The sequence below is a fragment of the Microbacterium sp. PRF11 genome (genome assembly GCF_031844085.1).
In the GTDB taxonomy this organism is placed as follows: Bacteria; Actinomycetota; Actinomycetes; order Actinomycetales; family Microbacteriaceae; genus Microbacterium.
Genome location: NZ_JAUZUP010000005.1, coordinates 226,656 through 282,319 on the forward strand (window position 1 = coordinate 226,656; position 55,664 = coordinate 282,319).

General features: G+C 70.3%; 48 protein-coding genes (1 of these 48 only partly in view). 20 read left to right on the forward strand and 28 right to left on the reverse strand.

What is annotated here, in order from left to right:
• The 3 genes in view from Q9R20_RS14730 to Q9R20_RS14740 are tightly spaced (each overlapping or abutting the next) and all read left to right on the forward strand, a layout consistent with a single transcriptional unit that may run on beyond the window.
• Positions 1–759, forward strand: the 3' portion of a protein-coding gene (locus Q9R20_RS14730; protein WP_311250032.1) for an iron ABC transporter permease. Its footprint begins 288 nt before the window's first position; only the last 759 of its 1,047 coding nucleotides appear in the window; the start codon falls outside the window, past its left edge; its stop codon occupies positions 757–759.
• On the forward strand, positions 756–1,814 hold the full coding sequence (locus Q9R20_RS14735; protein WP_311250033.1) for an iron chelate uptake ABC transporter family permease subunit: 1,059 nt from the start codon (positions 756–758) through the stop codon (positions 1,812–1,814). The genes Q9R20_RS14730 and Q9R20_RS14735 overlap by 4 nt, the downstream gene beginning before the upstream one ends.
• Entirely contained in the window at positions 1,811–2,638 is an 828-nt protein-coding gene (locus Q9R20_RS14740) for an ABC transporter ATP-binding protein (protein WP_311250034.1), read from the forward strand. Before Q9R20_RS14735 ends, Q9R20_RS14740 begins: the two co-directional genes overlap by 4 nt.
• A 63-nt stretch (positions 2,639–2,701) precedes the next feature.
• Here Q9R20_RS14740 and Q9R20_RS14745 read toward each other — a convergent pair whose 3' ends face one another.
• From Q9R20_RS14745 to sufB, 7 genes are all read right to left on the reverse strand, one after another.
• Positions 2,702–3,631, reverse strand: a complete 930-nt coding sequence (locus Q9R20_RS14745) for a siderophore-interacting protein (protein ID WP_311250036.1) — start codon at positions 3,629–3,631, stop codon at positions 2,702–2,704.
• 61 nt (positions 3,632–3,692) lie between these two features.
• Positions 3,693–4,862 carry an aminotransferase class I/II-fold pyridoxal phosphate-dependent enzyme gene (locus tag Q9R20_RS14750; RefSeq protein WP_311250037.1) on the reverse strand — a complete coding sequence of 390 codons (1,170 nt, stop codon included), beginning with the start codon at positions 4,860–4,862 and terminating at the stop codon, positions 3,693–3,695.
• Between the two features lie 127 nt (positions 4,863–4,989).
• Positions 4,990–5,319, reverse strand: coding sequence for a metal-sulfur cluster assembly factor (locus Q9R20_RS14755; RefSeq protein ID WP_013586729.1), 330 nt, complete (start codon positions 5,317–5,319; stop codon positions 4,990–4,992).
• Between the two features lie 9 nt (positions 5,320–5,328).
• On the reverse strand, positions 5,329–6,099 hold the full coding sequence (gene sufC, locus Q9R20_RS14760) for a Fe-S cluster assembly ATPase SufC (protein WP_295838962.1): 771 nt from the start codon (positions 6,097–6,099) through the stop codon (positions 5,329–5,331).
• 40 nt (positions 6,100–6,139) lie between these two features.
• On the reverse strand, positions 6,140–6,469 hold the full coding sequence (locus tag Q9R20_RS14765; RefSeq protein WP_311250038.1) for a non-heme iron oxygenase ferredoxin subunit: 330 nt from the start codon (positions 6,467–6,469) through the stop codon (positions 6,140–6,142).
• Positions 6,466–7,659, reverse strand: a complete 1,194-nt coding sequence (gene sufD / locus Q9R20_RS14770; protein ID WP_311250039.1) for a Fe-S cluster assembly protein SufD — start codon at positions 7,657–7,659, stop codon at positions 6,466–6,468. The genes Q9R20_RS14765 and sufD overlap by 4 nt, the downstream gene beginning before the upstream one ends.
• The gene (sufB, locus tag Q9R20_RS14775; RefSeq protein WP_295838965.1) at positions 7,660–9,078 is read right to left on the reverse strand and encodes a Fe-S cluster assembly protein SufB; all 1,419 of its coding nucleotides are present in this window, start codon (positions 9,076–9,078) and stop codon (positions 7,660–7,662) included.
• Between the two features lie 249 nt (positions 9,079–9,327).
• Here sufB and Q9R20_RS14780 point away from each other — a divergent pair, with 249 nt between their 5' ends.
• The 3 genes from Q9R20_RS14780 to Q9R20_RS14790 all read left to right on the forward strand — a co-directional run bounded on the left by Q9R20_RS14780 (position 9,328) and on the right by Q9R20_RS14790 (position 11,632).
• Positions 9,328–10,314: a COX15/CtaA family protein gene (locus Q9R20_RS14780; RefSeq protein WP_311250040.1), complete on the forward strand. Its 987-nt coding sequence runs from the start codon at positions 9,328–9,330 to the stop codon at positions 10,312–10,314.
• Between the two features lie 189 nt (positions 10,315–10,503).
• A complete protein-coding gene (locus Q9R20_RS14785) occupies positions 10,504–10,989 on the forward strand; it encodes a hypothetical protein (protein WP_311250041.1) in 486 nt (161 codons plus the stop codon).
• An 88-nt stretch (positions 10,990–11,077) separates the two neighbouring features.
• Positions 11,078–11,632: a GNAT family N-acetyltransferase gene (locus Q9R20_RS14790; protein WP_311250042.1), complete on the forward strand. Its 555-nt coding sequence runs from the start codon at positions 11,078–11,080 to the stop codon at positions 11,630–11,632.
• Positions 11,633–11,729: 97 nt separating this feature from the next.
• Here the strand turns inward: Q9R20_RS14790 and Q9R20_RS14795 are convergent, their stop codons facing one another.
• On the reverse strand, positions 11,730–12,656 hold the full coding sequence (locus tag Q9R20_RS14795; protein ID WP_311250043.1) for a heme o synthase: 927 nt from the start codon (positions 12,654–12,656) through the stop codon (positions 11,730–11,732).
• Between the two features lie 225 nt (positions 12,657–12,881).
• On the opposite strand from Q9R20_RS14795, the gene tkt reads away from it, so the two are divergent.
• The 7 genes from tkt (at position 12,882) to Q9R20_RS14830 (ending at position 23,731) form a co-directional block, all read left to right on the forward strand.
• Positions 12,882–14,981, forward strand: a complete 2,100-nt coding sequence (tkt, locus tag Q9R20_RS14800) for a transketolase (RefSeq protein ID WP_311250081.1) — start codon at positions 12,882–12,884, stop codon at positions 14,979–14,981.
• Positions 14,982–15,000: 19 nt separating this feature from the next.
• Positions 15,001–16,122 carry a transaldolase gene (gene tal / locus Q9R20_RS14805; protein WP_311250044.1) on the forward strand — a complete coding sequence of 374 codons (1,122 nt, stop codon included), beginning with the start codon at positions 15,001–15,003 and terminating at the stop codon, positions 16,120–16,122.
• The gene (locus tag Q9R20_RS14810) at positions 16,119–17,744 is read left to right on the forward strand and encodes a glucose-6-phosphate isomerase (protein WP_311250045.1); all 1,626 of its coding nucleotides are present in this window, start codon (positions 16,119–16,121) and stop codon (positions 17,742–17,744) included. The genes tal and Q9R20_RS14810 overlap by 4 nt, the downstream gene beginning before the upstream one ends.
• A gap of 2 nt (positions 17,745–17,746) precedes the next feature.
• Positions 17,747–19,297, forward strand: coding sequence for a glucose-6-phosphate dehydrogenase (gene zwf / locus Q9R20_RS14815; protein ID WP_311250046.1), 1,551 nt, complete (start codon positions 17,747–17,749; stop codon positions 19,295–19,297).
• Complete coding sequence (locus Q9R20_RS14820; protein ID WP_311250047.1) at positions 19,294–20,241, forward strand: glucose-6-phosphate dehydrogenase assembly protein OpcA; 948 nt, start codon at positions 19,294–19,296, stop codon at positions 20,239–20,241. The genes zwf and Q9R20_RS14820 overlap by 4 nt, the downstream gene beginning before the upstream one ends.
• Complete coding sequence (gene pgl, locus Q9R20_RS14825; protein WP_311250048.1) at positions 20,238–21,029, forward strand: 6-phosphogluconolactonase; 792 nt, start codon at positions 20,238–20,240, stop codon at positions 21,027–21,029. Before Q9R20_RS14820 ends, pgl begins: the two co-directional genes overlap by 4 nt.
• A gap of 176 nt (positions 21,030–21,205) precedes the next feature.
• Entirely contained in the window at positions 21,206–23,731 is a 2,526-nt protein-coding gene (locus Q9R20_RS14830; RefSeq protein ID WP_311250049.1) for a LuxR family transcriptional regulator, read from the forward strand.
• Positions 23,732–23,791: 60 nt separating this feature from the next.
• Here Q9R20_RS14830 and Q9R20_RS14835 read toward each other — a convergent pair whose 3' ends face one another.
• Positions 23,792–25,084 carry a glycosyltransferase family 2 protein gene (locus tag Q9R20_RS14835; RefSeq protein ID WP_311250050.1) on the reverse strand — a complete coding sequence of 431 codons (1,293 nt, stop codon included), beginning with the start codon at positions 25,082–25,084 and terminating at the stop codon, positions 23,792–23,794.
• Positions 25,085–25,342: 258 nt separating this feature from the next.
• On the opposite strand from Q9R20_RS14835, the gene Q9R20_RS14840 reads away from it, so the two are divergent.
• Genes Q9R20_RS14840 through Q9R20_RS14860 form a run of 5 tightly spaced genes read left to right on the forward strand, consistent with a single transcriptional unit; the run spans position 25,343 to position 31,776 of the window.
• A complete protein-coding gene (locus tag Q9R20_RS14840; RefSeq protein WP_311250051.1) occupies positions 25,343–26,674 on the forward strand; it encodes a nucleotide sugar dehydrogenase in 1,332 nt (443 codons plus the stop codon).
• Between the two features lie 35 nt (positions 26,675–26,709).
• Positions 26,710–27,726, forward strand: coding sequence for a GDP-mannose 4,6-dehydratase (locus Q9R20_RS14845; protein WP_311250052.1), 1,017 nt, complete (start codon positions 26,710–26,712; stop codon positions 27,724–27,726).
• Positions 27,726–29,534 (forward strand): glutamine--fructose-6-phosphate transaminase (isomerizing), encoded by a 1,809-nt coding sequence (gene glmS / locus Q9R20_RS14850; protein WP_311250053.1) that lies wholly within the window; start codon positions 27,726–27,728, stop codon positions 29,532–29,534. The genes Q9R20_RS14845 and glmS overlap by 1 nt, the downstream gene beginning before the upstream one ends.
• Before the next feature lie 47 nt (positions 29,535–29,581).
• The gene (locus tag Q9R20_RS14855; RefSeq protein ID WP_311250054.1) at positions 29,582–31,030 is read left to right on the forward strand and encodes a polysaccharide deacetylase family protein; all 1,449 of its coding nucleotides are present in this window, start codon (positions 29,582–29,584) and stop codon (positions 31,028–31,030) included.
• Positions 31,027–31,776, forward strand: a complete 750-nt coding sequence (locus Q9R20_RS14860; RefSeq protein ID WP_311250055.1) for a hypothetical protein — start codon at positions 31,027–31,029, stop codon at positions 31,774–31,776. Before Q9R20_RS14855 ends, Q9R20_RS14860 begins: the two co-directional genes overlap by 4 nt.
• Positions 31,777–31,836: 60 nt before the next feature.
• Here Q9R20_RS14860 and Q9R20_RS14865 read toward each other — a convergent pair whose 3' ends face one another.
• From Q9R20_RS14865 to Q9R20_RS14915, 11 genes are all read right to left on the reverse strand, one after another.
• Positions 31,837–32,190, reverse strand: coding sequence for an RNA polymerase-binding protein RbpA (locus tag Q9R20_RS14865; protein ID WP_295838981.1), 354 nt, complete (start codon positions 32,188–32,190; stop codon positions 31,837–31,839).
• Position 32,191: 1 nt separating this feature from the next.
• The gene (secG, locus tag Q9R20_RS14870) at positions 32,192–32,440 is read right to left on the reverse strand and encodes a preprotein translocase subunit SecG (protein WP_013586744.1); all 249 of its coding nucleotides are present in this window, start codon (positions 32,438–32,440) and stop codon (positions 32,192–32,194) included.
• 112 nt (positions 32,441–32,552) lie between these two features.
• The gene (gene tpiA, locus Q9R20_RS14875) at positions 32,553–33,341 is read right to left on the reverse strand and encodes a triose-phosphate isomerase (protein WP_311250056.1); all 789 of its coding nucleotides are present in this window, start codon (positions 33,339–33,341) and stop codon (positions 32,553–32,555) included.
• Positions 33,332–34,546, reverse strand: coding sequence for a phosphoglycerate kinase (locus tag Q9R20_RS14880; protein ID WP_311250057.1), 1,215 nt, complete (start codon positions 34,544–34,546; stop codon positions 33,332–33,334). The genes tpiA and Q9R20_RS14880 overlap by 10 nt, the downstream gene beginning before the upstream one ends.
• Before the next feature lie 6 nt (positions 34,547–34,552).
• Entirely contained in the window at positions 34,553–35,563 is a 1,011-nt protein-coding gene (gap, locus tag Q9R20_RS14885; protein ID WP_076675342.1) for a type I glyceraldehyde-3-phosphate dehydrogenase, read from the reverse strand.
• Positions 35,564–35,667: 104 nt separating this feature from the next.
• The gene (locus Q9R20_RS14890) at positions 35,668–36,294 is read right to left on the reverse strand and encodes a superoxide dismutase (protein WP_076675340.1); all 627 of its coding nucleotides are present in this window, start codon (positions 36,292–36,294) and stop codon (positions 35,668–35,670) included.
• Positions 36,295–36,450: 156 nt separating this feature from the next.
• Positions 36,451–37,428 carry a DNA-binding protein WhiA gene (gene whiA / locus Q9R20_RS14895; RefSeq protein ID WP_311250058.1) on the reverse strand — a complete coding sequence of 326 codons (978 nt, stop codon included), beginning with the start codon at positions 37,426–37,428 and terminating at the stop codon, positions 36,451–36,453.
• Positions 37,429–37,470: 42 nt separating this feature from the next.
• Complete coding sequence (rapZ, locus tag Q9R20_RS14900; RefSeq protein WP_311250059.1) at positions 37,471–38,349, reverse strand: RNase adapter RapZ; 879 nt, start codon at positions 38,347–38,349, stop codon at positions 37,471–37,473.
• Positions 38,350–38,378: 29 nt separating this feature from the next.
• Positions 38,379–40,322, reverse strand: coding sequence for an excinuclease ABC subunit UvrC (gene uvrC / locus Q9R20_RS14905; protein WP_311250061.1), 1,944 nt, complete (start codon positions 40,320–40,322; stop codon positions 38,379–38,381).
• A gap of 3 nt (positions 40,323–40,325) precedes the next feature.
• Complete coding sequence (gene uvrA, locus Q9R20_RS14910) at positions 40,326–43,295, reverse strand: excinuclease ABC subunit UvrA (RefSeq protein ID WP_396653699.1); 2,970 nt, start codon at positions 43,293–43,295, stop codon at positions 40,326–40,328.
• A 140-nt stretch (positions 43,296–43,435) separates the two neighbouring features.
• On the reverse strand, positions 43,436–43,876 hold the full coding sequence (locus Q9R20_RS14915) for a MarR family transcriptional regulator (RefSeq protein WP_311250062.1): 441 nt from the start codon (positions 43,874–43,876) through the stop codon (positions 43,436–43,438).
• 33 nt (positions 43,877–43,909) lie between these two features.
• Here Q9R20_RS14915 and Q9R20_RS14920 point away from each other — a divergent pair, with 33 nt between their 5' ends.
• Positions 43,910–44,152 (forward strand): hypothetical protein, encoded by a 243-nt coding sequence (locus tag Q9R20_RS14920; RefSeq protein ID WP_311250063.1) that lies wholly within the window; start codon positions 43,910–43,912, stop codon positions 44,150–44,152.
• A gap of 92 nt (positions 44,153–44,244) precedes the next feature.
• Here Q9R20_RS14920 and uvrB read toward each other — a convergent pair whose 3' ends face one another.
• Both uvrB and coaE read right to left on the reverse strand, forming a co-directional pair.
• Positions 44,245–46,314, reverse strand: coding sequence for an excinuclease ABC subunit UvrB (uvrB, locus tag Q9R20_RS14925; protein ID WP_311250064.1), 2,070 nt, complete (start codon positions 46,312–46,314; stop codon positions 44,245–44,247).
• Positions 46,315–46,452: 138 nt separating this feature from the next.
• Positions 46,453–47,055, reverse strand: a complete 603-nt coding sequence (coaE, locus tag Q9R20_RS14930) for a dephospho-CoA kinase (protein WP_311250065.1) — start codon at positions 47,053–47,055, stop codon at positions 46,453–46,455.
• 114 nt (positions 47,056–47,169) lie between these two features.
• Here coaE and Q9R20_RS14935 point away from each other — a divergent pair, with 114 nt between their 5' ends.
• Positions 47,170–47,571 (forward strand): response regulator, encoded by a 402-nt coding sequence (locus tag Q9R20_RS14935; protein ID WP_311250066.1) that lies wholly within the window; start codon positions 47,170–47,172, stop codon positions 47,569–47,571.
• Between the two features lie 28 nt (positions 47,572–47,599).
• Here Q9R20_RS14935 and Q9R20_RS14940 read toward each other — a convergent pair whose 3' ends face one another.
• The 6 genes from Q9R20_RS14940 to Q9R20_RS14965 all read right to left on the reverse strand — a co-directional run bounded on the left by Q9R20_RS14940 (position 47,600) and on the right by Q9R20_RS14965 (position 55,600).
• The gene (locus tag Q9R20_RS14940; RefSeq protein WP_311250067.1) at positions 47,600–48,757 is read right to left on the reverse strand and encodes a diguanylate cyclase domain-containing protein; all 1,158 of its coding nucleotides are present in this window, start codon (positions 48,755–48,757) and stop codon (positions 47,600–47,602) included.
• On the reverse strand, positions 48,754–50,373 hold the full coding sequence (locus Q9R20_RS14945) for a HAMP domain-containing sensor histidine kinase (protein WP_311250068.1): 1,620 nt from the start codon (positions 50,371–50,373) through the stop codon (positions 48,754–48,756). The genes Q9R20_RS14940 and Q9R20_RS14945 overlap by 4 nt, the downstream gene beginning before the upstream one ends.
• A 178-nt stretch (positions 50,374–50,551) precedes the next feature.
• A complete protein-coding gene (locus Q9R20_RS14950; protein ID WP_311250069.1) occupies positions 50,552–51,226 on the reverse strand; it encodes a hypothetical protein in 675 nt (224 codons plus the stop codon).
• A 195-nt stretch (positions 51,227–51,421) separates the two neighbouring features.
• Positions 51,422–51,973 carry a GIY-YIG nuclease family protein gene (locus tag Q9R20_RS14955; protein ID WP_311250071.1) on the reverse strand — a complete coding sequence of 184 codons (552 nt, stop codon included), beginning with the start codon at positions 51,971–51,973 and terminating at the stop codon, positions 51,422–51,424.
• A 33-nt stretch (positions 51,974–52,006) separates the two neighbouring features.
• On the reverse strand, positions 52,007–54,250 hold the full coding sequence (treS, locus tag Q9R20_RS14960) for a maltose alpha-D-glucosyltransferase (protein WP_311250083.1): 2,244 nt from the start codon (positions 54,248–54,250) through the stop codon (positions 52,007–52,009).
• A gap of 135 nt (positions 54,251–54,385) precedes the next feature.
• Positions 54,386–55,600, reverse strand: coding sequence for an MFS transporter (locus Q9R20_RS14965; protein ID WP_311250072.1), 1,215 nt, complete (start codon positions 55,598–55,600; stop codon positions 54,386–54,388).
• Positions 55,601–55,664: the final 64 nt, after the last annotated feature.

Sequence of the window (55,664 nt, forward strand, 5' to 3'; positions counted from 1 at the left end):
GCGACGCGCAACCCGCTCGCCGACCCGCAGATCCTCGGCATCAACGGCGGCGCGGGCCTGGCGATCGTGGTCGGCATCGCCTTCTTCGGCCTCGGCTCCGCCACCTCGTACATCTGGGTCGGCATGATCGGCGCCGCAGCCGCCGCCGTCCTGGTGTACGCGATCGGGTCCCTCGGCCGTGGCGGGGCGACTCCGCTGCGTCTCGCCCTGGCCGGCGCGGTGACCGCCGTGGCCTTCAGCTCGCTCACCAGCGCCGTGCTGCTCCCCCGCATCAACGTCATGAACGACTTCCGCTTTTGGCAGATCGGCGGCGTCGGCGGAGCGACGCCCGAGACGATCCTCCAAGTGCTGCCCTTCCTCCTCGCGGGTCTGGTCATCTGCCTCGCGAGCGCATCGACGCTGAACACCCTCGCTCTCGGCGACGAGCTCGCCGCCGGTCTCGGCGCGCGAGTGCGCACCGCCCGCCTGGTCTCCACGGGCGGCGCCGTCATCCTCTGCGGCGCTGCGACCGCCGTCGCCGGACCGATCGGCTTCGTCGGGCTCGTCATCCCCCACATGATCCGTCTGGTGGTCGGGGTGGACCACCGCTGGTTGCTGCCCGTCTCCGCTCTCGGCGGCGCCGTGCTGCTCACCCTCGGCGACGTCGTCGGACGCCTGGTCGCGCGCCCCGAGGAGATCGAGGTCGGGATCGTCACCGCGTTGGTGGGCGCACCGTTCTTCATCGCGCTGGTGCGGCGGCAGAAGATGAGGGCGCTATGACCGGCATCCTCACCGCCCCCGTCCCCGCCGCTCTGTCGTCCGTCATCGCCGGACGGCAACGCCGCCGCCGGAAGTGGGCCCTGGTCACCGGCATCCTGGCTCTGCTCGTGCTCGTCGCGTTCAGTCTCTCGCTCATGCTCGGGCAGACGATCTACTCCCCCGCCGATGTGTGGGGCGTCCTCACCGGCCAGCGTGTGCCCGGCGCCTCGTTCACGGTGGGCGAGCTGCGCCTCCCCCGCGCGGTGACCGGCTTGCTCACCGGCCTGTGCTTCGGAATGGGCGGTGTGGTCTTTCAGTCGATGTTGCGCAACGCCCTCGCCAGTCCCGACGTGATCGGCATCAACACCGGCGCGAGCGCCGCGGCGGTCATCGGCATCGTCGTTCTCGGACTGAGTGAGACGGCCGTGTCGTTCCTCGCGATGGTCGCCGCGCTGGCCGCGGCTCTCGCGATCTATCTGCTCGCCTACCGCAACGGAGGTTCGGGCGCCCGGCTGATCCTCGTCGGTATCGGTGTCGCGGCGATGTGCCAGGCGGTGGTGTCGTACGTAATCGCACGCGCCGCCGAGTACGACCTGCCGGCTGCGATGCGCTGGATCACCGGCAACCTCAACGACGCCACGTGGGATCGCGCGCTCCCCGTGGCGGGCGCCGTGATCGTGCTCGCGCCGATCCTGCTCGTGCTCTCGGGCCGCCTCGAGATCCTCCGCATGGGTGACGACACCGCTGCGGCCGTCGGGCTCCCGGTGGAACGCAGCCGACTGCTGCTCATCGTCGCGGCGGTCGGTCTGTTGGCCTTCGGCACCGCCGCGGCCGGTCCGATCGCGTTCGTGTCGTTCCTCGCCGGCCCCATCGCGGTCCGTCTGCTCGGTCCCGTCGGCTCCCCGGTGCTCCCGGCGGGTCTCGTGGGCGCCCTGCTCGTGCTCGTCGCGGACTTCTGCGCGCAGTACGCGTTCGGCACGCGACTGCCCGTCGGCGTCATCACCGGCGTCCTGGGCGCGCCGTATCTCATCTACCTGCTCGTTCGCAGCAGCCGATCCGGAGGAACCACGCTATGACCGTCGAGCGCTCCCTGGCCGCCGAGGGCGTCACCCTCGGCTACGGAGACCGGACCATCGTCGACTCCCTCGACCTGCAGATCCCCCCGGGCAGGGTGACGACGATCGTCGGCGCGAACGCGTGCGGCAAGTCCACGCTGCTGAAGGCCATGGCGCGGCTGCTCGCCCCGTCGGCGGGTCAGGTGCTGCTCGACGGCAAGGCCATCCACCGGATGCCGACCAGGCAGGTGGCCCGCGTGCTGGGGCTGCTGCCCCAGTCCCCCATCGCCCCCGAGGGGATCGCGGTGTCCGATCTCGTCAGCCGCGGCCGTCACCCGCACCAGGGTGCGCTGTCGCGCTGGACGAGCGCCGACGACGCCGCCGTAGCCCGCGCACTCGAGGCCACCGACGTCACGCACCTCGCCGACCGTCCGGTCGACGAGTTGAGCGGAGGCCAGCGGCAGCGCGTGTGGATCGCCATGGCGCTGGCGCAGGAGACCGACGTGCTGCTGCTCGACGAGCCGACCACCTTCCTCGACATCAGCCACCAGGTCGACGTGCTCGACCTGCTCACCGACCTCAACCGCGAGCGTGGGACGACGGTGGCGATGGTCCTGCACGATCTGAATCTCGCCGCCCGCTACGCCGATCACCTGGTGGCCATGGCCCAGGGCGAGGTCGTCGCGGCCGGGGATCCCGCCGACGTCCTCACCGAGGACACGGTGCGTCGCGTGTTCGGTCTCGACAGCCGCGTCGTCCCGGATCCGCTCACCGGGCGGCCGATGGTCATCCCGATCGGCCGGCACCACACGGTGGCCGAGCCGGAACAGGCCCAGACGGCCTAGCCGGCCCGAGAACCGAAGAAGCCCCGGCCGAGGCCGGGGCTTCTCTCCTGCGGGCACAGGGAGTCAGGCGGTGCGCTCGACCTGTCCCGCTCGCCAGTAGCCCATGAACGCGACGCGCTTGCGGTCGACCCCGCAGCCCTGCACGAGCATGCGGCGCAGCAGCTTCACCGTCGACGACTCCCCCGCGATCCACGCGTAGAACTCGCCCTCGGCGTCGGCCGGGCTGTCCCACAGCAGATCGACGTCGAGGTCGATCTCCTCCAGCACCTGCGGGCGCGGCGCCGCGGCGCGGGCGAGCACGTCGCCGGATGCCGCCGTCCAGGCCTCGATCGCCTCGATCAGTGCCTCTCCGTGCGGGCGATCACCCCGCGCGAGCCAGTGCACGCGGGCGGTGCCGGCCACAACGGGAAGAGCGTCGTCGACCGTGGGCACCTCGATGAAGGCGTCGACCTCGAGGCCGGGCTCGAGTCCCTCGAGCACGGCCGAGATGGCGGGCGCGGCGGTCTCGTCGCCGGCGAGGAGGATCCGGCGCGCCGACCCGGGATGGAAGTCGATGCCCTGCGCCGACTCGGGGCTGCGGGAATCGGGACCGACCACCACGAGGTGGTCGCCGGTCGTCGCCGCCTCGGCCCAGGAGCCCGCGGGCCCGGCATCGTGATGCACCACGAAGTCGATGTCGAGCTCGAGGGCCTCGGGGTCGATCCGGCGAACGGTGTAGGTACGGAACGGCATCCGCTCCTCATCGGGGAGATCGCGCCAGCGGGTGTACCACTCGCCTCCCGCGATGGCATCCGGGTCGTCCTGACCGATGTCGCAGACGGTGCCGTCGCGGCCGGGCAGCACGAGTTTCACGCGCTGGTCCCGACGGTCGACCCCGAAGACGTCGAAGTCGGGCGACGTGAAGGTCACGCGCACGAAGTGCGGAGACAGCCGCTGCACCGCCTTCACCACGGCGACGTACGGGCGGTAGGCGGGACGCGTGGCGGTGATCACCCTGTAAGGATATCCTTACCTACCTTCGGATGCCACGTCCGACCGTTCGACGGTGGAGGACTCAGGCGCCTGCCCGGCCCACCAGACGCCCGATGCGCTCGACGGCGTCGCGCAGCACCTCCGGCGCGCACCCGACGTTGATGCGGACGTGCCCCACCCCCTCGGCGCCGAACAACGGGCCGTGGTGCAGCGCGACCTTCGCCTCCCGGCGGATGAACGGGGCCGGGTTGTCGCCCCAGCCGTACGCCGATACGTCGACCCACGCGAGGAAGCCGGCCTCGGGGGCACGGTAGCGCGCGAGCGGCAGGTGCTCGGCCAGCAGGTCGGCCAGCAGCCGGCGGTTCTCGTCAAGCGCGGCCAGCAGCTGATCGAGCCACCCGTCGCTCTCCGCGGCGAACGCGGCGCGGTTCGCGATCACACCGAACAGCCCGGCGCGCCACTCCACCTCCCAGGGCAGCGACCGCACGACCACGGCGGTCTCCTCCGCCCCGGTGACGATCACCGCGCACTTCAGACCCGCGAGGTTGTACGTCTTGCTCGCACTCGTCACGGTGTATCCGACCGCGGCGGCCTCTGGAGCGGCATCCAGGAACGGGGTGAACACCGCGGGGGCATGGGTGAGCGGCGCATGGATCTCGTCGCTGACGACGCTCGCGCCGTATCGTGCCGCGAGACGGGCCAACTCGGCGAGGCTCTCGCGGGTGTGCACGGTGCCGGTGGGGTTATGCGGGTTGCACAGCAGCACCGCCCGAGCCCCGGCCTCCAGCGCCCGCTGGACACCGGCGAGGTCGAGACTCCAACGCTCGCCGTCGTCGATCAGCGGGACGCGCTCGACCACGGCCCCCGCCTCTTCGACCGTGTCGTAGAACGGCGGGTACACCGGCGGAGTCACGACCACGCGATCCCCCGGAGAGGTCACCGCCCGCAGCACCTCGACGACCCCCATCATCACGTCGCCCGTCCAGCGGATGCGCGCGGGGTCGGGCCGCCACCCCCACCGCCGCTCGGCGTATGCGGCGAAATCGAGATCGATCCCGGGCCGGGGAGGGGTGTAGCCGGTGTCGCCGATCTCGACGGCACGATGCAGGGCCGCGGTGATGCCCGGGGCGAGCGGGAAGTCGGTCTCCGCCACGAACATGGGGATGACGTCGTCGCCGTACGAGCGCCACTTCGTGCTCGTACGCTGACGGAGGAGGTCGAGCGGCAGGGCTTGCAGGGGGACGACGCTCATCCGTCGAGGCTATCGGCTGGGCCCGTCGGACATCCTGCCGCTCGCAACGGGACGTCATCGATCGATGGTGCCGCGAGACGACGAAGACCCCGGCCGGAGCCGGGGTCTTCGAGCGCGGGACGAGGAGCTAGATCGCGAAACCGAGCGCGCGCATCATGTCGCGGCCGTCGTCGGTGATCCGCTCGGGTCCCCACGGCGGCATCCACACCCAGTTGATGCGGAAGCGGTCCACGACGTTGTCGAGGGCCTGCGCCGTCTGCTCTTCGAGCACATCGGTCAGCGGGCAGCCGGCCGAGGTGAGGGTCATGTGGATGACGAGCGCGTCGTTCTCGTCATCCCACGCGAGGTCGTAGATGAGGCCGAGGTCGACGACGTTGATCCCCAGTTCGGGGTCCATGACGTCTTTGAGCGCCTCGGTGACCTCGTCGTACTTCTCGGGAGCGAGGGTTGCGGTCATGTAACGATCTTACGCGTCGATCGGGGTACCGGCCTCGAGGAAGCGGTCGTAGCCCTCTTCCTCCAGGCGGTCGGCGAGCTCGGGGCCGCCCTCTTCGACGATGCGCCCCTTGACGACGACGTGGACGAAGTCCGGGCGGATGTAACGCAGGATGCGGGTGTAGTGCGTGATCAGCAGCACACCGAGATCGGTCTGCTCCTTCGCGCGGTTCACGCCCTCCGACACGATCTTCAGCGCGTCGACGTCGAGACCCGAGTCGGTCTCGTCGAGCACCGCGATCTTGGGCTTGAGCAGCTCGAGCTGGAGGATCTCGTGGCGCTTCTTCTCGCCGCCCGAGAAGCCCTCGTTGACGTTGCGCTGGGCGAACTTCGGGTCCATGCGCAGGTTCTCCATGGCGCCCTTGACGTCCTTGGTCCACGAACGGATGGCCGGAGCCTCGCCGTCGATGGCCGTCTTCGCGGTGCGGAGGAAGTTGGTGACCGTGACGCCGGGGATCTCGACCGGGTACTGCATGGCCAGGAAGAGTCCCGCGCGAGCGCGCTCGTCGACGCTCATCTCGAGGACGTCCTCGCCGTCGAGAGTGATCGTCCCGCTCGTGACGGTGTACTTGGGGTGGCCGGCGATCGTGTACGCCAGGGTCGACTTGCCCGAGCCGTTGGGGCCCATGATGGCGTGGGTCTCACCGGTGCGCATGGTCAGCGTCACGCCGTTGAGGATCGGGGTCGTACCGTTCTCCGTCTCGACCGTCACGTGGAGGTCGCGGATCTCGAGGACAGACATGGTGTTCCTTACTCGTAAGTCTTCAGGTCGTGGGCGCGGCTCAGGCCGTCGCTTTGGTGACGGAGGGGTCGATGAGCACGTCGTCTCCGTCGATCACGACCTCGTACACGGGGACCGGCTCGTAGGCCGGGAGGTTCAGCGGGCGACCGGTGGTCAGCGAGAAGGCGGAGCCGTGGGCCCAGCACTCCAGCGTCTCGCCCTCGACGAAGCCGTCGGACAGCGAGATGTCGCCGTGCGTGCACACGTCGCCGATCGCGTGGACGTCGCCGTTGCCGTCGAGGACGACCGCGATCGGGACGCCGTCGATCTCGACGCGGCGCGCCTCGTCCTGCACGAGCTCGCTGAGCGCGCAGGCACGGGTGGCGCTCACGCGGCTGCGCCTTCGGCCAGCTCGCGCTCGATGGCGGCGATCAGCTCGGTCTCGAGCTCGGGGATGCCGATGCGCTGGACGATCTCGCTGAGGAACCCGAGCACCACCAGGCGGCGTGCCTCGTCTTCGGCGATGCCGCGAGCCTGCAGGTAGAACAGCTGCTCGTCGTCGAAGCGACCGGTGGCGCTGGCGTGCCCGGCACCCTGGATGTCGCCGGTCTCGATCTCGAGGTTGGGGATCGAGTCCGCGCGGGCTCCGTCGGTGAGCACGAGGTTGCGGTTGGCCTCGTAGGAGTCGGTGCCCGTGGCATCCGGTCCGATGAGGACGTCGCCGATCCACACGCTGCGCGCGCTCTCGCCCTGCAACGCTCCCTTGTAGAGCACATCGCCGACGGTGTGCGGACCCTTGTGGTGCAGGTAGACCTGCGACTCGAGGTGCTGGCCGGCGTCGGAGAACGACAGGCCGTACAGGCGCCCCTCGGCGCCCGGACCCGACAGCTCGACCGAGGGGTTCACGCGGACGACGCCGCCGCCGAAGCTCACCACGACGTGCGTGAGCTTGGCGTCGCGGTCGACGCGGGCCTGGTGGGCCGACGCGTGGATCGCGTCGTCGTTCCAGTTCTGCACCGACACGACCGTGAGATCGGCGCCGTCGCGGACGAGGATCTCGACGTTCTGCGCGTGCTGGGCGCTGCCCTCGTGACGCAGCACGATCGTTCCGCGGGAGTTGGGCTGGGCCTCGATGACGACGTGGGCGTGCGCGAGACCACCCGTTCCGGTCAGCCGCACGACGACGGGCTCGTCGAGCTCGACGTTCGCGGGGATCCGCAGCAGGGGCGCCTCGCTCTCGTGCGTCCACGCGAGGGCCGCGGGCAGGTCCTCCGGACGGAAGTGCTCGCCGCGGGGCGCCTCGCCGACGGCCAGGCGCAGCTGCTCGACCGCGGCGGGGGCGTTCACCTCGACGCTGACGACGCCGGCCGGGCCGGCCTCGTCGGCGAAGAGCGGTGCCAGCCGGTCGAGCGGCGAGAGCTTCCAGTTGACCTCGCGGCCCGTGGGCACGCCGAAGTCAGCGGGGTCGAACGAGGTCGCCCGCTCCGAGCGCGTCTGCACCGGAACGACGGATGCCACGAGTGCGGCGGGGTCGATATGCCCCTCCGCGGCGGCTGCGGGGGTCTGCGTCGCAGTCGTCATTTAGCCTACGGATCCTTCCATGCCCATCTCGATGAGCTTGTTGAGCTCGAGCGCGTACTCCATCGGCAGCTCGCGGGCGATCGGCTCGATGAAGCCGCGCACGATCATGGCCATCGCCTCGTCCTCGGGCATGCCGCGCGACTGCAGGTAGAACAGCTGCTCCTCGCTGACCTTCGAGACGGTGGCCTCGTGTCCGAGCTGCACGTCGTCGACGCGGATGTCGATCGCGGGGTACGTGTCGCTGCGCGAGATCGTGTCGACCAGCAGCGCGTCGCAGCGCACCGTGTTCGCGGAGTGGTGCGCGTTGGCATCCACTCGGACCTCGCCGCGGTAGCCCGCGCGACCGCCGCCGCGCGCGATCGACTTCGAGACGATCGACGACTGCGTGTAGGGGGCCATGTGCACCATCTTGGCGCCGGCGTCCTGGTGCTGACCGGGACCGGCGAAGGCGACCGAGAGGGTCTCGCCCTTGGCGTGCTCGCCCATGAGGTAGATCGAGGGGTACTTCATCGTCACCTTGGAGCCGATGTTGCCGTCGACCCACTCCATCGTCGCGCCCTCGTGGGCGACGGCGCGCTTGGTGACGAGGTTGTAGACGTTGCTCGACCAGTTCTGGATCGTCGTGTAGCGCACGCGGGCGTTCTTCTTCACGATGATCTCGACCACGGCCGAGTGCAGCGAGTCGCTCTTGTAGATGGGAGCGGTGCAGCCTTCGATGTAGTGGACGTAGCTGTCCTCGTCGGCGATGATCAGCGTCCGCTCGAACTGACCCATGTTCTCGGTGTTGATGCGGAAGTACGCCTGGAGCGGGATCTCGACGTGCACGCCCTTGGGAACGTAGACGAAGGAGCCGCCCGACCACACGGCCGTGTTGAGCGCGGCGAACTTGTTGTCTCCGGCGGGGATGACCGTGCCGAAGTACTCCTCGAAGAACTCGGGGTGCTCGCGCAGAGCGGTGTCGGTGTCCATGAAGATGACACCCTGCTGCTCGAGGTCCTCGCGGATCTGGTGGTAGACCACCTCGGACTCGTACTGCGCGGCGACGCCGGCGACGAGGCGCTGGCGCTCGGCCTCGGGGATACCGAGCTTCTCGTAGGTGTTGCGGATCTCTTCCGGCAGGTCTTCCCAGGTCTGGGCCTGCTTCTCGGTCGAGCGCACGAAGTACTTGATGTTGTCGAAGTCGATCTCCGACAGGTCTGCACCCCAGGTGGGCATCGGCTTGCGGCCGAAGAGCTGGTAGCCCTTCAGGCGCGTCTTCAGCATCCACTCGGGCTCGGACTTGAGGGCGGAGATACCGCGCACCACGTCCTCGTTGATCCCGCGCTGCGCGATCGCGCCGGCGGCATCGGTGTCGTGCCAGCCGAACTCGTATTGCCCCAGGCTTTCGAGCTCGGGTCGGTCGATGAGTACATCGGACATGGTGATCACTCTCCTTCTCGGGCCTCAACGGTGTCATCCGCCCCGACATTCCAGACTCCGGTCGAAGTCTCAGGAAGGTCGCTGGTGGGCCCGTTCGAAGGCGCTGGCTGCGCGCCTAGACTGTCGTGGGTGCGGTTCGCGCGAGCGCTGCACCCGGACCCTTCGATTCTACAGGCAACACCCGCTCCCGGCATGGCAGGCCCGCTCTCCCGACAGCCCGGAGCGCCTCGACGCCAGGAAGCCGTGCGCATGCCCTCCGCCCCGTCCCCCACCGCCTCGTCCCGCGTCACCGCCCCGCTGCGCCGCATCGTCGCGTGGCTGCCGACCGACGTCGACCGCCGGGTGCGCGTGTTCGCGTGGTTGTCGTTCGTCGCCGAGGTGCTCATCATCGGCACCGGCGGCGCCGTCCGCCTCACCGGATCGGGCCTCGGATGCCCCACGTGGCCGCGCTGCACGCCCGACTCGCTCGTCAACACCCCCGAGATGGGCATCCACGGGATCATCGAGTTCGGCAACCGTACGCTGACGGGTCTGGTCGGCATCCTCGCCCTGGCCGTCGTCGTACTCGTCTGGCGCATGCGTCACGAGCGCCGGGTGCTCTTCGTCCTCTCCCTCGTGGTGCTCGTGGGCATCGTCGCTCAGGCGGTGGTCGGCGGGATCACCGTCCTGACCGGACTGAACCCCTTCATCGTCGGGTTCCACTACATCGCGTCGGTGTCCCTCGTCGCCGTGTGCGCCGCTTTCCTCGTGCTGATGAACCAGCCGGCCGGGCCCCGAACGCTCGCCGTGCCGCGCTGGTTCGCCGGTCTCGTCCACGCGACGACCGGTGTACTCGCGCTGACGATCGTGTTCGGCGTGCTCACCACGGGCGCCGGCCCGCACTCGGGCGACGAGGACGCGATCCGCAGCGGCTTCGACGCCCAGGTGCTCGAGCACGTGCACGCCTGGCCCGGCTACGCCCTGTTCGTCCTCACGCTCGCCGTCGTCGTCGTCGCCTGGCGTCGCCGCCTGGCGGTGCGCCGCTGGGCGATGGCACTCCTCGCCGTCGAGCTCGTGCAGATCGCCGTCGGCCTCTACCAGGCGCGCAACGGCCTGCCCGAGCTCGCCGTGGGGACGCACATGGTGCTGGCCGCCCTGGCCGCGGCGACCATGACCGTGGTGGTGCTGCGCCTGAAGCAGCCTCAGGTCGCGTCGCGGCGGCACACACAGCGCGAGACGGCCGCCGTACGCGGCTGACCGCCGGCGCGCGGGGGCCCGCCGCGACCCCCTTATACGCTCATAGGCGATTCATCGGCGACCCCTACACAGCGCACCGGCGCGTGGGTCATCGTTGATCGTGGCATTCCCGTGCCCGACGTCCCGTCGCCCCCGCTTCGGGACCCGCCGCCCGACAACCCCCTGTCGGAACGACAAGGAGTACTCCCCATGAAAACTCGTCCCCGCCTGGTGACCAGCATCCCGTTCTGGGTGCTCGTCGTCGCATCCCTGGCCGCCATCGCCGGCGGACTCGCGATCGTCCTGAACGGGATCGACGCGATGGAGCAGGTGCTCAACGATCCCAACGCCACCGTCGTCCAGGTCTACGTCGGCCAGTCGTGGGTCGTGGTCGGCGCCGCCGTGCTCGGAGCCGGTGCCGTCGGCATCGTCGCCGTGCTGTCCCTCGCCGCCGCCACCACACTGACCCGTCGAGCGGATGTGTCGGTCGAGACGATCGACTGGACCAGCGACGACGAGACGGCCCCCGAGACCGCCGCCGCCCCGTTCGCTCCCACCGCCACCGCCACGCCCCTCGCGGTGGAGGATGCCGACATCGAGACGCCGTCGACCGCCACCGCTCCCCCGCAGGCGGCCTCGGCCGCTCGTCACGATGAGCCCCGCCTCGACGCCGGAGACGACTCCACGCGTCGCTGATCCCGTAGACGCGAAGGCGCCCGCTCCCGATCCGGGGGCGGGCGCTTCCGCGTCTTCGCGAGACGGGCCGACTGCGTACCGTGGAGGGATGTTCACACTGCGCACGACCCGGGAGGACGACTGGCCAGAGGTGCGGTCGTTCCGCATCGAGAACGCCACGGACAACCCCGTGTCGTGGACCGCGACCGTCGAAGAGACGCTGCTCATCCCCGACGACGGCTGGAAGATGCGCGCACGTCGCGGCGAACAACCGGACACGACGAGCGTGGCCGCCATCGCCGACGAGACGGGTCGGTGGCTCGGCATGATGTGCGCACAGGTCGGCGACGCACACGGCCCCGAGCCCGTGCTCACGGGCGTCTACGTGACCCCGGACGCACGGGGGCGCACCAACGGCGTCACCGACGCCCTGCTCGCCGCGGTCCTGGGCTGGGCGGCCACACGCGGACCGGTCCTCCGGCTCTGGGTGGCCGAGCGCGCCGCCCCCGCGCGGAAGTACTACACCCGGAACGGGTTCGTCTCGACCGGGCGCACCCAGGCGCTCCGGGTCCTCGGGCGCCGTTCGCTCCCCGAGGACGGCGGCCTCATGGAGATGAGCCGCTCCCTCTTCACCGACGCACCCCGCGCGGACGCCGAGCCCTGATCGCCGCGGCGCCGGCTCGCTGGGACAAGCCGGGAGCCGACATCCGGAACGAGAAAGCGCCCACCCCGAGACCGGGACGGGCGCTTTCTGACATCGGTCAGAACGGCAGCAGCGGGTCGACCGCGATCGCGACGAACAGCAGCGTGAGGTACGTGATCGAGGCGTGGAACACGCGCATCGGACGGGGCTCACCGCCGCGCACGGCACGGCTGTAGAGACGGTGCGACTCGTAGATGAACCAGCCGCCGAACACCAGCGCCGATACCGAGTAGACCAGCCCCATGGATGCCACCGGGATGAGCAGCAACGAGCACGCCACCGTGGCCCACGCGTAGAGGATGACCTGCAGGCCCACCTGCGAACCGCTGCGCGTCGCACCGAGCATGGGCACGTCGACCTCGTCGTACTGGGCGGCATACTTCATCGACAGCGGCCAGTAGTGCGGCGGCGTCCACAGGAACACCAGGGCGAACAGGATGAACGGCGCCCACGAGAGCGAGCCCGTCACCGCCGACCAGCCGATCAGCACCGGGAAGCAGCCCGCGATGCCGCCCCACACGATGTTCTGCTCGGTGCGTCGCTTGAGGATCATCGTGTAGATGACCACGTAGAAGAAGATCGCGGCCGCCGACAGACCGGCGGCGAGCGGGTTGGTGAACAGCAGCAGCCAGACCGTCGACACCACCGCGAGCGTCCAGGCGAAGGTCAGCGCACCACGCGGCGACACCTCACCCGTCACGAGGGGACGGTTCTCGGTGCGCTGCATGTGCGCATCGATATCGCGATCGAGGTACATGTTGAACGCCGCGGCGGAACCGGCGCTGAGCGACCCGCCGATCACGGTGGCGAAGATGAGCCACAGGTTCGGAAGACCGCCCTGAGCGAGGATCATCACCGGAACAGTGGTGACCAGCAGCAGCTCGAGGACACGGGGCTTCGTCAGAGCGACGTAGGCCCGAAGGGTCCGTCCGACGGAGCGGCGATCGGTCGTCGCAATGACGTGCGACGTCGTCGAGATGTCCATCGTCCCCCGGGGTAGCGCGTATATATCCCTCCGATTCTACGTCATGCCCACCACACGACCGGCCGACTGTCGACCCCCGTCACGAACGGCAATCGAGTCGGCCGTTCTCGCTATGCTGGCGAAGAACGCGCGCCCCGCGCCGACACCCCACCCCCCTCTCGCCCCTACGGCGATGAGCGCGGACGTCGACCGTGAACCGGGCGCAGTATCGAGAAAGGCACCGTGTTGTCGGACTTCGAATGGGATGAGATCGATCGGCGCGCGGTGGACACCGCTCGCATTCTGGCGGCGGACGCCGTAGAGAAGGTGGGCAACGGCCACCCCGGAACGGCGATGTCGCTGGCCCCCGCCGCCTACCTGCTCTATCAGCGCGTGCTCCGCCACGACCCGGCCGACACGCACTGGCCCGGACGCGACCGCTTCATCCTCTCGGCGGGGCACTCCTCGCTGACCCAGTACGTCCAGCTCTACCTCGGCGGCTTCGGCCTCGAGAAGAAGGACCTCGAGGCGCTGCGCACGTGGGGCTCGCTGACCCCCGGCCACCCCGAGTACGGTCACACCGACGGCGTCGAGATCACCACCGGCCCGCTCGGTCAGGGTCTGGCCTCGTCGGTGGGCTTCGCGTACGCCGCCCGCTACGAGCGCGGCCTGTTCGACCCCGAGTCGCCCGCCGGTGAGAGCCCGTTCGACCACTACGTCTACGTCATCGCCGGCGACGGCGACCTTCAGGAAGGCGTCACCAGCGAGGCCTCCTCGCTGGCCGGTCACCAGGAGCTCGGCAACCTCATCGCCATCTACGACTCCAACCAGATCTCCATCGAGGACGACACCAACGTCGCCTTCACCGAGGACGTGCAGAAGCGCTACGAGTCCTACGGTTGGCACGTCCAGACGGTCGACTGGAAGAAGACCGGCGAGTACGTCGAAGACGTCGCCGAGCTGCACGCCGCGATCGAGGCGGCCAAGGGCGAAACGAGCAAGCCCTCGCTCATCATCCTCAAGACGATCATCGGCTGGCCGTCGCCCGGCAAGCAGAACTCCGGCAAGATCCACGGCTCCGCCCTGGGCGCCGACGAGCTGAAGGCCACGAAGGAGGTGCTCGGCTTCGACCCCGAGCAGCACTTCGCCGTCGCCGACGACGTCATCGCCCACACCCGCAAGCTCGTCGAGCGCGGCGAGGCCGAGAAGGCCGAGTGGCAGCAGAAGTTCGACGCGTGGGCCGAGGCCCACCCCGAGCGCAAGCAGCTGTGGGACCGCCTCCAGGCGCGCGAGCTGCCCGCCGACATCGCCGAGGCCCTGCCCGCGTTCGAGGCCGGCAAGGACGTCTCGACCCGCGCCGCCTCCGGAACGGTCATCAACGCCCTCGCCGCCGAGCTCCCCGAGCTCTGGGGCGGTTCGGCCGACCTCGCCGAGTCCAACCTGACGACGATCAAGGATGCCAAGTCCTTCATCCCCTCGTCGTGGTCGACGCACGAGTGGTCGGGCGACCCCTACGGCCGCGTGCTGCACTTCGGCATCCGCGAGCACGCGATGGGCGCGATCCTCAACGGCATCGTCCTGCACGGACCCACCCGCCCGTTCGGCGGCACCTTCCTCATCTTCAGCGACTACATGCGCCCGCCGGTGCGTCTGGCCGCGCTCATGAACATCCCCACGATCTTCGTGTGGACGCACGACTCCGTGGCGCTGGGCGAGGACGGCCCCACGCACCAGCCGATCGAGCAGCTCGCGACCCTGCGCGCCATCCCGAACTTCGCCCTCGTGCGTCCCGCGGACGCCAACGAGACCAGCGTCGTCTGGCTCGAGCTGCTGCGCCGCACCGCCGGTCCCGCCGGTATCGCGCTGACCCGTCAGAACATCCCCGTCTTCGCCCGCGGCGAGGGTGCGGCATCCGGTGACGAGTTCGCGTCGGCCGAAGGCGCCGTCAAGGGTGCGTACGTTCTCGCCGAGGCGGCGAACGGCGAGCCCGACGTCATCCTCATCGCCACCGGCTCCGAGGTGCAGCTCGCGGTCGAGGCGCGCGAGAAGCTCGCCGCCGAGGGCGTGCACGCCCGCGTCGTGTCGGCCCCCTCGCTGGAGTGGTTCGCCGAGCAGGACGAGGCCTACCGCGAGTCGGTGCTGCCGGCGTCGGTGAAGGCGCGCGTGTCGGTCGAGGCCGGCTCCGCCCTCAGCTGGGCCGGGATCGTCGGCGACGCCGGCCGTTCGGTCGCGATCGACCACTTCGGTGCGTCCGCCGACTACAAGACCCTGTTCCAGAAGTTCGGCATCACCACCGAAGCCGTCGTGTCGGCCGCGCACGAGACCATCGCCGCGGCGAAGAAGTAACCCGAGGAGAACCAGAGATATGAGCACTCCCACCGCAGACCTCGCCGCTCAGGGCGTCAGCATCTGGCTCGACGACCTGTCGCGTCAGCGCATCCAGTCCGGCAACCTCGCCGAGCTGATCGAGAAGCGCAACGTCTCGGGCGTCACGACCAACCCGACCATCTTTGCCGGCGCCCTGTCGAAGGGCGAGGCGTACGAGGATCAGGTCAAGGAGCTCGCCGCGCAGGACGCGAGCGTCGATGAGGCGATCTTCTCGATCACCACCGACGACGTGCGCGACGCGTGCGACATCTTCCTCCCCGTGTTCGAGGCCACCGACGGCGTCGACGGCCGCGTCTCGATCGAGGTGTCCCCCGACCTCGCTCACGACACCGAGGGCACCGTCGCTCAGGCGAAAGACCTGTCGGCCCGCGTCGACCGCAAGAACGTCCTCATCAAGATCCCCGCGACGAAGGCGGGCCTGCCCGCCATCACCGAGGTCATCGGTGCGGGCATCTCGGTCAACGTCACCCTCATCTTCAGCCTGGAGCGCTACGAAGAGGTCATCGACGCCTACCTCGCCGGTGTCGAGAAGGCGAAGGCCGCGGGCCACGACATCTCGACCCTGCAGTCGGTGGCGTCGTTCTTCGTCTCGCGCGTCGACACCGAGATCGACAAGCGCCTCGCCGCGATCGGCACCGACGAGGCCGCCGACCTCAAGGGCAAGGCGGGCATCGCCAACGCACGCCTCGCGTACGAGCTGTACGAGAAGAAGTTCGCCGAGCCGCGCGCGAAGGAGCTGCTGGATGCCGGTGCCACCGTGCAGCGTCCCCTGTGGGCCTCGACCGGCGTCAAGGACCCGGCCCTGCCCGACACGCTCTACGTGACCGAGCTGGTGGCTCCGGGCACCGTCAACACGATGCCCGAGAAGACCCTCGAGGCCACGTTCGACCACGGCGAGATCACCGGCGACACCGTCACCGGCGCGTACGCCGAGGCGCACGAGGTGTTCGACCGTCTCGCCGCCGTCGGCGTGGACGTCGCCGACGCGACCCAGACGCTCGAAGACGAGGGCGTCGAGAAGTTCATCGCCTCGTGGCACGAGCTGCAGGACACCGTCAAGACCGCCCTCGACGCCGGAAGCGCCCAGGCGGCGCAGTGAGCTTCGCGGTCAAGGTCACGGGCCACGTCAAGTCGGTCGTCGACGCCGAGCTCCCGGCGCTGACCGGATCGCTCGTGGCGTCCGGCATCACCGCCGGCGACGCGAGCCTGTGGGGCGCGGCCGCTGAAGACGAGGCATCCCGTCGGCTCGGGTGGGTGCGGGCGGTGTCCGTCTCGCGCCCGCTCGTGCCCGAGATCACCGCCCTGCGCGACGAACTCGTCGCGCAGGGCGTGACCCGCGTCGTGCTCGCGGGCATGGGCGGTTCCTCGCTCGCGCCCGAGGTCATCGCGCAGTCGGCCGGTGTGCCGCTGGTCATCCTCGACTCCACGGCCCCCGGTCAGGTGCTCGCCGCGATCGACGGCGACGCCGAGTCGGGTGGTCTCGCGCAGACTGTGCTCGTCGTGTCGAGCAAGTCGGGGTCGACGATCGAGACCGACTCCGCCAAGCGCGCGTTTGAGGCCGCCTACCGCGACCTCGGCATCGATCCGGCCGGGCGCATCGTGGTGGTCACCGACCCGGGCTCCCCGCTCGAGGCCGCGGCCCGTGCCGACGGCTACCGCGTGTTCCTCGCCGATCCCACGGTCGGCGGCCGGTACTCGGCGCTCACCGCGTTCGGCCTCGTCCCGGCGGGGCTCGCCGGCGTCGACATCGACGACCTCCTCGACGAGGCGGACGCCACGCTCCTCGAGGTCGCGATCGACTCCCCCGAGAACCCGGCGCTCGTTCTGGCGGCGGCGATCGCGGGCGGCGGCGATCACCGCCGCGACAAGCTCGGGCTCGTCACCGACGGCACGCACCTGATCGGCCTGCCCGACTGGATCGAGCAGCTCATCGCCGAGTCCACGGGCAAGCAGGGCACCGGCATCCTCCCGGTCGTGCTGCTGCCCGTCTCCCCCGAACTCGAGACGAAGCCCGGTGACCTGCAGGTCGTCCGGTTCGTCGACGACGCCGACGCGTTCCACCTCTTCGAGCGACACACCGGCGAGGTGCTGGTGAGCGGCTCGCTCGGCGCGCAGTTCGTCGTGTGGGAGTACGCCACGGCGATCGCGGGTCGACTGCTGGGAATCGACCCCTTCGACCAGCCCGATGTCGAGTCGGCGAAGGAGGCAACGCGCGGTCTCCTCGACGCGCAGCCCGCCCCCACCGCCCCGGCGTTCGTCGCCGAGGGCGTCGAGGTCCGTGTGTCCGATCCGGCCCTCGCGGCCGACGGGACGGTCGCGGGCGTGCTCGCGGCACTGTGGCGCACCGTCCCCTCCGACGGGTACGTCAGCATCCAGGCCTACGTGAACCGGCTCGACCTCGCCCAGCTCGCGGGACTGCGCGAACTGGTCGCGGCCGACTCCGGCCGGCCCGCGACCTTCGGGTGGGGACCGCGGTTCCTGCACTCGACCGGTCAGTACCACAAGGGAGGTCCCGCCACCGGCGTGTTCCTCCAGATCCTCGAACGCACCGACGTCGACCTCGAGATCCCCGGTCGACCGTTCACGTTCGGACAACTCATCCAGGCACAGGCCGCGGGAGACGCGAGCGTACTGGCGGAGGGCCACGGCCGCCCCGTCGTCACGCTGACGCTGACCGACCCGCAGGTCGAGGTGCTCTCACTCTTCGAGGCGGCGCAGTAAGCATGGTCGTAGAGATCACTCCGGGTCACAATCCGTTGCGCGATCCCGAGGATCGCCGTTTGAGCCGGATCGCCGGGCCCAGCGCCCTGGTGATCTTCGGCGTCACCGGCGACCTCTCGCGCAAGAAACTCATGCCGGCGGTCTACGACCTCGCCAACCGCGGCCTGCTGCCCCCGGGCTTCGCGCTCGTCGGCTTCGCCCGGCGCGACTGGGAGGACCAGGACTTCGCGAAGGTCGTCTACGAATCGGTCAAGCAGTACGCGCGCACCGAGTTCCGCGAAGAGACCTGGAAGGAGCTCCTCGAGGGCATCCGCTTCGTGCAGGGGGAGTTCGACGACCCCGAGGCGTTCCTCCGCTTGCGCGAGACCGTCGACAAGCTCGACACCGAGCGCGGCACGATGGGCAACCACGCCTACTACCTGTCGATCCCGCCGAAGGCCTTCCCACTGGTCACGACGCAGCTCAAGGCATCGGGGCTGGTCGGGGACGAGTCCGACGGCGTCAAGGGATGGCGCCGCGTCGTCATCGAGAAGCCGTTCGGGCACGATCTCGCCTCGGCGCGCGAGCTGAACGAGGTCGTCGAGAGCGCCTTCCCGGCCGACTCGATCTTCCGCATCGACCACTACCTCGGCAAAGAGACCGTGCAGAACATCCTCGCGTTGCGCTTCGCGAACGAGCTGTACGAGCCGATCTGGAACCGCAACTACGTCGACCACGTGCAGATCACGATGGCGGAGGACATCGGGGTGGGTGGCCGGGCCGGCTACTACGACGGCATCGGCGCGGCACGCGACGTCATCCAGAACCACCTGCTGCAGCTGCTCGCTCTCACCGCGATGGAGGAGCCGATCAGCTTCAACGCCGCCGATCTGCGCGCCGAGAAAGAGAAGGTGCTTGCGGCGGTCCGCCTGCCCGAGAACCTCGCCGAGGCGACCGCTCGCGGGCAGTACGCCGGTGGCTGGCAGGGCGGCGAAGAGGTGCTGGGCTTCCTCGAGGAAGACGGCATGAACCCCGAGTCGGTCACCGAGACCTACGCGGCGATCAAGCTCGAGATCAACACGCGCCGCTGGTCGGGCGTGCCGTTCTACGTCCGCAGCGGGAAGCGTCTGGGACGCCGGGTCACCGAGGTCGCCGTGGTGTTCAAGCGCGCTCCGCAGCAGCTGTTCTCGCAGAGCCAGACGCAGGAGCTCGGGCAGAACGCGCTCGTCATCCGCGTGCAGCCCGACGAGGGCGTCACGATCCGCTTCGGGTCGAAGGTCCCCGGCGACGGCACGCAGGTGCGCGACGTCACCATGGACTTCGGCTACGGCCACGCCTTCACCGAGGCGAGCCCCGAGGCCTACGAGCGACTCATCCTCGACGTGCTGCTGGGCGACCCACCGCTGTTCCCCCGTCACGAAGAGGTGGAGCTCAGCTGGAAGATCCTCGACCCCATCGAGGAGTTCTGGGCCGCCGAGGGCGGTCCGCTCGAACAGTACTCGCCCGGGTCGTGGGGTCCGGCATCCGCCGACGAACTCCTCGCCCGCGACGGCCGCACCTGGAGGCGCCCGTGATCATCGACCTGCCCGACACCACTGTCAGCGCGATCTCGAAGAAGCTCGTCAGCGTTCGCGAAGAGGGCGGCGCCGTCGCCCTCGGCCGCGTGCTGACGCTCATCATCGTCACCCATCACGGGGCCGAGGAAGAGGTCATCGAGGCCGCCAACGACGCGTCCCGCGAGCACCCGATGCGCGTCATCGCGGTACTGTTCGGCGACGAGGACGAAGAGCCGCGCCTCGACGCGCAGATCCGCGTCGGCGGTGACGCCGGCGCCAGCGAGGTCGTGGTGCTGCGCGCCCACGGTGCCGCCGGTTCCAACGCCGAGAGCCTGGTGACCGGCCTGCTGCTGCCGGACGCCCCGGTCGTGGCGTGGTGGCCGGCCACCGCGCCGGCCGATCCCTCCCGCTCGGCCATCGGCCGCATCGCCCAGCGTCGCATCACCGATGCCTCCTCGCAGGCCGATCCTGCGGCCTGGGTCGCGCAGCTCGGGGAGCACTACTCCCCCGGCGACACAGACTTCGCCTGGACCCGCGTCACCCGCTGGCGGGAGCAGCTCGCGGCGGTGCTCGATCAGCCTCCGTACGAGCCGGTCACGGCCATCGAGGTGCGCGGAGCATCCGACTCGCCGTCCACGGCCCTGCTCGCGGCCTGGCTCGGCATGAAGCTCGACGCCCACGTCGACTACGCGTACCTCCCCGCCGACGAGTGGACCAGCGGCATCAAGTCGGTGCGCCTGACGCGAGCCAGCGGCGACACGCTCCTCGAGCGTCCCGAGGCGGGGGTGGCGGTGCTCACCCAGCCGGGTCAGCCCACGCACGACCTGGCGTTCCCGCGTCGCACCCTCCGCGAGTGCCTCGCCGAGGAGCTGCGCCGCCTCGACCCCGACCTGCTCTACGGTCGCGTGATCACCGAGGGGCACGACCTCCTGCTCGCCGCGAGCGAGAAGGACGCGTCATGACCGACAACGGCGCGGCCAAGCAGGTCATCATCAAGCCGGATGCTGACACCCTCGCGGCGTACGTCGCGACGCGGTTCGTGAACCGCATCGTCAAGCGCGTGGCCGAGGGCAAGCGCATGCACGTGTGCCTCACGGGCGGCACGATGGGCGGCGCGGTCCTGCGCACGGCGGCGCGCGACGAACGTCTCGCGCAGATCGACTGGTCGCTCGTGCACTTCTGGTTCGGCGACGAGCGGTTTGTGCCGCGCGACTCCGACGACCGGAACGAGAAGCAGGCCCGCGAGGCTCTGCTCGACCACCTCGACATCCCGGCCGAGAACATCCACACCGTCGCCTCGAGCGAGGACGGACTCGACCTCGATGCCGCAGCGATCGCCTACGCCGACGAGTTGGCGCAGTTCGCGCCCTCGGACCGCAGCGAGACGGGGCCCTGGCCGGCGTTCGACATCTGCTTCCTGGGTGTGGGTCCCGACGCGCACATCGCCTCGCTGTTCCCCGACCGCCCGGAGATCTCGGTGACCGACCGGGCCACGGTGCCGGTGCGCAACTCCCCCAAGCCGCCGAGCGACCGCGTGTCGTTGACGCGACCGGTGATCAACTCCTCCAAGCGCGTGTGGATGGTCGTCGCGGGGGCCGACAAGGCGGCCGCCCTCGGTCTCGCCCTCGCGGGTGCGAGCTACCAGAGCGTCCCCGCGGCGGGAGCAAAGGGCCGGCGGCGCACGGCGTTCTTCGTCGACGAGGTCGCCGCCGATCAGGTTCCGCCGCAGCTCATCGACCGCGAGTACTGAGCGCCCTTCCGAAGGCCGGATGCCGATGGCATCCGGCCTTCGTCGTTCCCGCGGAAGCCACAGGAAGTACCCCCTTGCCCTGGGGACGACGGCGGCTTACCGTACGACTGGGGGGCATCCTGGGTCCGGCGGGGGTTGAGACCACCACCGGCGCCGACGCAGTTGGGAGCGTTCGGATGCCATTGCTTGGTCGTGTTCGTGAAATAGGGGTCGCCGAGAGGGTCATCGAGTCGCGCAGTGTGTCCGCGTGCCTGTTCGTGGGGGAACCGGGCAGCGGCAAGACCGCGTTGCTGCGGGAGATCGCACGCCGCCACGACACCGTGGCGGTATCGGCGAGCCCGAACGAGCGACTGTGGCCGTTGTCGGGGTTGTCGGCGGTGGCCGCGGGTCTGGGAGCCGCGCGCGGTGCCGCGATCGACGCGGTGCTGACGCGCGGACGCGACTGGCCCGAGCACCTGCTCGCCGACGAGCTGCGTCGGATGCTGCTCCTGGTGGTCGACGAGCCGGAGCTGCTCGTCATCGATGATCTCGACGAGATGGACAGCGCGAGCATCACCGTCCTGTCCTACGTCTTCGGTCGCCTGCGCGGCACCGGGCTGAGCGTGGTGGCGTCCGTCGGCGCCCTCGACGGACGGCACGATTTCGCCGGGATGATCCATGAGCGCGTCGGCCGGCTCGACTTCGACGAGACCGTCGAGGTGGCGCGCGCGGTCCTCGGCCCGGTCGCCGTCCCCGCCGTGCTGCAGATCGTCGCCGAGGAGACGGCGGGCGATCCGGGCATCCTCACTCGAGTGCGCCTGACCGCGCCCGAGGCGGCGGGCGACGAACCGCTCCCCGTCCCGCTGCGGCTCGTCGACGCCACAGGTCGGCGCCGGCGGAGCGTCCAGGCGGTCGCGGATGCGCGCGCCGGGGCCGTGCTGGACCTGCTGTCGGTCGGTCCGGTCTACGGCTTCGAGCCGCTGCGGGCGACCGCGTCAGAGCTGGGCGTCGACATCGATGGACTCATCGACGCGGGGCTGGTCGCGGTGCACGGCGAACTGGCCCGCATCGCGGACCCGGCGCTGCGGCTCCGCCGCCATGCGGCCCTCGGCCTCGACGAACGACGCCGGCTGCACGAACGGGCAGCCGGCGATCACGCGGCCCGGTTCCCTGCCACCTACGAGTGGCATCGCAGCTTCCTCGACCCGACCGGCGACCGTCGCCGACTCCTCGTCGCGGCGGTCGACCTGGCCGACCACGGCGAGCCCCTCGCCGCGGTCGAGTTCGCCGAACGCGCCATCGCCGGCCACCTCGGCGTCGCAGAGCGGGGTCGTCTGCTCGTGGAGCTGGGCGAGGCGCTCGTGCTGCAGTGCCAGCCCGTCCTCGGTCGTCATTACCTGCGCCGCGCGGGCGTCCTCGCCGAGCCGGTCGTGCGTGCCCGCGCCGCCCTGGGCAACCTCCGCGCGGTCGCCGCCGTCGCCCACGTGGTCGACGACTCGGTCCTCCGCGAGCACGACGACGTCGACCCGCGCTCCCTCGAGCGCCTGCTCGCCGAGAACGGCCGGCAGCACCTGCTCCGGGCGGATCTGCCCCGGACGATGGATGCCGTCTCCTTGGCGATCGAACGGGGCGTCGCGGGTCGCGAGACGGCACTGCTGGCCCGGCTGGTGGAGGAGTTCGGTGTCGACCCCGTGCTGCCGCTGACCATCGACGTGGGCGTCGGGGAAGCGGCATCCGGATGCTCGACCTCGAACGAGGAAGGGGTGATGATCGTCGCCCTCGCCCTGCTGCGCGAGGAGTACGCCGAGGTGCGTCACCGCGTGCGCTCGATGCTCGACTGCTCGCCACGGCCGGCGCCCCTGTGGCGCGACTACCTGCTGTGGCTGCTGCTGGCTGCCGAGGTGCGCGCCGGCGACCCGGTCGCCGCTCGCGAGGCCGTGGCGGCATGGCAGCACGAACGGGTGCCGGGGCGCACGCCGGACGCGTCCACGATGATGCTCTTCGCCGGTGCGGCCGCGCTGGACCCCCTCGACGGACGCGCGGACGACCTGGTGCGCCGCGGCCGAGAACTGTGCCGCCGCGAGGGCACGCCCACCCTGCTGCCCTGGTTCGACACGATCGACGGCGGTCTCGCCCTCGCCGAGGGACGCTACGACGACGCGATCGCCCATCTCCGGGCGGCCCGCGACGCCGCCGTCTACAACGACCCCTCCCTGCTGCGCGTCGACGCCGATCTCGTCGAGGCGCTGTGGTTGAGCGGTCGTCGCGCAGAGGCCCGACGCGAGCTGACGCGCTTCGAGGAGGCGGCGGAGCGCTACCCCCGACGCTGGACCGCCCTGGCTCTCGCCCGCGCCCGGGCGGTGTGCCGCAGCGACGCAGACGGCGAGGCCGCGTTCCGCGAGGCGGAGGCGGTCACCCGTACCGACGACGCCCCCGCCGAGCGCCGACGCCTGGCCGCCTCTCGCGAGCGCTGCCTGCCCGCGGCCGAACGAACGCCCGCGCGCGTCCCGGCGCGACCGGCGCCGCGCGGACGCACGCTGACCCCGCAGGAGCAGGAGGTGGTGGCCCTGGTCGGCCAAGGCCTGCGCAACCGCGAGATCGCCGCCGCGCTCTACGTCTCGCTGCGCACGGTTGAGCTGCGTCTCACCGGCATCTACCGCAAGCTTGGGGTCGCCTCGCGCGTGCACCTCGTCGCGTTGCTGCACGGGGCGCCGACAGCGTGACCCCGGGGCGCGCCCGGCGACGCGTTCCCGCCCGCGGCGTCGGTCCGCCCGCCCGGAGCCTTACGCCGGCGACAGCGCGCGCCGGCGGTCGGGGCTCTTCCACCGGCCGTCCGAGGGGCGACCGAGCGCCGCGCGCAAGGCGCGCAGGCACAGCAGCGCGTCCCAGACCCGCATCAACGGGAACAGGAGCATCCACGCGCGAGGGCGGATGCGGCCGACCGCGCACACGAACGCCGTCATCACGGCATCCACCAGGACGAACCCGAGCAGCAGCGGCCCCACCGGGAGGGCGGTCGCGATCGCGTGCGCCGTCTGCGCGACTTCGCCCGGCACCGACACCGCCACCGCGGCGGCCAGGCCCGACACCACGAGAGCGGGGAGCACCGCCGCCAGGACGAGGCTCGACACGATCGTCTCCACCGCGAACACCCCCACCGACGCCGCGAACACCCCGGGACGAAGACGGTGACGGCGCACCGTCTGCCAGAAGCCCAGGCTCCACCGCCGCATCTGCGAGGAGTAGTCGCGCAGGATCGCGGGATCCTGCGTCTCGGCGATGGCGCACTCGGGGTGGAAGGCGATGCGCCCCAGACCCTTCGCGTGCACCTCGAAGGTCATGTTGAAGTCCTCGATCGACAGCCCCGGCGCATCGATGTCGATGCGGTCGAGGATGTCCGTGCGGTACAGGCTCGCGAAGCCGGGCACGATGGCGACCGCGTCGGCCGCGGGCGCGGCCTGACCGAACTTGTGGAGGTACTGCGTGCAGACGTACGTCCGCTCGCGATACGTCGTGAGGAAGCGCCCGAGGGGCGTGTCCGGCGCGTCCGGGGCGGTCGTGGCGCGTCCCGCGACGGCGACCACCGTGTCGTCCGTGAACAGCGGCAGTCCCGTGCGCAGGTAGTCCGGCCTCGGACGCGAATCGGCGTCGAGCAGGAGCAGCAGCGGGAAGCGCTCCGGGATGCGGAAGTGCTCCAGTGCCGCGCGGATCGCCCCCGCCTTGCCACGGTTGGGGACGAGATCCCAGGCCTGCGCCCCCGCCTCGCGCGCACGGCCGGCGGTGTCGTCGCTCGAACCGTCCGAGACGACGAACACGTTCGTCGCCGGGACGAGACGGCGAGCGGCGTGCACCGCGTCGGCGATCACGAGCTGCTCGTCGTGCGCCGCGATCAGCACCGCGACCTCGTCGGCGCGGTAGTACATCGACGGCGTCAGGAGGGCATCACCCGGGCGGCCCTCGACAGCGAGGCGGGCGAGGGCGGCCGCCCCCCACACGAGGGTGGACAGGCCCACCGTGCACACCGCGACGAGGAGGACGCCGAGCAGGTTCAGGACGGCGTTCGGGTCGGAAGTCACGCGACGACCGTACGCGTCACGACACCGCGCGATGCGCTCGGGAACCGCAATTGCGGTTGCGGTTCACCGCAACTCGACGTGCGGTTCGCGGCATCCCGCACGATCGTCGCGCCATCCTTGACCGCCCCGGACGGCGCCGTCCAGTGTGAACCCCGGATCCGCACCGCACCCGATCCGGTCGGTCCCCGCCCGCACCACCCGAAGAGTCGCAGGCGCCATCGCCGGCGCCGCCCCGACCCCGCAGCTGGAGGAACACCCATGTCCACAATCGATGTCCGGGACGACGTGATCGCCGCGCCGTTCCCCCCGACGACCACCGACCGTCCGACGTTCGACTTCGACGTCGCGATCGTCGGCCTCGGCTACGTCGGCCTTCCCACGGCGCTGGCGTACCACGCGAGCGGTTCCCGCGTCCTCGCGCTCGACGTCTCGTCGCGACGGCTGCGCGAGATCGCCGCCCGAGGCGCCGACCTCATCGACTCCGACCGCGTCCGCCTTGACACCGCCCTGCGCACGCCCGCCGGCTTCCGCCTCACCGGCGATGTGACGGAGCTCGGCCGCGCCGCCGCGATCGTGGTGTGCGTGCCCACCCCCGTGGACCACCAGCAGGTCCCCGACCTCGCCCCGCTCCGGGCGGCGTGCGCCACCGTCGTCGCCGCCGCCCGGCCCGGGCAGCTCGTCATGCTCACCTCCACCACCTACGTCGGCTGCACGCACGACCTCGTCGAGCACCCCCTGCGCGAGCGGGGCTTCGAGATCGGCCGCGACGTGTTCGTCACCTTCAGCGCCGAGCGCATCGACCCCGGCAATGTGGGCTTCGCCCAGGAGGTCGTCCCCCGCGTCGTCGGCGGAGCCACCCCCCAGTGCGAGGAGGAGGGGGCGCTGCTGCTCTCGCGCTACGCCGCCCGCGTGCATCGGGTGTCGAGCCTGGCCACGGCCGAGATGACGAAGCTGCTCGAGAACACCTTCCGCGCCGTCAACATCGCGCTGGCCAACGAGTTCGCCGACATCTGCGGCGCGCTCGACGTCCCCGTCACCGAGGTGATCGAGGCCGCGAGCACGAAGCCGTACGGCTTCATGGCGTTCTACCCGGGTCCGGGCGTCGGCGGCCACTGCATCCCCTGCGATCCGCATTACCTGCTGTGGCAGCTGAAGGCGCTGCACGTGGATGCCGGTGTGATCACCGAGGCGATGACGCGCATCGCAGCGCGACCCCGGCGCGTCGTGGAGCGCATCCGCGACGTCCTCGGTCGGGCGGGCAAGGGCACGCTCGGCGCCCGCATCCTCGTCGTGGGCGTGACCTACAAGCCCGACGTCGCCGATCTGCGGGAGTCCCCCGCGCTGGAGATCATCGACCTCCTCATCGAGACCGGCGCCGAGGTGCAGTACGTCGACACCCACGCGCCGCACATCCACCTCGACTCCGGCCGCGAGCGCGATTCGCTCGCCGACCCGGGCGCCTTCCACCCGGACGTCGTCCTCGTGCACACCCGTCACCACGACGCCGATCTGGCCTGGCTCGACGACGACGCGGTCGTCGTCGACGGCACCTACCGCAGCACCGACATCGCCGGACGGGTGCTGCTGTGAGCGGGGTCGCGGTGTACCCGGGCCATGGTCACGGCATGAAGACCCTCGTCACGGGCGGAGCAGGTTTCGTCGGCAGCCACCTCGTCGAATACCTCCTGGAGCGCGGCGACGAGGTCGTGGTCCTCGACGACCTCTCCACCGGATCGACGCGCAACCTCGCCGGTGTCGCCGACCACCCGCGCCTGGAGATGATCCACGGCTCGATCCTCAACCCGCAGACCGTGGCGCAGGCCATGCGCACCTGCGACCGCGTGTTCCATCTCGCGGCGGCGGTCGGGGTCAAGCTCATCGTCGAGCAGCCCCTGCGCGGACTGCGCATCAACATCCACGGGACCGAGAACGTCCTCACCGCCGCCATCGAAGAGCAGGCGTCGGTGCTGCTGGTGTCCACCAGCGAGGTGTACGGCAAGAACACCGCGGACCGTCTGCGCGAGGACAGCGACCGCATCCTCGGCGACCCGCTGCTCTCGCGCTGGACGTACGCCGGCGCGAAGGGCATCGACGAAGCCTTCGCGAAGGCTTACCACGATCAGGAGGGGCTGGAGGTGTCGATCGTCCGCCTGTTCAACACGGTCGGCCCGCGGCAGACCGGCCGCTACGGCATGGTCCTGCCCAACCTCGTCGGGCAGGCCCTGCGGGGCGCACCCCTCACCGTGTTCGGCGACGGCCTGCAGACGCGGTGCTTCTCCGCCGTCGACGACGTCGTCCCCGCCATGGTCGACATCGAGCGGGATCCGCGCTCCCGCGGCCAGGCTTACAACCTCGGCGGCGCTCGCGAGATCTCCATCCTCGACCTCGCCTGCGAGATCATCCGAACCCTCGACAGTCGCAGCGAGATCGAGCTGGTCCCGTACGAGCAGGCGTACGCGCCGGGCTTCGAGGATATGCGTCGCCGCGTGCCCGACAACACCAAGGCGCGCGATCTCGTCGGTTACGAACCGCGCACGCCCCTGACGACGACCATCATGCGCGTCGCCGCCGACCTTCTCGCCCGCGAGCGTCTCGGCTCCGACGCGATGCCGCTGGCCGGCGCGTTCCGGGGGGTCAACTGATGTGCGGCATCACCGCGTACCGCGGCCCGACGGCGGCGGCCGGTCGGGCCCGGGTGGCCTTGGAGCGGCTCGAGTACCGGGGATACGACTCGGCCGGAATCGCCGCGCGCCGCGCCGACGGCACGTCGCTGCACGTGCGCACCGTCGACGGCGTCGCGTCGCTGTCCGGTCCCCTCGAGGCGAGGGGAATGGATGCCACCACCGCGGCGATCGGCCACACCCGCTGGGCCACCCACGGCGGCGTGACCGAGCAGAACGCCCATCCGATCGAGGACTGCAGCGGCCGGCTCTTCGTCGTGCACAACGGCATCATCGAGAACGCCGACGTGCTGCGCGCCGACCTGCTCGCCGCCGGACACCGCTTCGCCACCGAGGTCGACAGCGAGGTCATCGTGCACCTCCTCGAGCAGGCGCTGCGCCCGGGCCGCGGACTGGGCGACGCGCTCGCCGAGGCGGTCCGCCCGCTCGAGGGGTCGTGGGCGATCGTCGCGCTCGACACCCGATCGGGGGCGCTGGCCGGCACGGCGCACGGCTCGCCGCTCATCTACGCCGACGCCGGCGACGGCATGTACCTCGCCAGCGACGTCGGGGCGGTGGCGCCGATGATCGACGACTTCCGCGTGCTCGAGGACGACGACGTCGTCCAGCTCGACGGCGACGGTCTCCGCTGGCACCGCGCGGACGGGAGTTCCCGGCCGCGCGGGCGATGGCCGGTGCCGCAGACGGCACTCCTGGCCAGCACCGGCCGGCACCGCGACCACATGGGCAACGAGATCGACGAGCAGCCCGCCGTCGCGCGCCGCGTGATCGACGCCCTCGCGCCGGGCATCAGTGACGGACGGCTCTGGCGCGGACTGGGGCTGCCCCCGCTCGACGGCATCGACCACGTCGCCGTCCTCGGGTGCGGCACGTCGCTCAACGCGGGTCGGGCCATCGCCGGGGCGTTCGGGCGCCTCGGGGCCATGCCCACCCGGTCCCTCATCGCCAGCGAGGCCGGGCACGAGGTCTGGGAGCCCCGCACCCTCGTGATCGCGATCAGCCAGTCCGGTGAGACCGCCGACATCCTGCGCGCTCTCGAGCGCCTGCCGCGCGACGGTGGACCGGTCCTCGCCCTGACGAACAACGCCTCCTCCTCGCTCGCGCGTCGCGCCGACGCCGTGATCGACTGCCTCGCCGGCCCCGAGATCGGTGTCGCCGCGACGAAGACCTTCATCGCCCAGGTGCTCACGGGCGTGTGCGTGGCCCTGTCGGGACTGTCGACGACGGGACGGGTCGACCCGAACCTCTTCGCCTCGGAGCTGCGGGCGCTCACCGCGACGCCCGACGCCCTCGCCGCGGCGCTCGAGACCTGGCGCCCGACCATGACGGCGCTGGCGAGCGACTTCTCCCGGGCGTCGGGTTTCCTGTTCCTCGGTCGAGGCGGCGGGCTCGTCTACGCCGCGGAGGGGGCGCTGAAGCTGAAGGAGCTGTCCTACCGATGGGCGGAGCACCAGCCCGCCGGGGAGTTGAAGCACGGTCCTCTCGCCCTGGTGGATGCCGGCACCCCCGTCTTCGTGATCGACGACGGCGACCCGCGGCTCGAGGTCGACATCGCGGAGGTCACCGCCCGCGGCGGCCGTGTGGTCCGCATCGGCGAACGCGTGCTGCGTGTCGGCGGACTGCCCTTGCACCTGCCGCGCAGGGGACCCTCGTGGGGACCGTTGGAGACGGTCGTCCCGCTGCAGATGTTCGCCCGGGAGCTGGCGCTGCGCCTGCACCGCGACGTCGACAAGCCCCGCAACCTCGCCAAGTCGGTGACGGTCTCATGACACCGACCGTCCCGATCGTTTCCGCCACCCTCCGAAAGGACTCCCCCATGTCCCAACGACACGCGGCCCCGGGCCGACGCTGGAGACAAGCTCTCGCGGTGCTCGCCGGCGTCGCGGTCGGCGCCGGCGGGCTCGTCGCGCTCTCCCCGACCCCGGCGGAGGCCGCGACCCGCACGATCGTGAGCCTCACGTTCGACGACGCCAACGCCAACCAGCTCAACGCCCTGCCCGCCCTGAAGGCCAACGGCATGAAGGCGACCTTCTACGTCCCGTCGGGTTTCATCGGGGCGGCGAACTACATGACGCGCGCCGACCTGACGAACCTGAAGAACGCCGGGCACGAGATCGGCGGCCACACCGTCAACCACCCCGACCTCGCGCAGGTGAGCGTCGACGAGGCGAAGCGGCAGATCTGCACCGACCGCGCCAACCTCACCTCGTGGGGCTTCACGGTCCGCAGCTTCGCCTACCCCTTCGCCTCCAGCACGACCGATGTCGAGAAGGCCGTCGCCGCCTGCGGCTACAACAGCGGGCGCCTGCTCGGCGACATCCGCAGCCGCTTCGGGTGCCCCGACTGCGCCTACGCCGAGTCGCCCACGCGCCCCGAGGACAAGTTCGCCCTGAAGGCGCTCGACCAGGTCGACGACACCTGGACCCTCGACGACCTCAAGGCCGGCGTCACCAACGCCGAGAAGAACGGCGGCGGGTGGGTGCAGTACACCTTCCACGACGTCTGCGACAACGCCTGCAGCGAGCTGGCGGTCACGACCTCGACGTTCACCCAATTCGTCTCCTGGCTGCGGACGCGGCAATCGGCGGGCACCGTCGTCAAGACCGTCGGCGACGTGATCGGCGGCATCGTCAAACCGGTGGTCAGCGGTCCGACCGTCCCTGCCCCCACGGGCTCCACGAACGGCATCGTGAACCCGAGTCTCGAACAGGCGGGCCCGGCCTGCTGGATGCGCGGCGGCTATGGGGGCAACAGCCCGGTGTTCGACTATGGCTCTCCCGCGCACACCGGCTCCGTCGCGAGCGGCATCACGATGTCGAACTACGTCGACGGTGACGCGAAGGTGCTTCCCCAGTTCGATCTCGGCCAGTGCGCTCCCACGGTCACCGTCGGCAAGACGTACACGCTGCGGCAGTGGTATCGCTCCAGCGGCCCGACGCAGTTCGCCGTCTACCTGCGCTCCACATCGGGGAGCTGGTCGTACTGGACCTCGAGCCCGTGGTTCGCCGCGGCCACCGACTGGACCCAGGCGGACTGGACCACGGCGGCCATTCCCACCGGCTACAACGGGATCAGCTTCGCGCTGAACATCTTCGGCAACGGCACTTTGCGCACCGACGACCTGCAGCTGTACGACAGCAGCGGCGCTCCGCCCCTGCCGTCGGCGGACGCCTCGACGCAGACCGTCGCCCCGATGGCCGTCACGACGACCCCGCAGGGCCCGGTCGAAGTGGCCCATCCGACCGAGAGCGACGTCGCCCCGTGACGACCCGCCGGACGCCGTCGGCGGCGATCACCCTCGCGGTGGTCGCCGCCGTCGGCGTGACCGGTTGCGCGCCGGCCCCGACGCCCCGGCCCGACACGGGCTACCCGTGGCACACGGGGATCGTCTCGACGACCTTCTGGGTCGGCGAGGTCTTCGACCCGAACGCCTCCGACGGCAGTCAGCGCATCTCCACCTACGACTCCGACTGGCTGGGCTCCTACGGCGGCTGCGACGGCATCGCCGACGGCGACGACTGCCGCACCGAGGAGCGTGACGCCGGGAACGACTACTTCCCCACGCGCATGACCCCGCTCGAGAACCCGTTCTACCTCGACCTCCCCTTCGACGACGTCAATGACGACGAGGGCTTCGCCGCCCGCGGCACCGTCGTGCCGTGGGCGGGTGACCCCGCCTACGCGGACGTCGTCGACGATCGCTCGGTCAGCCTCATGAAGAACCGCTGGGTGGTCCTGCACAAGGACGGCCGGGTCTGTTACGGACAGATCCAGGATGCCGGCCCCGGCGAGTACCGCGACGCGGCGTACGTTTTCGGCGCCGACGACCGCCGCCCCGCCAACGCCCGCTACAACGGAGCAGGCCTGGACGTCTCACCCGCCCTCAACGGATGCCTCGGTTTCGCGGACCTCGACGGCGACGACGACCGCGTCGACTGGGCCTTCGTCGACGACGCCGACGTCCCGCCCGGCCCGTGGACGCGCATCGTCACCACCTCCCCCGTGCGGTGAGACGACGAGGGCCGGATGCCATGGCATCCGGCCCTCTGTCGCGTCCGATGTCGGCGGGACTTACTGTCCGCGCCGCTCGCGCAGCTGCTGAAGCGCGTCGTCGAGGAGCGAGGCCGCTTCCTCATCGCTGCGACGCTCTTTCACGTACGCCAGGTGCGTCTTGTACGGCTCGGCCTTGGCCAGCGCCGGCGGGTTGTTCTTGTCGCGCCCGGCGGGGAGGCCGGAGTGCGGGGAGTCGATCGTCTCGGGGATCTCGTCGTCGGGGATGCCCGCCGCGAAGTACCGCACGGTCTCGTTGCCGAGCGCATCCCAGTACGACACCGCGACGCGGTCGGCGTGGAAGCCGTGGTCCTGCTCGCCCATGGGGCCCGCGCCGACGCGCGAGCCGCGGATGGCATTGCCGCCAGTGGCCATGTCAGATCTCCGCGAACTTGGTCAGCAGACCGAGACCGACGATGGTGACGAACCACACCAGCGCCAGCACGATCGTGAATCGGTTGAGGTTGCGCTCGGCGAGGCCCGAGGACCCCAGGGCGGAGCTCATGCCGCCGCCGAACATGTCGGACAGACCGCCACCACGACCCTTGTGGAGCAGGATGAGCAGGGTCAGCAGGAGGCTGGTGACGCCCAGGAGCACCTGCAGGACGAACTCGAGAATCTGCACTGTCGAAAGCCTTTCGCGCGCGACCAGTCGGCCGCGCCAGCGTCAAGTATACGGGGACGCGTCTCAGACGCACGGATGCCCGCGTCTCGGCGGCCGCGGGCATCCGGAGGCGTCAGACGCCGACGTGCTTCTGGAAGCGGATGATCGCCGCGAACTCGTCGACGACGAGGCTCGCGCCGCCCACCAGGGCGCCGTCGACATCGGGCTCGCGCATGAAGCCGGCGATGTTGCCGGACTTCACCGAGCCGCCGTAGAGCACCCGCGTCCGAGCGGCGGCGTCGGCTCCGAGCTTGTCGGCGACGACCGCACGCAGCTTCGCGCAGACCTCCTGTGCCTGGTCGGGCGTCGCGGCCTGACCGGAACCGATGGCCCACACGGGCTCGTACGCGACGACGATGTCGGCATCCGCCGAGACGCCCTCGAGCGCGACCTCGAGCTGACCCGCGGGAACGGCGCTCGCGCCGAACTTCTCGAGGTCTTCGGAGGTCTCACCGACGCAGATGACCGGGACGAGACCGTGGCGGAGGGCCGCCTGGGTCTTCGACGCGATGATCTCGTCGGTCTCGTGGTGGAACTGCCGACGCTCCGAGTGACCGATGATCACGTACTTGGCGTCGAGCTTGGCCAGGAACTGCCCCGAGATCTCACCGGTGTACGCGCCGGAGTCGTGGGCCGACAGGTCCTGGCCGCCGAGCGCGAAGTCGATCTTGTCGGCATCGAGCAGCGTCTGGACGGTGCGCAGGTCGGTGAACGGCGGGAAGACCGCGACCTCGACGCTTCCGGTCTCGTGCTTGGCCTCCTTCAGCGTCCAGTGCAGCTTCTGGACGAACGCGACCGCCTGCAGGTGGTCGAGGTTCATCTTCCAGTTGCCGGCGATGAGGGGGGTTCTGGTCACTGCCATCCGAGGACCTCCAGTCCGGGGAGCTTCTTGCCTTCGAGGAACTCCAGGCTCGCGCCGCCACCCGTGGAGATGTGGCCGAAGGCGTCGTCCGCGAAACCGAGCTGGCGCACGGCCGCGGCGGAGTCGCCGCCGCCGACCACACTGAGGCCGTCGACCTCGGTGAGCGCCTGGGCGACGGTCTTGGTACCGGCTTCGAACGCCTTCATCTCGAAGACGCCCATCGGGCCGTTCCAGAACACGGTCCGCGAGCCGCGGATGGCGTCCGCGAAGATCTCGGCGGTGCGGGGACCGATGTCGAGCCCCAGTCCGGACGCACCGAAGTCGGTGTCCTCCAGGGCGTCCGCGTCGGCGACCACGTGCTCGGCGTCCGCCGAGAACGACGCCGCGACGACCGCGTCCACGGGGAGGACGATCTCGACCCCGCGCTCCTTCGCCGTGGCGAGGTAGCCCTTCACGGTGTCGATCTGATCCTGCTCCAACAGGCTGGAGCCGACCTTGTGCCCCTCGGCGACGAGGAAGGTGAACATCATGCCGCCACCGACGAGGAGCTTGTCGACGCGGGGCAGCAGGTGCTCGATGACGCCGAGCTTGTCGCTGACCTTCGATCCGCCGAGCACGACCGTGTACGGACGCTCCGGGTTCTCGGTCAGACGGTCGAGGACCTCGAGCTCCTTCTGGATGAGCAGACCCGCGGCGGACGGCACCAGCTGAGCGAGGTCGTAGACGCTCGCCTGCTTGCGGTGCACGACGCCGAAGCCGTCGGAGACGAGAGCGTCGCCGAGACCGGCGAGCTCGCGCGCGAAGGCCTGGCGCTCGGACTCGTCCTTCGAGGTCTCCCCCGCGTTGAAGCGCAGGTTCTCGATGACGGCGACCTCGCCGTTCTCCAGCGAGGCCACGGCATCCTGAGCCGACTCGCCCACCGTGTCGCGCGCGAAGGCGACCGGCTGACCGAGCAGCTCGGACAGGCGCTGCGCGACCGGCTCGAGCGAGTACTTCGGGTCGGGCGCCCCGTCGGGACGGCCCAGGTGCGAGCACACGACCACGCGCGCTCCGGCGTTGATCAGTGCGTTGAGGGTCGGCAGCGACGCGCGCACGCGGCCATCGTCCGTGATGATCCCGTCCTTGAGGGGAACGTTGAGATCACAACGGACGATGACGCGCGTGCCGGCGAGCGACCCCAGCGAATCGAGGGTGCGCAGAGCCATGAAGGGTTACAGGCGCTCGGCGACGTACTCGGTCAGGTCGACGAGGCGGTTGGAGTAGCCCCACTCGTTGTCGTACCACGACGAGACCTTGACGAGGTTGCCGCTGACGTTGGTCAGCTCCGCGTCGAAGATCGAGGAGTGCGGGTTGCCCTGGATGTCGCTCGAGACGATCGGGTCCTCGGTGTACTGCAGGATGCCGTTGAGGCGACCCTCGGCGGCGGCCTTCTTGTAGACCTCGTTGACCTGGTCGACGGTCAGGCCCTCGGTGGGCGTGACGATCGTGAGGTCGACGATCGAGCCGGTGGGGACCGGAACGCGGTACGACGAGCCGCTGAGCTTGCCGTTGAGCTCGGGGAGCACCAGGCCGATGGCCTTGGCGGCACCGGTCGAGGCGGGGACGATGTTGATCGCCGCACCGCGGGCACGACGCAGGTCGCTGTGCGGGCCGTCCTGCAGGTTCTGGTCGGCGGTGTAGGCGTGCGCCGTCATCATGAAGCCGCGCTCGATGCCGAAGGCGTCGTTGAAGACCTTCGCCAGCGGGGCGAGGCAGTTCGTGGTGCACGAGGCGTTCGAGATGATGACGTCGGTCTCGGGGTTGTAGGTCTCTTCGTTGACGCCCATGACGATCGTGGCGTCGTCGCCCGTGGCGGGAGCCGAGATGAGGACCTTCTTGGCGCCGCCGGCGACGTGCTTCTTGGCGTCTTCCGCCTTGGTGAAGCGGCCGGTGGACTCGATGACGATGTCGACGCCCAGCTCGCCCCAGGGGAGGTTGGCGGGGTCGCGCTCTTCGAAGACCTTGATGGTCTTGTCGCCGACGGTGATGGAGTCTTCGGTGTACGAGACGTCCTCGGACAGCACGCCGCCCACGGAGTCGTACTTCAGCAGGTGCGCGAGGGTCTTGTTGTCGGTGAGGTCGTTCACCGCCACGATTTCGAGGTCGGCACCCTGCGCGAGAGCCGCGCGGAGGTAGTTGCGTCCGATACGGCCGAAGCCGTTGATTCCGATCTTGACGGTCACGGAATATCTCCTGAATCAGTTGTGCGCGAGAAGCGCGTGATTGCGGTGTTCGCTGGCGGACAACGGCGTCCCGGCGGGGTGTCCCGCCGGGACGCCGCCACCGTTTACGACAGTACCAGCAGACCCGCGGTCTTCTCGCGGGCGGCGGCGAAGCGCTCCTGGGCGTCAGCCCAGTTCGCGATGTTCCAGAACGCCTTCACGTAGTCGGCGCGGACGTTCTTGTAGTCGAGGTAGTACGCGTGCTCCCAGACGTCGAGGAGCAGCAGCGGCACGGTGCCCGCCACGATCTGACCCTGCTGGTCGAAGAACTGCTGGATGACGAGGTTCTCACCGATCGAGTCCCAGAACAGACCCGCCCAGCCGGAGCCCTGCACGCCGAGGGCGGCGGCGGTGAACTGCGCGCGGAAGGCGTCGAAGGAGCCGAACTGGTCGTCGATGGCCGACTCGAGGTCGCCGGTGGGCTTGTCGCCGCCGTTGGGCGAGAGGTTCGTCCAGAAGATCGAGTGGTTCGTGTGACCGCCGAGGTTGAACGCGAGGTCTTTCTGCAGGCGGTTGATGTTGGCGAAATCGCCCTTCTCGCGCGCTTCGGCGAGCAGGTCGAGAGTGGTGTTGGCGCCGTTGACGTACGTCTGGTGGTGCTTGCTGTGGTGCAGCTCCATGATGGTGGCGCTGATGTGCGGCTCCAGCGCCGAGTAGTCGTAGGGCAGTTCGGGCAGCGTGTACTTCGCCATGTTCTCTACTTCCGAATCGGGCGCCGCACCGAGACCTCGGCGCAGCGAGGGTGACGTCTTCATCCTAGTGAGGGGTAACGACACCGCACCGGGGTTGCTTCCCGGTATGACGGAAGATAGACGGCCCGGGCGCGTCGGGCGACGGATGCCGCGACGTCAGTCGTCGGCGCCGACCGGCACGGCGGCCTCGGTGCCCGGGATGCCGTCAGCCTCGGCCTTCTTGTCGGCCATCGCGAGCAGACGACGGATGCGACCGGCGACGGCGTCCTTGGTGAGGGGCGGGTCGGCGTGATGGCCGAGCTCGTCGAGGCTCGCATCGCGGTGGGCCAGACGCAGCTCCCCCGCCTGCTGCAGGTGCGCGGGCACCTCGTCGCCGAGGATCTCGAGCGCGCGCTCGACGCGGGCGCACGCGGCGACGGCGGCCTGGGCCGAGCGGCGCAGATTGGCGTCGTCGAAGTTGACCAGGCGGTTGACCCCGGCCCGCACCTCGCGGCGCTGACGCATCTGGTCCCACTCGCCCGCCGTGCGGCGCGCGCCCATCTCGTACAGGGCACCGCGGATCGCCTCGCCGTCGCGCACGACGACACGGGGCACGCCGCGGACCTCTCGCGCCTTGGCCGGGATGCCGATGCGGTGCCCGGCGCCGACGAGCGCCATGGCGGCCTCGGACGAGGGGCAGGAGATTTCGAGGGCAGCCGAACGGCCCGGGTCGCTGAGCGAACCGCTCGCGAGGAACGCCCCGCGCCAGATCGCGCTCAGGTCGGGGCGCGAGCCGGTGGTGAGCTTGTTCGGCAGACCCCGCACGGGCCGGCGGCGCTGGTCGAGCAGACCGGTCTGTCGGGCGAGCGTCTCGCCCGCCTCGATGACGCGGACGGCGAAGTGGCCGCCGGTGCGGCCACCGGAGCCCTGCACGTGGTGCAGCTCGGGGCGCACGCCGTAGAGCTCGACGAGATCGCGGGCGACCCGACGGGCGAGGATGTCGGAGTCCAGCTCGGCCTCGACGGCGACGCGGTTGGCGATGGAGTGCAGACCGCCGGAGAAACGCAGGAGGGCGGTGAGCTCGGCGACCCGCGCCGTGGGGCGGGGGTCGCGGACGGTGATGAGCTCGGCCTTCACATCGGCGGTCAGCGGCACGGTTCTCCTCGGATGGGGGGGCGGCGGGGGCGACGGTCCAGCCTACTCGCGACCGAGGTCGCGGTGAGCCACCCGGACGGCCACTCCCGGAACATCGGCAAGACGTGCAGCGAGCTCGCGGGCCATCACGACCGATCGGTGCTTGCCGCCCGTGCAGCCCACGGCCACGACGGAATGGCGCTTGTTCTCGCGCTGGTACCCCTCGAGCACGGGCCGCAGCGCGGCCGCGTAGGCGGCCAGGAACTCCGACGCGCCCTGCTGGCCCAGCACGTATTCCCGCACCTCCGGGTTCTCACCGGTGAGCGGGCGGAGACCCTCGTCCCAGAAGGGGTTCGGGAGGAAACGCATGTCGGCGACGAGGTCGACGTCCGGCGGGAGCCCGTACTTGAAGCCGAAGCTCATCAACGTCACGGTATGGCGGGCGGCGCCCTCCTCGCCGAACAGCTCGACGGTGCGCAGCGAGAGCTGATGGACGTTCAGGGCGGAGGTGTCGATGACGACGTCGGCGGCCTCGCGCACGGGCGCGAGTCGCTCCCGCTCGCGCCGGATGCCGTCGACGATCGTGCCGTCGCCCTGCAGGGGGTGCGGGCGCCGCACGGCCTCGAACCGGCGCACGAGCACCGCGTCGGCGGCATCCAGGAACACCGTGCGCACCTGCCGGCCGGCCTGGAGCGTGCGCATCGCCTCGGGGAGGTCGCCGAACAGCGTGCGACCGCGGACGTCGACCACGACCGCGACGCGCGGCACCGCACCGCCGGCCAGCTCGGTGAGCTCGAGCAGCGGTCGCAGCATGCGCGGCGGGAGGTTGTCGACGACGTACCAGTCGAGGTCTTCGAGCGCGTTGGCGACGGTCGAGCGACCGGCCCCGGACATGCCCGTGACGATCAGCACCTCACCTGGCTCGTCTCGTGCCGGCTCCATGATGATCGCCTCCCGTCGTCCTTCCCAGCCTAGCGAGCGAGATGGGAGTGGATGGCCTCGGCGAGGGCGGGACCGATGCCCGGCAGAGACATGATCTCGTCGGGCGTCGCCTGTTTCAGCGCGGCGACCGAGCCGAAGTGGCGCAGCAGCGCCTTGATGCGCGCGTCGCCCAGACCGGGCACCTCGGCGAGCACGCTCGTGATGTCGCGCTTGCGGCGTTTGCGCTGATGCACGATCGCGAAGCGGTGCGCCTCGTCGCGCAGACGCTGCAGCAGATACAGCGCCTCCGAGGTGCGCGGCAGGATCACCGGGTACTCCTCCCCCGGCAGCCATACTTCCTCGAGGCGCTTCGCGATGCCGCACAGCGCGATCTCCTCGTGACCGGCGTCGGCGAGGGCGCGCGCGGCCGCCGCCACCTGGGGCTGACCGCCGTCGACCACGAGCAGCTGAGGGCGGTAGGCGAACCGCGGGCGCTTGCGGGCCGTCACGACGTCGCCGTCGGCCGTGACCTCGTCGGAATCGGGAGCCGCCACGATCGCGCCGTCGATCGTCTCGGGCTCGATCTCGTCGGGCCGGTCGAGGTAGGCCAGTCGCCGCGTGAGCACCTGGTACATCGAGTCGGTGTCGTCGGTCGTCTCGGCCACGCCGAACGAGCGGTACTGGTCTTTGCGGGGCAGGCCGTCTTCGAAGACGACCATGGATGCCACGACGTTGGTGCCCGCCAGGTGGGAGATGTCGAAGCACTCGATGCGCAGCGGGGCCTCGGTCATGCCGAGCGCCTCCTGCAGATCGGTGAGCGCTTGCGATCGGGCGACGTAGTCGCTGGTGCGGCGGGTCTTGTGCAGCATGAGCGCCTGCTGCGCGTTGAGCGTCGCGGTCTTGAGCAGGTCTGCCTTGCGTCCGCGCTGGGCGACCTGCAGGGTCACCGGACGTCCGCGGCGTTCGCGCAGCCAGTCCTCCAGCTGCTCGGCGTCGTCGGGGAGCTCGGGCACGAGCACCTGGCGCGGGATGTCGCCGGCGTCCGCGTCGCCGTAGGTGCGCTGGAGCACCTGATCAACGAGGTCGGCGCCCGAGATGTCGATCTCCTTCTCGATCGTGGTCGCGCGCACACCGCGAACGCGTCCGCCGCGCACGACGAAGTGCTGCACCGTCGCGGCGAGCTCGTCTTCCGCGATGCCGAAGAGATCGGCATCCGTGTCGGAGGCGAGCACGAGCGCGCTCTTGCCGAGGACCGCGTCGATGGCCTGCAGCCGGTCGCGGTAGTGCGCCGCCGACTCGTAGTCCATCGCCGCCGACGCCTCTTTCATGCGCGACGTCAGTTCTTTCGCGAAGCGCTTGTCGCCGCCCGACATGAAGGAGACGAAATCGTTGACGATCGCGCGGTGCTCCTCGATCGTCACCTTCATCGAGCAAGGGCCCCCGCAGCGCCCGATCTGGCCCGGGAAGCACGGCCGGCCCGACGCCATCGCCTTCTTGTACGACGAGTCGCTGCACGTACGGATCGGGAAGACCTTGATCATCAGGTCGACCGTGTCGTGCACCGCCCACACCTTGGGGTACGGCCCGAAGTACTTCGCCCCGCGGATCTTCGGATTGCGCGTGACGATGACACGGGGCGCTTCATCGGCGAGGGTGATCGCCATGAACGGGTAGGACTTGTCGTCCTTGTAGCGCACGTTGAAAGGTGGATCGAACTCTTTGATCCACATGTACTCCAGCTGCAGCGAATCGACGTCGCTGGGGACGACGGTCCACTCGACGCTCGCCGCGGTGGTGACCATGCGACGCGTGCGCTCGTGCAGCGAGTGCAGCGGCGCGAAGTAGTTCGACAACCGCGCCCGCAGGTTCTTCGCCTTGCCGACGTACAGCACCCGCCCGTCCGCGTCGCGGAAGCGATAGACGCCCGGGTTGGTCGGGATCTCGCCGGCCTTCGGGCGGTACGGGAGGTGCGACAGTCGTTCTCGAGTGGCCATGGCTCAGGCCCGTTGGCCGGCCAGCTCCGGCTCCCGGGCGACCTCGGTCTCGGACATGTTGCGCTGCGTGCCGGTGCGGCCCGTCTCGAGGAGCTCCGCCAGGAACGAACCGGTGTGGCTGTCCTCCACCTTCGCGACCTGCTCGGGAGTGCCGGTGGCCACGATCGTGCCACCCCCGGCGCCGCCCTCGGGGCCGAGGTCGATGACCCAGTCCGAGCTCTTGATGACGTCGAGGTTGTGCTCGATCACGATGACCGTGTTGCCCTTGTCGACCAGCCCGTTGAGCACCTTCAGCAGCAGCGAGACGTCTTCGAAGTGCAGGCCCGTCGTGGGCTCGTCGAGCACGTAGATCGAGCGACCGTTGCTGCGGCGCTGGAGCTCGGTCGCGAGCTTGACGCGCTGCGCCTCGCCACCCGAGAGGGTGGTCGCCGACTGGCCGAGTCGCACGTACCCGAGACCCACGTCGACGAGGGTCTTGAGGTAGCGGTGGATGGCCTGGATCGGCTCGAAGAACTCCGCCGCCTCGGAGATCGGCATCTCGAGGACCTCGGCGATGTTCTTGCCCTTGTAGTGCACCGACAGGGTGTCGCGGTTGTAGCGCTTGCCGTGGCAGACCTCGCAGTCGACGTAGACGTCGGGCAGGAAGTTCATCTCGATCTTCAACGTGCCGTCGCCCGAGCACGCCTCGCAGCGTCCGCCCTTGACGTTGAAGCTGAAGCGGCCGGCCTGGTAGCCGCGCACCTTCGCTTCGGGGGTCTCGGCGAAGAGGCTGCGGATGCGGTCGAAGACGCCGGTGTAGGTCGCCGGGTTCGAGCGGGGCGTGCGGCCGATCGGCGCCTGGTCGACGTGCACGACCTTGTCGAGGTTGTCGAGACCGGTGACGCGCGTGTGCTTGCCGGGCACGCGGCGCGCGCCGTTCAGCTTGGAGGCGAGGACTTCGTAGAGGATGCCGTTCACCAGCGTCGACTTGCCGGAACCGCTCACACCGGTGACCGAGGTGAGCACGCCCAGGGGGAAGTCGACCGTGACGTTCTGCAGGTTGTTCTCGCGCGCCCCGACCACCGTGATCTGGCGCTTCTTGTCGATCTTGCGACGCTTCTTCGGCGCCTCGATCGCGCGCCGGCCCGACAGATACGCGCCCGTGAGGGAGCGCTCGTCGTCGAGGAGCTCGGCGAGGGGTCCGGAGTGCACGACGTTTCCGCCGTCGACGCCCGCGCGCGGTCCGATGTCGACGACCCAGTCGGCGGCGTGGATGGTCTCTTCGTCGTGCTCGACGACGATCAACGTGTTGCCGAGATCGCGCAGAGTCTCGAGCGTCTGGATGAGACGGCGGTTGTCGCGCTGGTGCAGACCGATCGACGGCTCGTCGAGCACGTAGAGCACCCCGGTGAGGCCGGACCCGATCTGCGTCGCGAGACGGATGCGCTGCGCTTCTCCGCCCGAGAGCGTGCCGGCCGCGCGGCCGAGGCTGAGGTAGTTCAACCCGACCTGCAGCAGGAAGTCGAGGCGCGCGCGGATCTCGCGGAGCACCGCCGCGGCGATGGTCGCCTCGCGCTCGGTGAGGGTGAGCTTCGAGAAGAACTCGCGCGCGTCGGCCAGGCTCATTCGCGAGGCCGCGGCGATCGAGGTGTCATCGACGAGGACCGACAGCACCTCGGGCTTGAGCCGGTCGCCGTCGCACACGGCGCACGGGACCTCGCGCAGGTACTCCGACCAGCGCTGACGCTGGGTGTCGGACTCGGCCTGCAGGTACTGCCGCTCGATGTAGGGCACGACGCCCTCGAAGCCCGAGGAGTACCGCATCTCGCGGCCGTAACGGTTCTTCCACTTGACGGTGACCTTGTAGTTCTCGCCGCGCAGCACCGCCTGCTGGACGTCTTTGGAGAGGTCCTTCCAGGGCGTGTCGAGCGAGAAGTCCAGGTCGCGGGCGAGTCCCTCGAGGAGACGCTCGTAGTACTGGAAGAGACCCTTCCCCTGCGTGGTCCACGGCAGGATCGCGCCGTCGCGGATCGAGAGTTCTTCGTCGCCGAGCATGAGGTCGACGTCGACCGACATCCGCGTTCCGAGGCCGGAGCAGACGGGGCACGCACCGAAGGGAGCGTTGAACGAGAAGGTGCGCGGCTCGATCTCGGTCAGCTGCAGCGGGTGCCCGTTCGGGCACGCCAGCTTCTCGGAGAACGACTGCCAGGCGTCGTCGCCCTCTTCGTCGACGAAGTTGACCTGCATGATGCCGCCGGCGAGTCCCATCGCCGTCTCCACCGAGTCGGTGACGCGGCTGAGGTTGTCTCCGGATGCCACGAGTCGGTCGACCACGACCGCGATGTCGTGCTTGTAGCTCTTCTTCAGGACGGGAGGCTCGGCCAGCTGCACGAGCTCGCCGTCGACGACCGCGCGGGCGTAGCCCTTGGCGCTCAGCTCTTTGAAGAGGTCGACGAACTCGCCCTTCTTCTGCGTGACCACCGGGGCGACGATCTGGTAACGCGTGCGCTCGGGCAGCTCCATGAGCTGGTCGGCGATCTGCTGCACCGTCTGACGCTGGATGCGTGCGCCGCAGTCGGGGCAGTGCGGGACGCCGACGCGCGCCCAGAGCAGACGCATATAGTCGTGGATCTCGGTGATCGTGCCGACCGTCGAACGCGGGTTGCGGTTGGTGGACTTCTGATCGATCGAGACGGCGGGGCTCAGCCCCTCGATGAAGTCGACGTCCGGTCGGTCGACCTGACCGAGGAACTGACGCGCGTAGGCACTGAGCGACTCGACGTAGCGGCGCTGTCCCTCGGCGAAGATGGTGTCGAACGCCAGGCTCGACTTGCCCGAGCCGGACAGCCCGGTGAACACGACGAGGGAGTCGCGCGGGATGTCGAGGTCGACGTTCTTGAGGTTGTGGACGCGCGCGCCGCGCACACTCAACGTGCCGCTGGAGGCGGCGGTATTCGCGGGCGAAGACGAGGAAACGACGGGAACGATCGGCACCTGTTAAGTCTAGGTCGACCCTCCGACATCGGCCCCGGGTTCGCCCGGAGCGCACGGATGTGCGACAGTTCGCTGCTCGCACCTGGACGACGACCTGCCGCGAAACGCCGCCGTGTCGAGCCCGTCCGGCTCCCCCGTGGTCAGGAGATCGGAGCCTCCGCGGGCCGCGCCGCGAACGGCGCGAGTCCGTCGCGAAGGGCGACCAGGGCGTCCACGTCGACGCCGACCCTCGCCATGATCTGCGTCGGCACGTCCAGAGCGCGCTCGCGCAGCTCGCGCCCCTCGGGCGTGAGCGCGATGTCGAGCACGCGTTCGTCATCCGCGCGCCGGGAGCGCATCACCCGCCCCTGGGCCTCGAGCCGCTTCACGAGGGGCGAGAGGGTCGCCGGCTCCATCGCGAGTTCGGCGGCGAGGGCACCGAGGGAACGCGGCGACTGCTCCCAGAGGGCGAGCATGACGAGGTATTGCGGGTGCGTGAGCCCGAGGGGCTCGAGGACGGGCCGGTAGATCGACACCACGTTGCGCGCAGCCGTGACCAGCGCGAAGCACACCTGGTTCTCGAGCTTCAACGGATCGTCCATGAGACCTCCTCCGACCAAACAGTTAGTACACTAATGATCATGACACGAAGGGATGCCGATCGCCCGCCGCTGCGCGAGCGTGTGCGCGAGGCCGGCGGCTGGTACCAGTACCTGAACACCCGACTCATCCGCGTCGCCGGCCCGGCCTCGGTCGGCCCGTACGAGACCACGCCCGAACCCGTGCGCACCGGCCGGCCGTGCCCGCTGTGCGGTCACGCCATGACGGAGCACACCGTCGACCGGTCGGGGCCGAAGCCGCTGTTGCACTGCCCCTGACGGAGGACGACGCCCCCGATGACGCAGCGCGTCGCGCCTCGGCGGTCGTCGCCCTCGGGGAAGGCACCGGGGCACCCCCTCCCGTCCGCGGGTCAGGCGTGACCGGCGCGCTCCATGGCGCGCAGCTCCTTCTTCATGTCCTGCACCTCGTCGCGCAGACGACCCGCGAGCTCGAACTTCAGCTCGGCAGCCGCCGCCAGCATCTGCTGCGTCAGGTCGGCGATCGTCGACTCGAGCTGATCGGCTCCCTCTGCCGCGATCCCGCTACGGCGCAGGGAGGGCGTCGGCGACTTGCCCTTGCCGGACTTGTCGTTGCGCGCCAGCAAGTTCTTGGTGTCGGACGCCTCGCGGTTGAGCACCTCGGTGATGTCGGCGATCTTCTTCCGCAGCGGCTGCGGGTCGATGCCCCTCTCCTTGTTGTAAGCGATCTGCTTCTCGCGACGACGCTCGGTCTCTTCGATCGCGTTGTTCATCGAGTCGGTCATCTTGTCGGCGTACATGTGCACCTGGCCCGACACGTTTCGCGCCGCACGGCCGATGGTCTGGATGAGCGACGTACCGCTTCGCAGGAAGCCCTCCTTGTCGGCGTCGAGGATGGCCACCAGCGACACCTCGGGGAGGTCGAGCCCCTCGCGGAGGAGGTTGATGCCCACGAGCACGTCGTAGACGCCCGCCCGCAGCTCGGTGAGCAGCTCGACGCGACGGAGCGTATCGACGTCGGAGTGCAGGTAGCGCACGCGCACCCCGTGCTCGCCGAGGAAGTCGGTCAGCTCCTCCGCCATCTTCTTCGTCAGCGTGGTCACGAGCACGCGCTCGTCGCGTTCGACGCGCACGCGGATCTCCTCGAGCAGGTCGTCGATCTGCCCCTTCGAGGGCTTCACGATGATCTCGGGATCGACGAGACCGGTCGGTCGGATGATCTGCTCGACGACACCGTCGGCGATCCCCATCTCGTAGCGGCCGGGGGTCGCCGACAGGTAGACGGTCTGACCGACGCGCTCCTTGAACTCGTCCCAGCGGAGCGGACGATTGTCCATGGCGCTGGGCAGCCGGAAGCCGTGCTCGACGAGCGTGCGCTTGCGGGACGCGTCTCCTTCGTACATCGCGCCGATCTGCGGCACCGTGACGTGGGACTCGTCGATGACGAGGAGGAAATCGTCGGGGAAGAAGTCGAGGAGGGTGTGCGGCGGATCGCCCGGCATGCGGCCGTCCATGTGCCGCGAGTAGTTCTCGATCCCCGAGCAGAAGCCGAGCTGTTGCAGCATCTCGAGGTCGAAGGTCGTGCGCATACGCAGCCGCTGCGCTTCGAGCAGCTTGCCCTGCATCTCGAACTCTTTGAGTCGTTCTTCGAGCTCGTGCTCGATCGTGCCGATCGCGCGCTGCACGGTCTCGGTGCCCGCAACGTAGTGCGACGCGGGGAAGATCGGTACGGAATCCATCTTCTCGATCACATCGCCCGTCAGCGGGTGGAGGAGGTACAGCGCTTCGATCTCGTCGCCGAACATCTCGATACGGATCGCATACTCCTCGTACACCGGGATGATCTCGATCGTGTCGCCGCGCACGCGGAAGTTGCCGCGGGAGAAGTCGACGTCGTTGCGGTTGTACTGCATCGAGATGAACTTGCGGATGAGGGCGTCGCGGTCATAGCGCTCCCCCACCTGCAGCGCCACCATGGCGCGCAGGTACTCTTCGGGCGCGCCGAGGCCGTAGATGCAGGAGACCGTGGAGACGACCACCACGTCGCGGCGCGACAGCAGGGAGTTGGTCGTGGAGTGACGGAGCCGCTCGACCTCGGCGTTGATCGAGCTGTCTTTCTCGATGAACGTATCGGTCTGCGGCACGTACGCCTCGGGCTGGTAGTAGTCGTAGTACGAGACGAAGTACTCGACGGCGTTGTTCGGCATGAGTTCGCGGAACTCGTTCGCCAGCTGGGCCGCCAGCGTCTTGTTGTGCGCGAGCACCAGCGTGGGTCGCTGCACCTGCTCGACCAGCCACGCCGTGGTGGCCGACTTCCCGGTACCGGTCGCACCCAGGAGCACGACATCGGTCTCGCCCGCATTGATGCGCGCGGCGAGCTCGGCGATCGCCTGCGGCTGATCACCGGAAGGAGAGTATTCGCTGACGACCTCGAAGGGGCGGACGGAACGCGTGGCCTGCATGATTCCAGCGTAGGCGGGGCCTCCGACATCGGGGTCGGCTTGCGTTCGCCGTGCGCGAGCATGCCGCTCGCGCCGGCTCACGAGCAGCACGCACCGGGGCGGGCGCCCGTCAGCGACGATCCCGGATCGCCGCGGAGCTCAGCCGCGCGACATCAGCCGGGCCCAGAGCTCGTCGACCTGCCGGCGGGTGGCATCCATCGTCGAGGAGGTGTCGATCACGACGTCGGCCAGGGCGAGGCGCTCTTCGTCGCTGGCCTGCGAACCGACGCGCGCACGGGCATCGGCCTCGCTCGACCCGCGGTTGTCGACCAGTCGGCGTACGCGCACCTCCGCGGGGGCATGGGCGACGATCACCGTGTCCCAGGCGTCGCCGGCGCGCGCCTCCGCCAGGAGCGGCACGTCGTACACGACGACGGCGTCCGGGTCGTCGTCGAAGGCCGCCGAGAACCGCCGCTGCGACTCCGCTCGAACGGCCGGATGCACGAGAGCGTTCAACGCCGCCAACCGCTCGGGATGACCGAACACCATCGCCCCGAGGGCGGGACGGTCGAGGGAGCCGTCGTCCGCGATCACGTCCGCACCGAACTCGCGCTCGATGTCGGCGAGCACCGGCGACCCCGGCGCCTGGACCTCGCGCACGATGGCGTCGGCGTCGACGATCACCGCGCCGCGGTCGGCGAGGAGGGATGCGATGGTGGATTTGCCCGAGGCGATTCCACCGGTCAGCGCGACGAGGGGCACCCGAAGAGGATGCCACATCCCCCGCCGCTCCGAGCCTCCGCACGTCGGGGCCGGTCGTCCTCTAGCATTCCTCGAAAGCGCACATCGTTCCCCCTGCTCCCCGGAAGCTCCGCCATGACCCCCGCACGCACGATCGTGGTGATCGAGGACGACCTCGACATCCGGCTGCTGCTGTGCACCATTCTCGAGGGCGCAGGATTCGCGGTGCGCGCCGCTGCCACCGGCCTCGACGGCATCGAGCTCGTGCGCCGACACGACCCGGCCGTCACCACCCTCGATGTCAGCATGCCCGGCATCGACGGCTTCGAGACCGCTCGGCGCATCCGCGCGTTCAGTCCGACGCGCATCCTCATGGTGAGCGCGCGGGCCGATGAGCCCGAACGGCGCGCCGGCCGCGAAGCCGGTGCCGACGATTACCTCACCAAACCCTTCCGTCCGCGCGAGCTCCGTCAGCGTGTCGAGGATCTCGCGGGGACACCACCGCCGGTACCGCCTCCGATCCGAGCGCGCCCCTGACCCTCCGAGCCCGCCCCCGGCATCGGCTTCACACCGGCCCGAGGGCGTCCTCACCGCTGCGGGCGGCTTGAGCCGCAGCCTCCTCCGCCCTCCGGACCAGGGCATCGGGAGCGTAGCCGTGGTCGGTCGCCAGGGCCATCCCCACCCCGACCACGGGGACGACCGCCGCCCCCAGCCGGGAGAGATCGCGCACCACCCGCTCGCGAAGCACACGCGCGGCGCGACGCACGTCGGTGGTGGGGGTGGTGGTGAACGCGACGACGAGGCCGGTGGCATCCACTTCTCCCACCAACGCCAGGGTGGGAGCGTGACGGCGGACCGAGGCCCGCAGTTCGCGCGCGATCCCGTCGGCGTCGTCGGGGCCGAAGGCGACCGCGATGCGCTTCAGATCGTCGATGCGGACGCACAGGACGCACAGGCCCTCTCCCGCGGACTCCGCACGCGGGGCGACGCTGGCCAACGTCACGTCGAACGACTCGCGCAACAGGACGCCGTCGGCATCCACCGACAGCTCGCGGGTCTCGGAGATGCCGCGCATCGCCGAGTCGTTCGTGCGCAGGACCGAGGTGACCACGATCGCGGCGATGACGAGCGTGATGGTCAGCAGCCCCGACACCCGGGTGTCGAAGGCGGACCGGAACAGCTCGCTGTCGGGTCCGATCGAGACGAAGACGACCGTGCGGCTGACGAACCACACCGCTTCGACGGCCAGGATGGCCGCGAGGCCCCCGGCGCTCCAGCGCCGGCCGATCGGCCCGCGGCGGGTCTCGATCGCGCCGAGCACGGCGAAGAGGGCGTTGCCGAGGAAGAAGGGGACCGCCCCCGCCCAGTCGCCGCCGTCGGGGCCCGCGGCGAGAGCGGAGACCACGACGAGGGCGACCGCGCCCGCCATCACGAGCGACGGGACCCGTGTCGGTCGACCGTTGTACGCGACGCTGCCCAGCCAGATGAAACCCGTGGCGGCGACGAAGGCGCCATTGCCGACGGCGACCGCGACGAAGGCGCCCGACGTGAGCATCCACGCGAGGTAGCAGAGCGCGGAGAACGTGCCCGCCAGGTAGGCGCTGGCCCACAGCCGCCCGGACGGGCCGTCCTTGAGCATGATGGTGTCGAGCAGGTACATCGTCGCCGAGACGACGATCACGAGCGCGGCGACGACCTGCAGGGTCAGGACATCCAGGATCACAGGCCCTCCCGGGAATCGCGCGGAAGCCGCACGGTGAAAACGGCGCCCTCGCCGGGCGCGGTGCGCACGGTGATCTCGCCGCCGTGGGCGCGAACGAGGTCCCGGCTGATCGCCAGCCCCAGGCCGCTGCCGTGGGTGGAGGAGTTGCGCACCGCGTCGCCGCGGAAGAAGCGTTCGAACAAACGGGCCTGCTCGCCCGGGCCGATCCCCGGCCCGTCGTCCGAGACGACGATCGCGACCGAGCGGACGTCGCACACGACGGCCACCTCGACCGCTCCCCCACGCGGGATGTACTTCACCGCGTTCGACAGCAGGTTGTCGACCACCTGGCGCACGCGCCGCGCGTCGACGACGGCGAGGGCCTCGGCTTCGCCGACGACCGAGACCCGGATGCCGTGGTCCTCGGCGCGCGGAGCGATGGACTCCGCCGCGGCGCGGACGACGGCGGAGAGATCGGTGGCACGCAGGTCGAGGTCGACGCCGACCCCCTCCCGCGAAGTCGTCGACATCGCGAGGATGTCGGCCACCAGTTCGAGCAGCCGCGAGGCGTTGCGCTCGGCGACGGTCAGGCGGTCGCGGACCGGACCCGTGATCGAGGGGTCGTCCAGCGCCAGGTCGAGGTAGCCGATGATCGAGGTGAGGGGCGTGCGCAGCTCGTGCGAGACGCTCGCGACGAGATCCTCACGGGCGCGACGCGCCTGCTCCTCGACGGTGACGTCGCGAGACACGACGACGCCGCCGGCCTCGCCGATGTCGCTCGCGGGCAGACGTCGCGAGGTGATGCTGAGGGCGCGACGGTCCTCCCCCGGGGAGCCGTACCAGACCAGTTCACCCTCGAACACCTCCCCCGCGCGGGCACGGGCCAGCGGCGAGGCCTCGGGTGCGATGATCGTCGACCCGTCGGCGGAGAACACCGCCACCTCGCGGCCGAACGCGTCGGTGGTGTTCAGCAGCAGCGCGTGGGCGGCGTTCGTGACGGTGAAGTCGCCCGATGGCGTCACGCGCGTCACGCCGAAGTCGACGGCATCCAGGACTTCCGTGACGAGGTCCTCCTGCCGCCGCGCACGGTCGACGGCGCGACGCAGCTCGGCCGACTGCTTCTCGAGCAGTTCGCGTTGGGCCTGCGCGCGGCGGGCGGTGAAGTGTGACATGGACGACAGCGCCGCGATGACGAACGGCAGCACGAGCGTCGCCGAGGTGAAGCGCTGTCCGTCGACAACGAGCGCCTGGTGGATCATCACCGCCGTGACCACCACGCTGATCGAGACGACGCCGCGCACCCCGAAGACCATGCCGACCCAGATCGCCGGGAACGCCCACAGCAGCCCGAGGCCGGCCAGCGGCGCCGCCTCGCGCAGCAGCGCGATCGCCAGCACGTCGGCGATGGGCAGGGCACCCATCATCCAGCGCGGAAGCCGTTCCCAGGGGGCCAGCATCGCCGCGACGACGCCGGCGAAGATGACCGCGGCACCGGCGAAGAACACCGCGCCGTCGATGACCTGCCGGGTGAGGACCGAGACGGTCACGCCGATGAGGGTCGCTGCGGTGAGGAGCATCTGATTCGCCACGATGCTGCGCCGCAGCCCGAGACGCTCACTCGGGACGGGAAGCGCCATGGCCTCGACCATAGCGGCTCGACGGGCGTCGCCACCGGCGCGCGGCGGCGGCACGCCGGTCGATCGGCAGGCTCCGGTGCGCGCCGTCGGCCATCGCGCGGGGCGACGCGGGAAACGCGGCCTCGTATCCCGTGTCCCGGAGCCGCACCCGCGTCGCGAGAGGCCGACGACCGCCGGGTCAGAACCCGAAGTCGCCGCCGAAGTCCCCACCGAAGTCGGCACCCACGTCGCCTGCACCGGGATCCACCGCTCCGGCGTCTGCCGCTCCCCCGTCGGCGGCGGCGCCGCCCTCGTCTGCGGCGGCCCCGTCGGCGTAGCCGGCGTCGTAGCCGGGGTCGAAGAGGGCGCCGACGAGCGCCGATCCGACGACGTATCCGCCGATGGTGCCGAGCATCGACGCGCCGAGCATGGAGCCGAAGCCCGGCCCGCCCGAGAACGACCTCCCGCCGAACGTGCGCTCCATGAAGCCGGGCTGCGCGTACTCGGCGCGCGTGGCGGCGCGTGCGAGAGACGACGGGTCGTCGCTGCGCGGTCGTTCCGCGGGGTCCACGCCCGCCGAGATCTCCTGCAGGACCTGCTGCCGCTGCGGCGGGGTGAGCTTGCCGAACGCCTCGGCGTGCACCTGCTCAACGGTCTCCGGGGGCGCCGTCCGCAGGAGATAGCGGTAGCGCTCGACGGCGCGCTGGTCGTCGCCGGTGCCGGATGCCGCTTCCGCGGCGCCCGCAGGCGGCGGCGGCGCGTAGCTCCCGTCTGCTGCTCGCCTCTCGCTCGCCGCGCCCCGTGGCGCCGCGGTCTCGGCAGGGCGCTTCGACGCATCGTCGGCGGAGCCGAACAGTCGATCGAGGAATCCCATCGTGTGCCTCCCGTGTCGGTGTGCGCCCACCATAGATACGGTGTCTCGGAAGACGCCGGGGCTTGCGTACAGCGTCGGCGCTGACAATGGCCGCTCCGCGAGCCGCGCACGAAGTCGCCGTCCGGCGTCGAGATCACCCGCCGCCGCACGCCGCTCGTCCGACTCCCCGACCTCAGCGGTGGAGACGCCCGGGACTCACCCCCGCCGCGCGATGGCCTCGCTCGTCCAGCGGGCGTACCGCGCCCAGGGGTCGTCCACCCCCGCGGAGAGGGCGGCCACATGGGCGTCGAGCGCCGGAGATCGGCGGAACCACTCGGTCCGCCCGTACCGTTCCTCGGCGAACGACTCGTGCCGGCGACGTTCGACGAGGCGATCGCCGGGCTCGAACGCCAGCAGCTCGTCGTGCCAGATCGCCGCGAGACGCTGGCGCGGGCGGGCCGTCGTCCCGATCTTGATGCGGTCATCGAAGCGGAGGTAGTAGACGACGTCGACCCGGGGTGGCGGAAGTTCGTCATCGACGGGGTCGCCGTGCCGCCACTCGCACACGGCGCACAGCCACCCGCTGGGCCAGCGCACGCCGAGCCGCGAGCCGCACAGGCGGCACGGCACCGGCAGCACGTCGGTGATGCCCGACGCCGCCGTGCTCCACTCGGCGGTCACGGCCGCGTGCCAGGCGCACAGGCTCACTGGAGCTTCGGCCTCGACGCCACCGGTGCAACCGGGGACGAGGCAGTCGGGGTCGGGCATGCGCTCACGCTACGCCCGACCTCCGACATCGCCTCACTCGTCCGTGTCGGGCGCCTCCAGCAGCAGGAACAGACCCGCGTAGGGCCCGAGCTCGAGCGAGAAGCTCTGCAGCTCGTCGACGCGTCCGACGACGTCGCCGCTGGCGGCATCCACCGCGGTGCTCTGCGGCACGAGCCATTCGGAGCGCACCGTGCCCTCGATGGTCTCGCCCGAGAAGTTCAGCACCGTGATCTGCAGAGGGGCGTTCTCGGCACGCCGGTCGCCCCCGTCGAGGCGGTGAACCATGACGAGCATGCTGGGGTGGCCGACCTGCGGGATGTCGACCTGCGAGGACACGGCGATCCCGTGCTCGCTGCGGATGGCCAGGACGTCGCGCAGTCCCGCCAGGAACGACTCCGGGTCCTTCTGCTGGTCGCCGAGCGAGCCGTAGAGCGAACGCGCCCGCGGGACGCCCGAGACCGACGACGCCGCCTCGGGAGCGACGTCCAGCAGGTCGTGCGCCCCCCGCTCGATCCAACGGGTGTCGCCGGAGGAGATGAGGTGGCGCACGTCGTCGGCGGGCAGGGTGAGCGAACCGGTGAGGTCCCACCCCGAAAGCGCGAAGACGCCCGGCTGCCACGAGTTGTACTTGGCCAGCAGCAGATGCGCGTCGCGGATCGCGGGGACGTCGGCCTCCGTGATGTCCTCGAGCGTCGCCTTGCCCTGCGTCGCGGCGATGAGGGATGCCGAGGTGCAGGCGATCCCGTTCTGGGTGAAGACGAGGTTGTAGTCGGCGTCGACCGTCAGCTTCTCGGTCAGGTCTGCCCGGACCATCTCCGCGATCTCCCCGCCGGTGTGCTCCCCGTGCCGGAACGGGTAGACGGTGTCGCGGTGCGTCGTCGCCCAGTGCACGAGCTCGTAGGTGAGCTCGTCGTGGTTCTGCATGCCGTGGACGAGCTGCACGGGCTCGACCCCCGTCTCGAGGGCCGTGGTGAGTGCGAGGCGCAGGAACTCGGTGTTGGCCGTGGCCAGCGCGTGATGGTACCCCGGGCGGGTGACGAAGTCGTACGACAGGTCGGCACCGACCGCGCCGGTGTCGCGGATGTCCTCCATCGTGAGGTTGAGCTCCTGGAAGGTGAAGCCCCCGACCTTGCGCACCATGCCCGCGATGATGTGGTTCGCCGCGTGCGAGAGCGGGTGGCCCTCCGACCACGCCGGCAGCCCCTCCGCGCTCTTCTCTACGCCGAGGAAGCCGTTGGCATCCAGACGCAAGGCGCTCGTGCCGAGATCACCGAGCGAGTGCAGGGCGTCGCCGATCACGAGGCGCATCCCCGCGAAGGTCGGGTCCAGCCAGTTGATCGAGGGCTGCCCCTCTTTGAAGTAGTGCAGGTAGACCCAGCGACGCTCGAGACCGTCCACACCCACGACGGGCGCGGTCGCGCTCCAGTTCGTCTCCTTCACACCGGGGGTGTAGAAGATGACGCGCTGCAGTTCGCCGATGATGTAGCCGGCGGCGCTGAGCTCGCGTTCGGTCTCGGCGTCGAGATTGACCGAATCGCGCCCGGCGGGCACCTCGGGCAGTAGGTCCCAGTCCTCCCGGGGGATCTCGACCATGTGATAGATCCCGGGGTAGTCCTTGTACGCCATCTCCGCGAGGCGGAAGTCGGCGCCCTTCCCGGTGTGACCGGGGACGATGTCGTCGATCACGCTGCCGCCGTGCGACTCCGCCACGTCGGCCACCCGGCGGAAGGCGTTCTCGTCGCCGAACTCGGGGTCGATCTGCGTGCTGATGCGGTCGAAGTGACCATCGACGCTCGGAGTCTCCTGCCACCCCGTGATACCGCCGGCCCGCTTGACCGGCCCGGTGTGGATGCCGTTGATCCCCACCCACTCGAACGCCTCCCACAGCGCCTCGTCGCCGAGCGCATCGAGGAACGACTCCCCCGGCCGGGTGATGAGCGAGATGGGGTAGGCCGTGAACCACACGTCCGTCGACTCGATCGCGCGTCGTGCGTCGGGGCGGGCGTAGGGGTTGCGCCACATCGAGGGCTGTCCAGACAACTGCCGGCTGAGAACGTCGGCGTCCTTCAGCATCGACTGACGCACGAGCCATTCGACGTACGAGGGATTGCCGCCGTTGGCGTTGCGCGGGTCCGTGAGGAACCGTCGCAGCGTACCGCCGCGGAACTGGTCCCGCGGGCGCAGACGTCGCGGCCGCGCAGGGTACCGCTGCTCGTCGTAGCTGATCTCCGACACCGTCTCGACGGGTTCATCCGCGGTGGCCTGCTCGGCCAGCATCGTCTCGTCTTCCGTCACGGTGCGCTCGTCGGCGTCGTCCACACCCGACCTCCCTCACATCACCTCCGACGCTAGTCGCTCGATGCCTCATCCTCCGTAGGCATTGACCTCATGTCGAGAGGTCTGAGACGACACTCACCCCCGCTTCGGGGGGACCGCGCGCAGGGCCGCGAGGGCGGCGAGGGCCGCGAGAGCGCACAGGGTGAGCACGGCGCCGAGGAACCATGCCCACCCGAGGCGCCCGAACGCGATCCCCAGCGCCCACCCGAAGAGGCTCGAACCGCCGTAGTAGCCCAGGTAATACAGCGACGAGGCCTGGGCGCGCGCCTCGGGGTCGGCCGCGGCGGGCGTCCACCCGGATGCCACGGCGTGGGCCCCGAAGAACCCCGCGGTGAACGCGATCAGCCCGGCGAGGACGGCGACGACGGAGGGGATGAACATCAGCGCCGCACCCGTCGCCATGACCCCGGTGCTCGCGAGCAGCACCGGAAGGCGGCCGTGACGCACCGCCAGGGCTCCCGCGCGCGGCGACGACGCCGTCCCCGCCAGATAGGCGAGGAAGAGCAGAGTGACGACGGCAGGCGGGAGGGAGAACGGCGGCTCGGTCACGTGGAACCCGAGGTAGTTGTAGACGGCGACGAACGCCCCCATCAGCAGGAAGCCCTGGGCGTACAGGGCGAGTTGCGCGGGTGAGCGCAGGTTCAGAGCGAGACGGCGCACGATCGAGGGGCCGCGCACCGATCGGGACCGCCCCGGCACGAATCCGCGCGCCGCGGGCACGAGAGCGAGGAACACCGCGGCCGAGACGACGCACACCAGGACGACCGATGCCACCCCCCACCGCCACCCGAGCAGTTCCCCCACCCACCCGGAGGCGACGCGACCCGTCAGGCCCCCGACTGTGGTTCCGGCGATGTACGACCCGGCCGCCGCGGCGACCGCACGCGGGTGGATCTCCTCACTGAGGTAGGCGAGGGCCACCGCGGGCACCGCACCGAGGGCCAGTCCCTCGAGAAGACGCAGGCCCAGGAGGACGCTCAGCTCGTGCGCGAGCGGGGAGAGCCCGCCCAGGACCGTCGCCGCGATCAATCCGATGGCCATCGCCGGGACGCGCCCGATCCGGTCCGCGACGATCGACCACGGAATCACGGCGGCAGCGAGACCGAGAGTGGATGCCGATACCGTCAGGGCCGCATCCGCCGGCGCCGCGCCGACATCGGTCGCGATCGACGGCAGCAGCGCCTGCGTCGCATAGAGCTGGCCGAAGGTCGCCACACCCCCGAAGAAGAGACCGACCAGCAGACGGCGGTACTCCCGACTCCCCGGCAGGTGTCCCGCGAAGCCGCTCACTCTTCGACCCTAGTGATCTCTCGGCTCGGGGTATGGCGAAGCGCCGGTACACGCGCTCCCCCGG

Excerpts from the sequence above, each read along its gene's own strand:
- uvrC (WP_311250061.1), bottom strand. The coding sequence starts at position 40,322 with ATGGCCACTCGAGAACGACTGTCGCACCTCCCGTACCGCCCGAAGGCC.
- Q9R20_RS14920 (WP_311250063.1), top strand. The coding sequence starts at position 43,910 with ATGATCATGACACGAAGGGATGCCGATCGCCCGCCGCTGCGCGAGCGT.
- Q9R20_RS14950 (WP_311250069.1), bottom strand. The coding sequence starts at position 51,226 with ATGGGATTCCTCGATCGACTGTTCGGCTCCGCCGACGATGCGTCGAAG.
- sufB (WP_295838965.1), bottom strand. The coding sequence starts at position 9,078 with ATGTCCGATGTACTCATCGACCGACCCGAGCTCGAAAGCCTGGGGCAA.
- sufC (WP_295838962.1), bottom strand. The coding sequence starts at position 6,099 with ATGTCTGTCCTCGAGATCCGCGACCTCCACGTGACGGTCGAGACGGAG.
- Q9R20_RS14845 (WP_311250052.1), top strand. The coding sequence starts at position 26,710 with ATGAAGACCCTCGTCACGGGCGGAGCAGGTTTCGTCGGCAGCCACCTC.
- zwf (WP_311250046.1), top strand. The coding sequence starts at position 17,747 with ATGGTCGTAGAGATCACTCCGGGTCACAATCCGTTGCGCGATCCCGAG.
- uvrB (WP_311250064.1), bottom strand. The coding sequence starts at position 46,314 with ATGCAGGCCACGCGTTCCGTCCGCCCCTTCGAGGTCGTCAGCGAATAC.
- Q9R20_RS14935 (WP_311250066.1), top strand. The coding sequence starts at position 47,170 with ATGACCCCCGCACGCACGATCGTGGTGATCGAGGACGACCTCGACATC.
- Q9R20_RS14955 (WP_311250071.1), bottom strand. The coding sequence starts at position 51,973 with ATGCCCGACCCCGACTGCCTCGTCCCCGGTTGCACCGGTGGCGTCGAG.
- Q9R20_RS14735 (WP_311250033.1), top strand. The coding sequence starts at position 756 with ATGACCGGCATCCTCACCGCCCCCGTCCCCGCCGCTCTGTCGTCCGTC.
- Q9R20_RS14880 (WP_311250057.1), bottom strand. The coding sequence starts at position 34,546 with ATGGCTCTGCGCACCCTCGATTCGCTGGGGTCGCTCGCCGGCACGCGC.
- Q9R20_RS14855 (WP_311250054.1), top strand. The coding sequence starts at position 29,582 with ATGTCCCAACGACACGCGGCCCCGGGCCGACGCTGGAGACAAGCTCTC.
- Q9R20_RS14945 (WP_311250068.1), bottom strand. The coding sequence starts at position 50,373 with ATGGCGCTTCCCGTCCCGAGTGAGCGTCTCGGGCTGCGGCGCAGCATC.
- Q9R20_RS14780 (WP_311250040.1), top strand. The coding sequence starts at position 9,328 with ATGCCCTCCGCCCCGTCCCCCACCGCCTCGTCCCGCGTCACCGCCCCG.
- Q9R20_RS14830 (WP_311250049.1), top strand. The coding sequence starts at position 21,206 with ATGCCATTGCTTGGTCGTGTTCGTGAAATAGGGGTCGCCGAGAGGGTC.
- tal (WP_311250044.1), top strand. The coding sequence starts at position 15,001 with ATGAGCACTCCCACCGCAGACCTCGCCGCTCAGGGCGTCAGCATCTGG.
- pgl (WP_311250048.1), top strand. The coding sequence starts at position 20,238 with ATGACCGACAACGGCGCGGCCAAGCAGGTCATCATCAAGCCGGATGCT.
- Q9R20_RS14915 (WP_311250062.1), bottom strand. The coding sequence starts at position 43,876 with ATGGACGATCCGTTGAAGCTCGAGAACCAGGTGTGCTTCGCGCTGGTC.
- glmS (WP_311250053.1), top strand. The coding sequence starts at position 27,726 with ATGTGCGGCATCACCGCGTACCGCGGCCCGACGGCGGCGGCCGGTCGG.
- Q9R20_RS14785 (WP_311250041.1), top strand. The coding sequence starts at position 10,504 with ATGAAAACTCGTCCCCGCCTGGTGACCAGCATCCCGTTCTGGGTGCTC.
- Q9R20_RS14890 (WP_076675340.1), bottom strand. The coding sequence starts at position 36,294 with ATGGCGAAGTACACGCTGCCCGAACTGCCCTACGACTACTCGGCGCTG.
- Q9R20_RS14750 (WP_311250037.1), bottom strand. The coding sequence starts at position 4,862 with ATGAGCGTCGTCCCCCTGCAAGCCCTGCCGCTCGACCTCCTCCGTCAG.
- Q9R20_RS14840 (WP_311250051.1), top strand. The coding sequence starts at position 25,343 with ATGTCCACAATCGATGTCCGGGACGACGTGATCGCCGCGCCGTTCCCC.
- sufD (WP_311250039.1), bottom strand. The coding sequence starts at position 7,659 with ATGACGACTGCGACGCAGACCCCCGCAGCCGCCGCGGAGGGGCATATC.
- Q9R20_RS14795 (WP_311250043.1), bottom strand. The coding sequence starts at position 12,656 with ATGGACATCTCGACGACGTCGCACGTCATTGCGACGACCGATCGCCGC.
- Q9R20_RS14865 (WP_295838981.1), bottom strand. The coding sequence starts at position 32,190 with ATGGCCACTGGCGGCAATGCCATCCGCGGCTCGCGCGTCGGCGCGGGC.
- Q9R20_RS14755 (WP_013586729.1), bottom strand. The coding sequence starts at position 5,319 with ATGACCGCAACCCTCGCTCCCGAGAAGTACGACGAGGTCACCGAGGCG.
- treS (WP_311250083.1), bottom strand. The coding sequence starts at position 54,250 with ATGCTGGCCGAGCAGGCCACCGCGGATGAACCCGTCGAGACGGTGTCG.
- tpiA (WP_311250056.1), bottom strand. The coding sequence starts at position 33,341 with ATGGCAGTGACCAGAACCCCCCTCATCGCCGGCAACTGGAAGATGAAC.
- Q9R20_RS14790 (WP_311250042.1), top strand. The coding sequence starts at position 11,078 with ATGTTCACACTGCGCACGACCCGGGAGGACGACTGGCCAGAGGTGCGG.
- Q9R20_RS14740 (WP_311250034.1), top strand. The coding sequence starts at position 1,811 with ATGACCGTCGAGCGCTCCCTGGCCGCCGAGGGCGTCACCCTCGGCTAC.
- rapZ (WP_311250059.1), bottom strand. The coding sequence starts at position 38,349 with ATGGAGCCGGCACGAGACGAGCCAGGTGAGGTGCTGATCGTCACGGGC.